This window comes from Actinocorallia longicatena, from assembly GCF_039534125.1.
GTDB classification, from domain to species: domain Bacteria; phylum Actinomycetota; class Actinomycetes; order Streptosporangiales; family Streptosporangiaceae; genus Actinocorallia; species Actinocorallia longicatena.
Genome location: NZ_BAAAUV010000005.1, coordinates 342,336 through 397,911 on the forward strand (window position 1 = coordinate 342,336; position 55,576 = coordinate 397,911).

Annotated in this window: 53 protein-coding genes (1 of these 53 running past the window's edge); 25 read left to right on the plus strand and 28 right to left on the minus strand. The window is 72.3% G+C overall.

Translation table 11 applies throughout. The features are described 5' to 3' along the window. Nucleotides 1-198: 198 nt before the first annotated feature. Nucleotides 199-624: a PPOX class F420-dependent oxidoreductase gene (locus tag ABD785_RS12420; RefSeq protein WP_344826473.1), complete on the plus strand. Its 426-nt coding sequence runs from the start codon at nt 199-201 to the stop codon at nt 622-624. Nucleotides 625-667: 43 nt separating this feature from the next. On the opposite strand, the gene ABD785_RS12425 is transcribed toward ABD785_RS12420, so the two are convergent. The 8 genes from ABD785_RS12425 to ABD785_RS12460 form a co-directional block, all read right to left on the minus strand. Further along, the gene (locus ABD785_RS12425; protein ID WP_344826476.1) at nt 668-2,461 is read right to left on the minus strand and encodes an FAD-binding dehydrogenase; all 1,794 of its coding nucleotides are present in this window, start codon (nt 2,459-2,461) and stop codon (nt 668-670) included. Nucleotides 2,462-2,574: 113 nt separating this feature from the next. Continuing rightward, nucleotides 2,575-3,219: a TetR/AcrR family transcriptional regulator gene (locus ABD785_RS12430; protein WP_344826479.1), complete on the minus strand. Its 645-nt coding sequence runs from the start codon at nt 3,217-3,219 to the stop codon at nt 2,575-2,577. Nucleotides 3,220-3,282: 63 nt separating this feature from the next. Continuing rightward, on the minus strand, nt 3,283-4,896 hold the full coding sequence (locus ABD785_RS12435; protein ID WP_344826482.1) for a serine/threonine-protein kinase: 1,614 nt from the start codon (nt 4,894-4,896) through the stop codon (nt 3,283-3,285). A 103-nt stretch (nt 4,897-4,999) separates the two neighbouring features. Continuing rightward, a complete protein-coding gene (locus ABD785_RS12440; protein WP_344826485.1) occupies nt 5,000-6,415 on the minus strand; it encodes a rhamnulokinase in 1,416 nt (471 codons plus the stop codon). Then, the gene (locus tag ABD785_RS12445; RefSeq protein ID WP_344826488.1) at nt 6,412-7,005 is read right to left on the minus strand and encodes a LutC/YkgG family protein; all 594 of its coding nucleotides are present in this window, start codon (nt 7,003-7,005) and stop codon (nt 6,412-6,414) included. The genes ABD785_RS12440 and ABD785_RS12445 overlap by 4 nt, the downstream gene beginning before the upstream one ends. Continuing rightward, nucleotides 7,002-8,369 (minus strand): lactate utilization protein B, encoded by a 1,368-nt coding sequence (locus ABD785_RS12450; RefSeq protein ID WP_425547762.1) that lies wholly within the window; start codon nt 8,367-8,369, stop codon nt 7,002-7,004. Before ABD785_RS12450 ends, ABD785_RS12445 begins: the two co-directional genes overlap by 4 nt. Before the next feature lie 58 nt (nt 8,370-8,427). Next, nucleotides 8,428-9,156, minus strand: a complete 729-nt coding sequence (locus ABD785_RS12455) for a (Fe-S)-binding protein (RefSeq protein WP_344826494.1) — start codon at nt 9,154-9,156, stop codon at nt 8,428-8,430. Next, nucleotides 9,153-10,175 carry a LacI family DNA-binding transcriptional regulator gene (locus ABD785_RS12460; protein ID WP_344826497.1) on the minus strand — a complete coding sequence of 341 codons (1,023 nt, stop codon included), beginning with the start codon at nt 10,173-10,175 and terminating at the stop codon, nt 9,153-9,155. Before ABD785_RS12460 ends, ABD785_RS12455 begins: the two co-directional genes overlap by 4 nt. 211 nt (nt 10,176-10,386) lie before the next feature. Between ABD785_RS12460 and ABD785_RS12465 the strand changes: the two genes are divergently transcribed. From ABD785_RS12465 to ABD785_RS12495, 7 genes are read left to right on the plus strand one after another with little or no spacing between them, the layout of a single operon-like run. Then, complete coding sequence (locus ABD785_RS12465) at nt 10,387-11,895, plus strand: sugar ABC transporter ATP-binding protein (RefSeq protein WP_344826500.1); 1,509 nt, start codon at nt 10,387-10,389, stop codon at nt 11,893-11,895. Further along, nucleotides 11,892-12,920, plus strand: a complete 1,029-nt coding sequence (locus tag ABD785_RS12470; protein ID WP_344826503.1) for an ABC transporter permease — start codon at nt 11,892-11,894, stop codon at nt 12,918-12,920. The genes ABD785_RS12465 and ABD785_RS12470 overlap by 4 nt, the downstream gene beginning before the upstream one ends. Next, complete coding sequence (locus tag ABD785_RS12475) at nt 12,917-13,909, plus strand: ABC transporter permease (RefSeq protein ID WP_344826506.1); 993 nt, start codon at nt 12,917-12,919, stop codon at nt 13,907-13,909. The genes ABD785_RS12470 and ABD785_RS12475 overlap by 4 nt, the downstream gene beginning before the upstream one ends. Then, entirely contained in the window at nt 13,909-14,970 is a 1,062-nt protein-coding gene (gene rhaS, locus ABD785_RS12480; protein WP_344826509.1) for a rhamnose ABC transporter substrate-binding protein, read from the plus strand. Before ABD785_RS12475 ends, rhaS begins: the two co-directional genes overlap by 1 nt. A gap of 5 nt (nt 14,971-14,975) precedes the next feature. Continuing rightward, entirely contained in the window at nt 14,976-15,296 is a 321-nt protein-coding gene (locus ABD785_RS12485; protein WP_344826512.1) for an L-rhamnose mutarotase, read from the plus strand. 23 nt (nt 15,297-15,319) lie between these two features. Beyond that, a complete protein-coding gene (gene rhaI, locus ABD785_RS12490; RefSeq protein WP_344826515.1) occupies nt 15,320-16,477 on the plus strand; it encodes an L-rhamnose isomerase in 1,158 nt (385 codons plus the stop codon). 5 nt (nt 16,478-16,482) lie between these two features. Next, a complete protein-coding gene (locus tag ABD785_RS12495; protein ID WP_344826518.1) occupies nt 16,483-18,528 on the plus strand; it encodes a bifunctional aldolase/short-chain dehydrogenase in 2,046 nt (681 codons plus the stop codon). 44 nt (nt 18,529-18,572) lie between these two features. On the opposite strand, the gene ABD785_RS12500 is transcribed toward ABD785_RS12495, so the two are convergent. After that, nucleotides 18,573-18,971, minus strand: a complete 399-nt coding sequence (locus ABD785_RS12500) for a hypothetical protein (protein WP_344826521.1) — start codon at nt 18,969-18,971, stop codon at nt 18,573-18,575. Nucleotides 18,972-19,036: 65 nt separating this feature from the next. Continuing rightward, nucleotides 19,037-19,504: a MarR family winged helix-turn-helix transcriptional regulator gene (locus ABD785_RS12505; RefSeq protein ID WP_344826524.1), complete on the minus strand. Its 468-nt coding sequence runs from the start codon at nt 19,502-19,504 to the stop codon at nt 19,037-19,039. Nucleotides 19,505-19,586: 82 nt separating this feature from the next. On the opposite strand from ABD785_RS12505, the gene ABD785_RS12510 reads away from it, so the two are divergent. Next, nucleotides 19,587-21,653 carry an MMPL family transporter gene (locus tag ABD785_RS12510; RefSeq protein WP_344826527.1) on the plus strand — a complete coding sequence of 689 codons (2,067 nt, stop codon included), beginning with the start codon at nt 19,587-19,589 and terminating at the stop codon, nt 21,651-21,653. A gap of 4 nt (nt 21,654-21,657) precedes the next feature. Here the strand turns inward: ABD785_RS12510 and ABD785_RS12515 are convergent, their stop codons facing one another. Further along, the gene (locus ABD785_RS12515; RefSeq protein ID WP_344826530.1) at nt 21,658-22,326 is read right to left on the minus strand and encodes a TetR/AcrR family transcriptional regulator; all 669 of its coding nucleotides are present in this window, start codon (nt 22,324-22,326) and stop codon (nt 21,658-21,660) included. An 84-nt stretch (nt 22,327-22,410) separates the two neighbouring features. Between ABD785_RS12515 and ABD785_RS12520 the strand changes: the two genes are divergently transcribed. After that, nucleotides 22,411-23,850 carry an MFS transporter gene (locus ABD785_RS12520; protein ID WP_344826533.1) on the plus strand — a complete coding sequence of 480 codons (1,440 nt, stop codon included), beginning with the start codon at nt 22,411-22,413 and terminating at the stop codon, nt 23,848-23,850. Between the two features lie 21 nt (nt 23,851-23,871). On the opposite strand, the gene ABD785_RS12525 is transcribed toward ABD785_RS12520, so the two are convergent. The 4 genes from ABD785_RS12525 to ABD785_RS12540 form a co-directional block, all read right to left on the minus strand. Beyond that, entirely contained in the window at nt 23,872-24,909 is a 1,038-nt protein-coding gene (locus ABD785_RS12525; RefSeq protein WP_344826535.1) for a phosphotransferase family protein, read from the minus strand. Further along, the gene (locus tag ABD785_RS12530) at nt 24,906-25,991 is read right to left on the minus strand and encodes a TIGR03857 family LLM class F420-dependent oxidoreductase (RefSeq protein ID WP_344826538.1); all 1,086 of its coding nucleotides are present in this window, start codon (nt 25,989-25,991) and stop codon (nt 24,906-24,908) included. Before ABD785_RS12530 ends, ABD785_RS12525 begins: the two co-directional genes overlap by 4 nt. Nucleotides 25,992-26,069: 78 nt before the next feature. Then, nucleotides 26,070-26,219: a hypothetical protein gene (locus ABD785_RS12535; RefSeq protein ID WP_344826541.1), complete on the minus strand. Its 150-nt coding sequence runs from the start codon at nt 26,217-26,219 to the stop codon at nt 26,070-26,072. A 54-nt stretch (nt 26,220-26,273) separates the two neighbouring features. Further along, nucleotides 26,274-26,687 (minus strand): CBS domain-containing protein, encoded by a 414-nt coding sequence (locus ABD785_RS12540; RefSeq protein WP_344826544.1) that lies wholly within the window; start codon nt 26,685-26,687, stop codon nt 26,274-26,276. Between the two features lie 144 nt (nt 26,688-26,831). Between ABD785_RS12540 and ABD785_RS12545 the strand changes: the two genes are divergently transcribed. After that, nucleotides 26,832-27,992 (plus strand): aminotransferase, encoded by a 1,161-nt coding sequence (locus tag ABD785_RS12545; RefSeq protein WP_344826547.1) that lies wholly within the window; start codon nt 26,832-26,834, stop codon nt 27,990-27,992. A 10-nt stretch (nt 27,993-28,002) separates the two neighbouring features. Here the strand turns inward: ABD785_RS12545 and ABD785_RS12550 are convergent, their stop codons facing one another. Together ABD785_RS12550 and ABD785_RS12555 are read right to left on the minus strand one after the other, a co-directional pair. Beyond that, nucleotides 28,003-28,890 carry a dioxygenase family protein gene (locus ABD785_RS12550; RefSeq protein ID WP_344826550.1) on the minus strand — a complete coding sequence of 296 codons (888 nt, stop codon included), beginning with the start codon at nt 28,888-28,890 and terminating at the stop codon, nt 28,003-28,005. Nucleotides 28,891-28,924: 34 nt separating this feature from the next. After that, the gene (locus tag ABD785_RS12555) at nt 28,925-29,344 is read right to left on the minus strand and encodes a MarR family winged helix-turn-helix transcriptional regulator (RefSeq protein ID WP_344826553.1); all 420 of its coding nucleotides are present in this window, start codon (nt 29,342-29,344) and stop codon (nt 28,925-28,927) included. A 121-nt stretch (nt 29,345-29,465) separates the two neighbouring features. Between ABD785_RS12555 and ABD785_RS12560 the strand changes: the two genes are divergently transcribed. The 4 genes from ABD785_RS12560 to ABD785_RS12575 are packed head-to-tail and all read left to right on the plus strand — an operon-like array spanning nt 29,466 to nt 33,956. Further along, entirely contained in the window at nt 29,466-30,230 is a 765-nt protein-coding gene (locus ABD785_RS12560; RefSeq protein WP_344826556.1) for a crotonase/enoyl-CoA hydratase family protein, read from the plus strand. Then, on the plus strand, nt 30,227-32,161 hold the full coding sequence (locus tag ABD785_RS12565; protein WP_344826559.1) for an acetoacetate--CoA ligase: 1,935 nt from the start codon (nt 30,227-30,229) through the stop codon (nt 32,159-32,161). Before ABD785_RS12560 ends, ABD785_RS12565 begins: the two co-directional genes overlap by 4 nt. Further along, a complete protein-coding gene (locus ABD785_RS12570; RefSeq protein WP_344826562.1) occupies nt 32,158-33,096 on the plus strand; it encodes a 3-hydroxyacyl-CoA dehydrogenase NAD-binding domain-containing protein in 939 nt (312 codons plus the stop codon). The genes ABD785_RS12565 and ABD785_RS12570 overlap by 4 nt, the downstream gene beginning before the upstream one ends. Next, nucleotides 33,093-33,956, plus strand: coding sequence for an amidohydrolase family protein (locus ABD785_RS12575; protein WP_344826565.1), 864 nt, complete (start codon nt 33,093-33,095; stop codon nt 33,954-33,956). Before ABD785_RS12570 ends, ABD785_RS12575 begins: the two co-directional genes overlap by 4 nt. 85 nt (nt 33,957-34,041) lie before the next feature. On the opposite strand, the gene ABD785_RS12580 is transcribed toward ABD785_RS12575, so the two are convergent. The 4 genes from ABD785_RS12580 to ABD785_RS12595 all read right to left on the minus strand — a co-directional run bounded on the left by ABD785_RS12580 (nt 34,042) and on the right by ABD785_RS12595 (nt 40,063). After that, nucleotides 34,042-35,265: a lipase family protein gene (locus ABD785_RS12580; RefSeq protein WP_344826568.1), complete on the minus strand. Its 1,224-nt coding sequence runs from the start codon at nt 35,263-35,265 to the stop codon at nt 34,042-34,044. Nucleotides 35,266-35,398: 133 nt separating this feature from the next. After that, nucleotides 35,399-35,545, minus strand: a complete 147-nt coding sequence (locus ABD785_RS12585; protein ID WP_425547763.1) for a DUF1360 domain-containing protein — start codon at nt 35,543-35,545, stop codon at nt 35,399-35,401. A gap of 73 nt (nt 35,546-35,618) precedes the next feature. Beyond that, complete coding sequence (locus ABD785_RS12590) at nt 35,619-35,915, minus strand: STAS domain-containing protein (RefSeq protein WP_344826571.1); 297 nt, start codon at nt 35,913-35,915, stop codon at nt 35,619-35,621. Beyond that, nucleotides 35,912-40,063 (minus strand): SpoIIE family protein phosphatase, encoded by a 4,152-nt coding sequence (locus tag ABD785_RS12595; RefSeq protein ID WP_344826573.1) that lies wholly within the window; start codon nt 40,061-40,063, stop codon nt 35,912-35,914. The genes ABD785_RS12590 and ABD785_RS12595 overlap by 4 nt, the downstream gene beginning before the upstream one ends. A 216-nt stretch (nt 40,064-40,279) precedes the next feature. Between ABD785_RS12595 and ABD785_RS12600 the strand changes: the two genes are divergently transcribed. Then, complete coding sequence (locus tag ABD785_RS12600) at nt 40,280-40,636, plus strand: STAS domain-containing protein (protein ID WP_344826576.1); 357 nt, start codon at nt 40,280-40,282, stop codon at nt 40,634-40,636. A 74-nt stretch (nt 40,637-40,710) separates the two neighbouring features. Here the strand turns inward: ABD785_RS12600 and ABD785_RS12605 are convergent, their stop codons facing one another. Further along, on the minus strand, nt 40,711-41,226 hold the full coding sequence (locus tag ABD785_RS12605) for a MarR family winged helix-turn-helix transcriptional regulator (RefSeq protein WP_344826579.1): 516 nt from the start codon (nt 41,224-41,226) through the stop codon (nt 40,711-40,713). A gap of 108 nt (nt 41,227-41,334) precedes the next feature. On the opposite strand from ABD785_RS12605, the gene ABD785_RS12610 reads away from it, so the two are divergent. Continuing rightward, the gene (locus tag ABD785_RS12610) at nt 41,335-41,772 is read left to right on the plus strand and encodes a MarR family winged helix-turn-helix transcriptional regulator (protein ID WP_344826582.1); all 438 of its coding nucleotides are present in this window, start codon (nt 41,335-41,337) and stop codon (nt 41,770-41,772) included. A gap of 5 nt (nt 41,773-41,777) precedes the next feature. Here ABD785_RS12610 and ABD785_RS12615 read toward each other — a convergent pair whose 3' ends face one another. Together ABD785_RS12615 and ABD785_RS12620 are read right to left on the minus strand one after the other, a co-directional pair. Beyond that, the gene (locus ABD785_RS12615; RefSeq protein ID WP_344826585.1) at nt 41,778-42,125 is read right to left on the minus strand and encodes a hypothetical protein; all 348 of its coding nucleotides are present in this window, start codon (nt 42,123-42,125) and stop codon (nt 41,778-41,780) included. Between the two features lie 110 nt (nt 42,126-42,235). Beyond that, nucleotides 42,236-43,258, minus strand: a complete 1,023-nt coding sequence (locus tag ABD785_RS12620) for a Swt1 family HEPN domain-containing protein (protein WP_344826588.1) — start codon at nt 43,256-43,258, stop codon at nt 42,236-42,238. Between the two features lie 102 nt (nt 43,259-43,360). On the opposite strand from ABD785_RS12620, the gene ABD785_RS12625 reads away from it, so the two are divergent. Next, the gene (locus tag ABD785_RS12625; RefSeq protein WP_344826591.1) at nt 43,361-44,095 is read left to right on the plus strand and encodes a GntR family transcriptional regulator; all 735 of its coding nucleotides are present in this window, start codon (nt 43,361-43,363) and stop codon (nt 44,093-44,095) included. A 159-nt stretch (nt 44,096-44,254) separates the two neighbouring features. Here the strand turns inward: ABD785_RS12625 and ABD785_RS12630 are convergent, their stop codons facing one another. Next, nucleotides 44,255-45,148 (minus strand): alpha/beta hydrolase, encoded by an 894-nt coding sequence (locus ABD785_RS12630; RefSeq protein WP_344826594.1) that lies wholly within the window; start codon nt 45,146-45,148, stop codon nt 44,255-44,257. 143 nt (nt 45,149-45,291) lie between these two features. On the opposite strand from ABD785_RS12630, the gene ABD785_RS12635 reads away from it, so the two are divergent. The 3 genes from ABD785_RS12635 to ABD785_RS12645 are packed head-to-tail and all read left to right on the plus strand — an operon-like array spanning nt 45,292 to nt 49,810. Then, nucleotides 45,292-47,130 carry a class I SAM-dependent methyltransferase gene (locus ABD785_RS12635; RefSeq protein WP_344826597.1) on the plus strand — a complete coding sequence of 613 codons (1,839 nt, stop codon included), beginning with the start codon at nt 45,292-45,294 and terminating at the stop codon, nt 47,128-47,130. Next, nucleotides 47,127-48,086, plus strand: a complete 960-nt coding sequence (locus ABD785_RS12640; RefSeq protein ID WP_344826600.1) for an alpha/beta hydrolase — start codon at nt 47,127-47,129, stop codon at nt 48,084-48,086. The genes ABD785_RS12635 and ABD785_RS12640 overlap by 4 nt, the downstream gene beginning before the upstream one ends. After that, on the plus strand, nt 48,083-49,810 hold the full coding sequence (locus ABD785_RS12645; RefSeq protein WP_344826604.1) for a fatty acyl-AMP ligase: 1,728 nt from the start codon (nt 48,083-48,085) through the stop codon (nt 49,808-49,810). Before ABD785_RS12640 ends, ABD785_RS12645 begins: the two co-directional genes overlap by 4 nt. A 15-nt stretch (nt 49,811-49,825) precedes the next feature. Here ABD785_RS12645 and ABD785_RS12650 read toward each other — a convergent pair whose 3' ends face one another. After that, the gene (locus ABD785_RS12650) at nt 49,826-50,734 is read right to left on the minus strand and encodes an oxygenase MpaB family protein (protein ID WP_344826607.1); all 909 of its coding nucleotides are present in this window, start codon (nt 50,732-50,734) and stop codon (nt 49,826-49,828) included. 154 nt (nt 50,735-50,888) lie between these two features. On the opposite strand from ABD785_RS12650, the gene ABD785_RS12655 reads away from it, so the two are divergent. Further along, entirely contained in the window at nt 50,889-51,443 is a 555-nt protein-coding gene (locus tag ABD785_RS12655) for a TetR/AcrR family transcriptional regulator (RefSeq protein ID WP_344826610.1), read from the plus strand. On the opposite strand, the gene ABD785_RS12660 is transcribed toward ABD785_RS12655, so the two are convergent. Next, nucleotides 51,428-52,081: a TetR/AcrR family transcriptional regulator gene (locus ABD785_RS12660; RefSeq protein WP_344827100.1), complete on the minus strand. Its 654-nt coding sequence runs from the start codon at nt 52,079-52,081 to the stop codon at nt 51,428-51,430. The two genes, ABD785_RS12655 and ABD785_RS12660, sit on opposite strands and share 16 nt — an antisense overlap. Nucleotides 52,082-52,164: 83 nt before the next feature. On the opposite strand from ABD785_RS12660, the gene ABD785_RS12665 reads away from it, so the two are divergent. Together ABD785_RS12665 and ABD785_RS12670 are read left to right on the plus strand one after the other, a co-directional pair. After that, a complete protein-coding gene (locus tag ABD785_RS12665; RefSeq protein WP_344826613.1) occupies nt 52,165-53,169 on the plus strand; it encodes an oxygenase MpaB family protein in 1,005 nt (334 codons plus the stop codon). Between the two features lie 102 nt (nt 53,170-53,271). Further along, complete coding sequence (locus ABD785_RS12670) at nt 53,272-54,483, plus strand: cytochrome P450 (RefSeq protein ID WP_344826616.1); 1,212 nt, start codon at nt 53,272-53,274, stop codon at nt 54,481-54,483. 4 nt (nt 54,484-54,487) lie between these two features. Here ABD785_RS12670 and ABD785_RS12675 read toward each other — a convergent pair whose 3' ends face one another. Next, nucleotides 54,488-55,132 carry an NADPH-dependent F420 reductase gene (locus ABD785_RS12675; protein ID WP_344826619.1) on the minus strand — a complete coding sequence of 215 codons (645 nt, stop codon included), beginning with the start codon at nt 55,130-55,132 and terminating at the stop codon, nt 54,488-54,490. 117 nt (nt 55,133-55,249) lie between these two features. On the opposite strand from ABD785_RS12675, the gene ABD785_RS12680 reads away from it, so the two are divergent. Continuing rightward, nucleotides 55,250-55,576, plus strand: partial view of an HTD2 family dehydratase gene (locus ABD785_RS12680; RefSeq protein ID WP_344826622.1) — the 5' portion only. The gene runs 537 nt beyond the window's last position; the window shows 327 of its 864 coding nt (coding positions 1-327); its start codon is at nt 55,250-55,252; the stop codon falls past the right edge of the window.

Below are 55,576 nucleotides of genomic sequence, written 5' to 3' on the forward strand. Positions count from 1 at the left end.
CCGACAGCACGCCGGTCCACCTGTGGACGTGCGGCACCGGCGCCAACCAGAAGTGGACCCTCCCCTGACGGGCTGAAGGGCTGACGGGCCCGCCGGAATGACCGGCGGGCGGGACGGCACCCACCCGGTCCGTCCCGCCCGCCGGAGAACACGGAGGTTCAGGAATAGGCGGCGGGCGATCGCGCCTTGCACCTGAACATGACCACCTCTTTCGATCCGCACGCGCTGCTCGGCGAGAGCCGTCTCGGCGTCCTGGCGACCATCAAGGCCGACGGCCGCCCCCAGCTCTCACCGGTGCTCCCCTTCTACGACCGGGCCACCGGCCTGCTGTACGTGTCGATGACCGAGGGCCGGGCCAAGACCGCCAACCTGCGCCGCGACCCGCGGGCCGCACTGGAGGTCACCTCCCCCGACGGCCGGAGCTGGGCGACCGCCGAGGGCACGGTGACTCTCACCGGACCGGGCACCGACGAGCGGGGTCCCGAGGTCGAGGCCCTGGTCACCTACTACCGTCTCGCCGCGGGCGAGCATCCCGACTGGGCCGAGTACCGCTCGGTCATGGTCTCCGACCGCCGGGTCCTGATGACGATGGCCGTCGACCACGTCTACGGGGCCGCCCTCTGACCGTCCCCGGCGGGCCCGGTGATCTCGGGCCCGCCGGACCGGGTCAGCCCGCGGTGGCCGCCGCGGCGGCGCGGCCCGCCTGGCGGCCGGAGAACAGGCAGTTGCCGAGGAAGGTCCCCTCGAGCGAGCGGTACCCGTGGACGCCCCCGCCGCCGAAGCCCGCCACCTCGCCCGCCGCGTACAGGCCGGGAATCGGCTCGCCCGCGGCGCCCAGGACCCGTCCCGACAGGTCGGTCTGGAGCCCGCCGAGGGTCTTGCGGGTGAGGATGTTGAGGCGGACCGCGACCAGCGGGCGCGCTCCCGGGTCGAGGATCTTGTGCAGGCCCGCGGTGCGGCTGAGCTGGTCACCGGGGTAGCGCAGGGCGTTGTTGATGCCCATCACCTGGAGGTCCTTGGTGTAGGCGTTGTCGGTCTCGCGGTCACGGGCGTCGATCTGCCGCTTGAGGTCGGCGTAGGTGATGAGGTTCGTCCCGGTCAGCTTGTTCATGCCGGTGACGAGCTCGGGCAGGGTGTCGGCGACGATGAAGTCGGCGCCGTTCTTCTTGAACCTCTCCACCGGTTCGGGGCTCTGCCAGGCGCGCGAGAGCGTCAGCGGGATGTCCTTGTTGGTCAGGTCGGGGTTCTGCTCGGAGCCCGACAGCGCGAACTCCTTGGCGAGGATCTTCTGCGTGGTGACGAACCACGAGTAGTCGTAGCCGGTGTCCATGATGAGCTTCAGCGTGCCGAGGGTGTCGTAGCCGGGCAGGCCCGGCACGGGGAACCGGCGGCCCTCGGCGTCCAGCCACAGCGACGACGGCCCCGGCAGGATGCGGATCCCGTGGTCCTTCCAGATCGGCGCGTAGTTCTGGATGCCCTCGGTGTAGTGCCACATCCGGTCCCGGTTGACCACGCGGCCGCCCGCGGCCTCGGTGATGCCCAGCATGCGGCCGTCGACGTACTCCGGCACACCGGTGATCATCCGGGCGGGAGGGGTGCCGAGGCGGGCGGGCCAGTTCTGGCGCACGAGGGCGTGGTCTCCGCCGATCCCGCCGGACGTCACGATGACGACGGGGGCCGTCAGCTCGAACTCGCCCGCGGCGGTGCGGGAACTGCGCACCCCGCGCGCGGCCGTACTGGCCTCGAGGATCGTGCCGCGCACCCCGGTGACGGCGCCGCCCGTGCGGACCAGGCCGTCGACCCGGTGGCGGAACCTGAAGGCGACCTGGCCCCTGGCGACGGCCGCCCTGACCTTCTTCTCGAACGGCTCGACCACCGCGGGGCCGGTGCCCCAGGTGATGTGGAAGCGGGGCACGGAGTTGCCGTGCCCGTCAGCGAGGTGGCCGCCGCGCTCGGCCCAGCCGACGATCGGGAACCAGCGCATGCCCAGGCTGTAGAGCCAGGATCGCTTCTCGCCCGAGGCGAAGTCCACGTAGGCCTCGGCCCACTTGTGGGCCCAGTGGTCCTCGCCCGCGGGATCGGCGACGCCCCGGTCGAAGCCGGCGGTGCCGAGCCAGTCCTGCCAGGCCAGGTCCCTGGAGTCCTTGACGCCCATCAGCTTCTGCTCGTCGGAGCCGACCAGGAACAGCCCGCCGAACGACCAGAAGGCCTGCCCGCCGAGGTTCGCCTCGTTCTCCTGGTCCACCAGCAGCACGCGCCGTCCGGCGGCGGCCAGCTCGGCCGTCGCGACCAGCCCGGCGAGCCCGGCGCCGACGACGATGGCGTCCGCGGAGGTCTCCGGCGGCGCCGCGCCGGCGGGACGCGAGGAGAGCCCGCCGATCGCGCTCGCGGCGATGGTCCCGCCGGCGAGCGTCAGGGTGTGGCGGCGGGTGAAGGTGGTCGGGGAATCTTCCTGGTCCATCTGTCTCCCTGATCTGAACACAGCGATATTCAGAATGCGTTACTGGATGGTAGGAAGGTGTGACGGCGGCCACAAGCTCCAGAAGTGACAACGATGAGGACGCTGATGCTGACTCAAGTTGCGATCTTGTACCGGCCGAGCAGGATCTGGAGGAGTTCGTCGGCGATCTCGTCGATCGTGGCGTCGACCCAGCCGACGACCCAGTCGTGCATGAGCCCGTTGACGGCCCCGATGAACGCGGCGGCCGCGATCCGGTAGTCGCCCGGGGGGATCTCGCCGCGCTCCACGGACTCACCGGTGACCCGGGTGAGGAACTCGATCCACACCGCCCGCCGGTCCAGCCGCTGCCGGTCCAGCCGCGGGCTGACCCCGATGATCTCGACATAGGAGATGCGCGCGTGTCGCGGATCGCGGGCCGCCCCTTCCACGTAGGCGTGGAGCAGCCGGGTAAGCCGCTCGGTCAGCGGCAGGTCCGCCACTTCGGGCAGCACCTCGAACACCGACCGCTGGGCGAAGTCGTTGACGTACAGATGAAGCACGGCGAGCACGTCCTCGAGGGCGTGGAACTCCTCGTAGAACTGCCGCGTCGACAATCCCGCCTCCTTGCAGAGATCGGTCAGCCGCGTCCCCCGGAACCCGGGCCCGGCCCCGAACAGCTCCAGCCCGGCGTCCAGGAACCGCCGCCTGCGCTCAGCCCGCCGCTCGGCCGCGTCCTTCCCCCCGTACCGCCCCTCGGCCGCACTGATCCTGCCCGCCATCACGCCTCCAGCCCGCTCCCCGGATTCTCCCCCATCCCCGGAGCGGGCGGGCTCACCGGGCGATCAGGCGCAGGACGCCGTGCCGGGGGCGCACCAGAGGGTGAGATCGGAGAAGAAGAGGGAGCCCTTGCGGCCGGGGGACAGGACGGAGGAGCCGAGGCCCGCGCCACCGGAACCGATCGCGCCGTCGCTGGCCCGCAGGAACAGCTCGCCGTCGGCGTAGAGGGTGAGGGTGTCGCCCGACGCCACGGCGGTGAGCCGGATCCGGCCGGTCCGCGGTCCGTCGCCGGGGTTCTCCTCGAGGACCTCCAGATCACCGTCCTTCAGCCACTTCCTGGTGAAGCCGCCGCCCGTCGCACAGAGCACGTGCTCGTAGGAGAGGGGGCCGCTGCTGCGGGTGACGAGCGAGGCGCAGCGGGAGCCGGTGAGGGTGACGGTCGTGTCGATGGCCATGTCGCCGAGCGGGGTGACGGTCAGCTCGCAGAAGTCGACGGCCCCGGGGGAGGCGTCGACGTCCAGCCGGTAGCCCGTCCCGTGGCTCTCGCAGCCGGCGGACCGGTGACCGGAGGGGTCGCGCAGGACCCAGCCGGCCGGGACGGGCTCCGGGCGGTCCGGGCCCGGTCCGGCCGTGGGCGACGGGGGAGTGGCCGCCGCGGCCGTGGAGGGTGCCGACGGGACCCGGCCGGGCTGGACGCTCCGCCCGTCGTCCTGCTGAGCGATCGCGTAGGTGGTCGCGGACGCGACGACGGCGAGCGCCCCGGCCGCCGCGAGCCCGATCCTCCTCCGAAAGCGCGTCCCGCCCGCGGCGACCGTCAGCGGAACGCCCTGTGGCGGCACGGCCGGGCGGGGGAGCGGCGGCGCCGCGCCGCGGAGGGCGTCGGCGACCTCGCGGGCCGAGCCGGGACGGCCGGCGGGATCCTTGGCCAGGCACCGCATGACGACCTGCTCCAGGTCGGCGGGGAAACCGGGCCGTAGAACGGTCAGCGGCCGCGGCGCGGCGTTCAGGTGCTGGTAGAGCAGCGCGGGCAGCGTGTCGGCGCTGAACGGCGGCCGGCCGGAGGCGAGCGCGTAGAGCAGGCAGCCGAGGGAGTACAGGTCGGCCCTGCCGTCGACGCTCCCCCCGCTGAGCTGCTCGGGCGCCATGTAGAGCGGCGTCCCGACGGCGCCGCGGGTGAGGGAGCCGGAGTGCGCGGCGAGCCGGGCGACACCGAAGTCGCAGATCTTCAGCTCGTCGTCCGGCAGCAGGATGACGTTGGCGGGTTTGACGTCGCGGTGGACGATCCCCTGTTCGTGCGCCCGCGCCAGCGCCGAGGCTATCTGCGCCCCGAACTCCCGCACCCGCTCCGGCGCGAGGCCCCCGGGCGTCCGGTCCAGCAGGTGCTGGAGGTCCTCGCCGTCGAGGAGCTCCATCACGAGGTACACCGAACGGCTCGCCTCGTCGGTCCCGGAGTCGAACACGACGGTGATGCCCCGGTGCCGGAGCGCCGCCGCGGCGGTCGCCTCCCGCTCGAACCGGCGCAGCGCCTGGCCGTCCCCCACCCGCTCGGTGGGCAGCAGCTTGACCGCGACCGCCCGGCCCAGCCGCAGGTCGGTGGCCCGCCACACCTCGCCCATTCCGCCCCTGCCGATCAGGGCCTCGAGCCGGTACCGCCCGTCCAGGGTCAGGTCCCGCCGCATCCGTTCCTCCCCGTGCCGGTGACGCTCCGTACCCATGATCGTGGAGCGGCCGACCAAGATCCGCAGCCGCGACGGGACAATGGCCGATCATGGCCAGTGCCGGTCAGCCGAGGCGGGATTCGGCTCCGTCCCAGGGGGTGGAGGGGCCCGCGGGGGTGTAGTGGCGCAGGGGCTGGGTGGCGGCTATCAGGGGGCGGAGGTCGGTGAGGAGGCCCTGGGCGCGGGCCTGGACGCCGATGTTGCCCAGGGCGGTGGCCTCGGTGGGGCCCGCCGTGACGGGGAGGCCGGTGGCGTCGGCGGTGAGCTGGCACAGGAGGGCGTTGCCGGAGCCGCCGCCGACGATGTGGACGACCTCGATGGGGAGGCCGGAGAGGGCGGACGCCTGGCGGAGGGCCTTGCGATGGCCGAGGGCGAGGCTGTCGACGACGCAGCGGACGATCTCGGCGGGCGAGGCGGGGACGGGCTGGCCGGTGCGCTCGCAGAACGCGGTGATCCGGGACGGCATGTCGCCCGGGGGGAAGAAGTCCGGATGGTCGGGGTCGATGACGCTGCGCAGCGCCGGGACGTCCGCGGCGGCGTCCAGGAGGGCGGGCAGGTCGGCCGTGCCCAGGTTCCAGGTGCGCAGCGACTCCTGCAGCAGCCACAGCCCCATGATGTTGCGCAGGTAGCGGACCGTGCCGTCGACACCGGTCTCGTTGGTGAAGTTGGCGGCACGGCCGGCGTCGGTGAGGACCGGCTCGGAGAGCTCGACGCCCGCCAGCGACCAGGTGCCGCAGGAGATGTAGGCGAAGTTCGGGCCGGTCGCCGGGACGGCCGCGATCGCCGAGGCGGTGTCGTGGGAGCCGACCGCCGTGACGGGCGTCCCCGGAAGGACGCCGAGATCGGGCAGCAGCCGTCCGGCGGGATCGCCGGGGGAGCGCAGCGCGGGCAGCAGCTCCGGCCGGAGCCCGAGCGCCTCGACGATCTCCCGTGACCACTCGCCGGTCGCGGCGTCGTAGAGGCCGGTGGTCGAGGCGTTGGTACGTTCCGCTCCGCGCTCACCGGTGAGCCAGTAGGAGATCAGGTCGGGCATGAGCAGGAGCGCCTCCGCCGTGTCGGCGAGCGGGTCGGCGGCGAGCTGGTAGAGGGTGTTGAACGGCAGGAACTGGAGGCCGTTGAGCGCGTAGAGGCGTTCGGGGGAGACCTTGGCGTGCACGTCGGAGATGACGGACGCGGTCCGGTCGTCGCGGTAGTGGACGGGATTGCCCAGCAGGCGGCCGTCCGGGCCGAGGAGGCCGTAGTCGACGGCCCAGGTGTCGACGCCGAGCGAGTCCAGCCGGCCGCCGGGGATCCGGGCGAGCCCGTCGAGGATGTCCCGGTACAGCCCGAGGACGTCCCAGTAGAGGGTTCCGGCGGCGCGCACCGGGCGGTTGGCGAACCGGTGGACCTCGGTGAGGTCGAGCAGCCCGTCGCCGACGCGTGCGCTGATGACGCGGCCGCTGGACGCGCCGAGGTCGATCGCCGCGATCGTGGCCGTCATGTGAGGAACACCTCCAGGGTGCGGGGTCCGTGCACCCCTTCCACCCGGGACAGTTCGATGTCGCTGGTGGCGGAGGGGCCGGAGACGAAGGTCAGCGGGCGGGTGAGGTCGAGCCGGCGCAGGGCCTCGGGGAGGTCCGCGGCGATCTGGGCGGCGGACACGACGACGAGGTGGTGGTCGGGGACGAGGGTGAGGGCGCGGCGGCCCTGGCCGGGGCCGTGGTCGAGGACGATCGTCCCGGTCTCGGCGATCGCGACCGCGCAGCCGGTGATCACCCCGGCGACGGCCTCGAGGTCGCAGGGCTCGGCGGTGGTCCGGTCGCCGATCGCCTCCGTCCACGTGCCGGGCAGGCCCGGCGGGATCACGTAGGTTCCCGGCCGCAGCGCCGCCGCCAGGGCGCCGGGAAGCTCCGCGGCGGTGACGGTGTGGACGACGGCGCGGTAGTCGGCGACCCGCTCGGCCAGCAGGGCCGGAAGGCCGTCGTCGTGGTGCCGGTCGAGGTAGCGGCGCTCGATGCGCGCGTAGGCGGCGGCCGGGTCGCCGCCGGGGCGGCCGAGCCTGCCGAGGATCGTGTCACGGGCGTTCGTCATCGCTGCTCCTCCCGCCACCAGCGCCGGAACGACCGGGCGGGCGGCACGGGCACGTCACGGGTGTCGGCCCAGGCGCGCGGGAAGCGCAGCCGCCGCGCGAACCACCGGCCGCGTGAGGCGGCGTACTGGGCGAGCGCGAGCCGGCCCGGGGTGCGCAGCGTCCATCCGGCGGCGGTCATCACGAGCCGCTCGCCCGGCTTCTTGGGCGCCCTGGCGCGCAGGTGGACCAGGACCTCGGGGATGTCGATCGCCACGGGGCAGGCCTCGTAGCAGGCACCGCACAGGGTCGAGGCGAAGGGCAGGGAGGCGTCGACGTCCGAGCCGATGCCCCTGATCTGCGGCGAGAGGATCGCGCCGATCGGTCCCGGATAGGGCGAGCCGTAGGCGTGGCCGCCGGCCCGCGCGTAGACGGGGCAGACGTTCAGGCAGGCCGAGCAGCGGATGCAGCGCAGCGCCTGCCGCCCGACCGGATCGGCGTGCGTGGCGGTGCGGCCGTTGTCGAGCAGGACCAGATGGAACGCCCGCGGCCCGTCGCCGGGGTGCACGCCGGTCCAGGCGGAGGTGTAGGGGTTCATCCGCTCCGCCGTCGAGGACCGGGGCAGCAGCTGGAGGAAGACCTCGAGATCGCGGGCCGTGGGCAGCAGCTTCTCGACGCCCATCACCGTGATGAGGGTGTCGGGCAGCGTGAGGCACATGCGCCCGTTGCCCTCGGATTCGACGACCAGGACGGTCCCCGTCTCCGCGATCGCGAAGTTGGCCCCCGACACCGCGACCTTCGCCGACAGGAACTTGGCGCGCAGATGCCGCCGGGCGGCCTCGGCGAGCGCCGCGGGATCATCGGTGAGGTCCTCGGGCGCCGACGGCATCTCCCGCCGGAAGATCTCACGGATCTCGGCGCGGTTCTTGTGGATCGCCGGGACGAGGATGTGGGAAGGCAGGTCGTCGTCGAGCTGGACGATCAGCTCGGCCAGGTCGGTCTCGTGGGCGGTGATGCCCGCCTCGGCGAGGGCCTCGTTGAGCCCGATCTCCTGGGTGGCCATCGACTTGACCTTCACGACCTCGCTCTCGCCGGTCTCCCGCACCAGCCGGGTGACGATCGCGTTGGCCTCGGCGGCGTCGAGCGCCCAGTGGACGGTTCCGCCCGCCGCGGTGACCCGCTCCTCGAGGAGTTCGAGGTAGTGACCGAGATGCTCGAGCGTGTGGTCCTTGATCTGCTTGGCGGCGTCGCGGAGCTCGGGCCAGTCGGGCAGCTCGGCGACGGCCGCCTCGCGCCGCCGCCGGATCGTGCCGGTGGCGTGGGCGAGGTTGGCGCGCAGCCGGGTGTCGGCGACGGCGCCGCGGGCGGCCTCGGGGAAGGAGGGCATCCCCAGGTAGGTGGGCATCGCCGGGGGATTCACGGCCGGTGGGTTCATCGTCGGCCTCTCAGCCCGTGCTCGCGAGGATCTCGGCCAGGTGCATGACCCGCACCCCGCTGCGCCAGCGCTTCAGCGCCCCGCCGAGATGCATGAGACAGGAGTTGTCGGCGGCGCAGAGGATCTCGGCGCCGGTCGCCTTCACGTTGCCGATCTTGTCGGCGCACATGGCGGCGGAGACGTCGGGGTTCTTCATCGCGAAGGTCCCGCCGAAGCCGCAGCACTCGGCGGCGTCGGGCAGGTCGATCAGCTCGAGCCCGCGGACGGCGCGCAGCAGGGACGCGGGCTTGTCGCCGAGCCTGAGCATGCGCAGCCCGTGGCAGGTCGGGTGGTAGGTGACGCGGTGCGGGAAGACGGCGCCGACGTCGGTCACGCCGAGCACGTCGACGAGGAGCTCCGACAGCTCGTGGACCCGCGGGGCCAGCTCGGCGGCGCGCCGCTCCAGCTCCTGGTCTCCGGCCCGCCCGGCGACCTTCCCGTGCCAGTCGCGGACCATCGCCGCGCACGACCCGGACGGCGTGACGACCGCGTCGTAGTCCTCGAAGGCGCCGGTGAAGGAGCGCACCAGCGGCAGCGCCTCGGCGGGGTAGCCGGTGTTGAGGTGCATCTGCCCGCAGCAGGTCTGCGCCTCGGGGAAGACGACCTCGTGCCCGAGCCGCTCCAGCACCGCGACGACGGCGCGGCCCGTGCCGGGGAACAGGGTGTCGTTCACGCAGGTGACGAAGAGCGCGATCTTCATGGTGTCGTCGACTCCCGGACGATGAGCTCGGGCTGGAAGAGGATCTGCTGGTGGGCATGGCCGGAGAGGTTCTCGACCTCGTCCAGCAGCAGTTCCGCGGCGATCTTCCCGAGCTGGTAGGTGGGCTGGCGGACCGAGGTGAGCTGGACGGCGGAGGCCGTCGCGTACTCGATGTCGTCGTAGCCCATCAGCAGGACCCGTTCGGGCACCCGGACGCCCTGCTGGAGCAGCACCCGCAGGACGCCCATCGCGAGGAGGTCGTTCGCGCAGAAGATCGCGTCGGGGAGCTCGGCGAGCAGCCGTTCGGCGGCGAGCTGGCCGGAGCGCGGCGTCAGGTCGTCGACCTCGATCTCGCGCAGGGAGGCCCCCTCGGCCTGGTCGATCGCCTTGAGCGCGCCCGACCGGCGGTCGGCGCACTGGCGGATCGTCAGCGGCCCCGAGACGTAGGCGATGTCGCGCGCCCCCCGCTCCAGCAGGTGGGCGACGGCCATCTGCCCGCCCGCGACGTCGTCGACGCTGACCGAGCACTGCTGCGGCCGGGTCGCGGCGTGGTCGAGCATGATGGTCCCGATGCCGCGCTCGCGCAGCAGCCCGAGCTGGTCGTGGTCCTCCTTGACGGGCGTCACGAGCACTCCGCGCACCCCCTGCTCGGCGAGCATCCGCAGGTTCCGCTCCTCGCGCTGGGGCGAGGTGGCGGAGCTGCACAGGATCACCGCGAAGCCGCGGTCGCTCATCAGGTCCTCGACACCGGCGGCCAGCGCGGTGAAGAAGGGGTTGGCCAGGTCGTGCACCATCAGGCCGACGAGCCTTCCCTGCCCGGCCCGCAGGCTGGAGGCCGACCCGTTGCGGACGAAGCCCATCTCGCCGATGACCTGCATGACCCGCTCGCGGGTGGCCGAGGCGACGCGCTCCGGCCGGTTCAGCACGTTGGAGACCGTTCCCGGTGAGACGCCCGCGGCGGCGGCGACTTCCTTGATGCCGATCGTCCCGTCGCGGTGACCGGAATCAGAACTCGCCATGCGGATCCTCGCTGTGTCGCTGGGTGAATCACGGGGGGCAACGGGTGAAGCATGCCACATGCTGACTGATCAATTAAAACGTGTCAATTCGGAGAACTGATCATTCGCCAGGTATTGACGGGTATGCCGGGATACATCTACCGTCCACAGGCAGCCGAGATATTAAAACGATTTTAGGCAGGGACTTCGATATGAGATCAGGAGGTGGCAGGTGAGCGAGCCCACCCCCGTGCTGGCGCTGGTCGACGTGAGCAAGTCGTTCGGCGCCGTCCGCGCACTGCGCGGCGTGCACCTCGACCTGTTCGCCGGAGAGATCCACGCACTGGCCGGCGAGAACGGCGCCGGCAAGTCGACGCTGGTGAAGACCTTCGCCGGTGTGCACCGTCCCGACGGCGGCCGGGTCCTGCTGAACGGCGAGCCGGTGGTCTTCCACGGCCCGGCCGACGCCCAGCACGCCGGCGTGGCCGTCATCTACCAGGAGCCCACGCTGTTCCCCGACCTGTCGGTCGCGGAGAACATCTTCATGGGCCGCCAGCCGCGCGGGGCGTTCGGCCGGCTCGACCGGAGCGCGATGAACGCGGCGGCGGCCGAGCTGTTCGCCCGGCTCGGCGTGGTCCTCGACCCGTCCGGGCCCGCCCGCGGCCTGTCGATCGCCGACCAGCAGGTCGTCGAGATCGCCAAGGCCATCTCCCGCGACGCCAAGATCCTGATCATGGACGAGCCCACGGCCGCGCTGACCGGCCGCGAGGTCCAGCGGCTGTTCACCGTCGCCCGCACGCTCGCCTCCGAGGGCTGCGCGCTGCTGTTCATCTCCCACCGGCTCGAGGAGATCTTCGCGCTCTGCCGGCGGGTCACGACCCTGCGGGACGGCGCATGGATCGCCACCGAGACGGTCGCCGACCTCACCGAGGACGACCTGGTCCAGCGGATGGTCGGCCGCGAGCTGACCGAGCTGTACCCCAAGGTCGACGTGAAGCCGGGCGAGGTGGCCCTGGAAGTGGCGAGGCTGACCCGCGAGGGCGTGTTCACCGACGTGTCCTTCACGGTCAGGCGCGGCGAGATCGTCGCGCTGGCCGGGCTGGTCGGCGCCGGACGCTCCGAGGTCGCCCGCGCGATCTTCGGCGTGGACCGGTGGGACGCCGGATCGGTGTCCGTCGAGGGCAGGCCGCTGCGCGCCGGATCTCCGACCACCGCCATGGCCGCCGGCCTGGCCCTGGTCCCGGAGGACCGGCGGCAGCAGGGCCTGGTGATGGAGCTGTCGATCGAGCGGAACATGGCCGTCACCGGGATGAAGAAGCTGCGGCGCGGCCCGGTCATCCCGGCCGCGGCCGAACGCGCGCTCGCCGCCGACTGGGCGGCCCGCCTCCAGCTCAAGTACTCCCGCCTCTCGGACGCCGTCGGCGTCCTGTCGGGCGGCAACCAGCAGAAGGTCGTCCTCGGCAAGTGGCTGTCGACCGGCCCGAAGGTGCTGATCGTCGACGAGCCGACCCGGGGGATCGACGTCGGGACCAAGGCCGAGGTGCACCGGCTGCTGTCGAACCTGGCCGCGGAGGGCCTGGCCGTGCTGATGATCTCCTCCGACCTTCCCGAGGTGCTGGGCATGGCCGACCGGATCCTCGTCATGCACGAGGGACGGCTCACCGCCGAGATCGCCCGGTCCGAGGCCAGCGAGGAGAAGGTCATGGCCGCCGCCACGGGACGCAGGGGGGCCGCCGCGTGAGAGGGGTCATCGAACGGCTCGGCCGGGTGCGCGAACTCGGCATCGTCGGCGCGACCGTGGTGCTGTTCCTCGGCACGGGCCTGAGCAACTCCGGGTTCCTGTCGATCGACAGCTTCCGCGACATCCTGCTCAACACCTCGATCATCGGGCTGCTGGCCATCGGCCAGGCCATGGTGATCATCACCAGGAACGTCGACCTGTCGGTCAGCTCGATCACCGGCCTGTCGGCGTTCACCGCGGGGGTGCTGCTGGCCGACCACAAGGGCCTGCCGATCGCCGTGGTGGTCGTGGCCTGCGTGGTGCTCGGCGCGCTGTGGGGCGTCGTCAACGGGGCGCTGGTCGCCTACGCCAGGATTCCCGCGCTGGTGGCGACGCTCGGCACGCTGTACGTCATCCGCGGCGTCGACTACTGGTTCGCCGGAGGACGCCAGGTCAACGCGGCCGACATGCCCTCGGGCTTCCTGTCGCTCGGCACCGCGAAGATCGCCGGGATCCCGGTGCTGCCATTGATCACCCTGGTGGTGCTGGCCGCGGTCGGCTGGGGGCTGGCCAACTTCCGGTCCGGCCGCGAGCTGTACGCCATCGGCTCCAACCCCGACGCCGCCGTCCTGGCCGGGGTGCCCGTCGCCCGCCGGCTGCTCACGGTGTTCGTCCTCAACGGGGCGATCGCCGGGCTCGCCGGGGTCCTGTGGGCCGCCCGGTTCGGCACTCTGGACGCCACCGTCGCCACCGGCAAGGAACTCGACGTGGTCGCCGCGGCGGTCGTCGGCGGTGTCGCGATGTCCGGCGGGGTCGGCAGTGCCTGGGGGGCCGCGCTCGGCGCCCTGCTGCTGACCTCGATCAGCAGCGCGCTGGCCGTCCTGAAGGTCGACTCGCTGGCCCAGTACGCCATCAACGGGCTGCTGCTGCTCGCCGCGATCATCCTGGACCGGCTGCTCGCCCTGCGCGTCGCGGCCCGGTTGCGCAAGAAGAGCCGTGAACGGTCCACCGAGACCGGCCCGAAAGTCGCGGAGGTGCTCGGATGAGCGCGCTGAAGAGCAGGCTGCTGTCCTGGGAGGGCGCCCTGCTGGTCCTGCTGATCGGCTCCTGGCTGGTCGCCTTCGCCACCGTCGAGGGGTTCTCCGGCACCTCCAACGTCTCGTTCCTGCTCCTGGACGTCTCCGAGATCGCCCTCATGGCCATCCCGCTGACGCTGGTCGTCATCACCGGCGAGATCGACCTGTCGATCGCCTCGACGCTCGGCCTGACCAGCGCGATCATCGGCAAGCTCTGGAACGCGGGGCTGACCATCGAGTCGATCTTCGTGATCGCGCTCTGCGTCGGGGCCGTGTGCGGGCTGGTCAACGGGCTGCTCGTCACCCGGCTCGGACTGCCCTCGCTGGCCGTCACGATCGGCACGCTCGCGCTCTACCGGGGCCTGGCCTACGTGACGCTCGGGGACAAGGCCGTCGCGGACTTCCCGGCCGTCTACACCGGCTGGGCCACCGGCTCGGTCGGCCCGATCCCGAAACCGATCCTGCTCGCCGCCGTCCTCGCGGTGATCGCGGGAGTGATCCTCCACGCGACCCCCTACGGACGGTCGGTCTTCGCCCTCGGCTACAACGAGGAGGCGGCCTACTTCGCCGGGATCCGGGTGAAGCGGATCAAGCTGGGGCTGTTCGTCGCCTCGGGGGTCTTCGCGTCGCTCGCGGCGATCGTCTACACCCTGCGCTACTCCAGCGCGCGCGCCGACAACGGCACCGGGCTGGAACTGGCGGTCGTCGCGGCCGTCCTGCTCGGCGGCGTGTCCTTCTTCGGCGGCCGCGGCACCCTGCCCGGCGTCCTCACCGGTGTCCTCGTCTTCGGCGTGCTGCGCAACGCGCTGATCCTCGCCGACGTGTCGAACGAGGTCCTCAACTTCGTGACGGGGCTGCTGCTCATCTCCTCGGTGCTCGCACCCAACCTCGCCACGCTCGTCCGGAACCGAAGGTCCCGGACCCTCACCCCACCCCTCATGGAAGGAAACCCCTCCTGATGTCCTTCATCCCCAAGATCGCGGCGCTGGCCGCGGCGGGCCTCGTGCTCACCGCCTGCGGCGGTACCACCAAGGACGACACGAAGACCGAGGCCCCGGTCGCGAACACCTCGGCCACCGCCGACGCCGGCGCGCCGCTCAAGGAGGGGCTGAAGATCGCCTTCCTGCCCAAGCAGATCAACAACCCGTACTTCACCATCGCCGACAAGGGCGGCGCCGAGGCCGTGACGGCCTTCAAGGGCGAGAGCAAGGAGGTCGGCCCGTCCGACGCCAGCGCCTCCAGCCAGGTGTCCTACATCAACACCCTGACCCAGCAGAAGCAGGACGTCATCGTCATCTCCGCCAACGACTCCAACGCGGTCGTCCCGGCGCTGAAGACGGCCCGCGCGGCCGGGATCAAGGTCGTCACCTACGACTCCGACGCCGCCCCCGAGGGCCGCGACGTGTTCATCAACCAGGCCAGCCCCGAGGACCTCGGCCGCACCGAGGTGCAGGTGCTCGCCAAGCAGCTCGACTACAAGGGCAAGATCGCCGTCCTGTCGGCGACGCCGAACGCCACGAACCAGAACACCTGGATCGACTTCATGAAGGACGAGCTGAAGAAGCCCGAGTACAAGGACATGGAGCTCGTCAAGGTCGCCTACGGCAACGACGAGGACCAGAAGTCCTTCACCGAGACCCAGGGCCTGCTCAAGTCCTACCCCGACCTCAAGGGCATCATCTCCCCGACCACCGTCGGCATCTCCGCCGCGGCCCGTTACCTGTCCGGCTCGCAGTACAAGGGCAAGGTCGCGCTGACCGGCCTCGGCACCCCCAACCAGATGCGCAAGTTCGTCAAGGACGGGACGGTCAAGGAGTTCGAGCTCTGGAACCCCGCCGACCTCGGCTACCTGGCCGCCTACGCGGGCGGCGCCCTCGCCTCCGGCCAGATCACCGGCAAGGAGGGCGAGAAGTTCACCGCGGGCAAGCTCGGTGAGAAGACCATCGGCAAGGACGGCGTCGTCCTGCTCGGCCCGCCGACCGTGTTCAACGCCGACAACATCGACAGCTTCGACTTCTAGGCACCATGCGACGGGTCTGCTTCCTGCTGAAGGTCCGCGAGGACCGGCTGGAGCGGTACCGCACGGCTCACGAGCGCGTCTGGCCGGAGATGCTGGACGCGCTCCGTGAGACCGGCTGGCGGAACTACTCCCTCTTCCTGCGCGAGGACGGGCTGCTCGTCGGCTACCTGGAGACCGACGACTTCGCGGCCGCGCAGGCCGCCATGGCCGCCACGGACGTCAACGCCCGCTGGCAGGCCGAGATGGCCCCCTACTTCGAGGACCTGGACGGCGGAGCCCCCGACGCGGGGATGCTTCCGCTCGCCGAGGTCTTCCACCTGGACTGAACCGCTATTCGGGGATGAGAGACATGACTGACCTGACGGCCGCACCGGCCGACCTGATGATCGAGACACCCTCCTGGGCCTACGGCAACTCCGGAACCCGGTTCAAGGTCTTCGCCCAGCAGGGCGTCCCGCGCGACCCGTACGAGAAGATCGCCGACGCCGCCCAGGTGCACGCCTTCACCGGCGCGGCCCCGACCGTCGCCCTGCACATCCCCTGGGACAGGGTCGACGACTACGCCGCGCTGACCGCGCACGCCCGCTCCCTGGACGTCGGCATCGGCGCGATCAACGCCAACGTCTTCCAGGACGACGACTACATGCTCGGGTCGGTCACCAACCCCGACCCGCGGGTCCGCCGCAAGGCCACCGACCACCTGCTCGAGTGCGTCGACATCATGGACGCCACCGGTTCGCGTGATCTGAAGCTGTGGTTCTCCGACGGCACCAACTACCCGGGCCAGGACGACATCCGGGCCCGCCAGGACCGGCTCGCCGAGGCCCTGGAGGAGGTGTACGCCCGGCTCGGCGGCGACCAGCGGATCCTGCTGGAGTACAAGCTGTTCGAGCCCGCCTTCTACACGATGGACGTCCCGGACTGGGGCACCTCCCTGGTGCACTGCCTGGCCCTCGGCCCGAAGGCGACGGTCTGCGTCGACACCGGTCACCACGCCCCCGGCACCAACATCGAGTTCATCGTGGCGATGCTGCTGCGCGCCGGGCGCCTGGGCGCGTTCGACTTCAACTCCCGCTTCTACGCCGACGACGACCTGATGGTCGGCGCCGCGGACCCGTTCCAGCTCTTCCGGATCATGCACGAGGTCGTGCGCGGAGGCGGCCTGGACCCGGCGACCGGGGTGGCCTTCATGCTCGACCAGTGCCACAACATCGAGCCGAAGATCCAGGGGCAGATCCGCTCGGTCATGAACGTCCAGGAGGCCACCGCCAAGGCGCTGCTCGTCGATGCCGCCGCGCTGAAGTCCGCGCAGGAGACCGGCGACGTGCTCGGCGCGAACGCGGTCCTCATGGACGCCTACAACACCGACGTCCGTCCGCTGCTCGCCGAGTGGCGCACGGCGAAGGGCCTTTCCGCCGACCCGATCGCCGCCTACAGGGCGTCGGGCTACTTCGAGAAGATCGTCGCCGAGCGAGTCGGCGGCAGCCAGGCCGGCTGGGGGGCCTGAACCACATGAGCACCGTAGAAGAACTGCTGAACCGCTGCCACGAGCTGGGCGCCGACCCGCGCAACACCAACTACGCGGGCGGGAACGCCTCGGCCAAGGGCGCCGGGACCGACCCGGTGACGGGCGAGCCCGTCGACCTGATGTGGGTGAAGGGGTCGGGCGGTGACCTCGGCACGCTGACCGCGCAGGGCCTGGCCGTGCTGCGGCTCGACCGGCTGCGCTCCCTGGTGAAGGTCTACCCGGGGGTGGAGCGCGAGGACGAGATGGTCGCCGCGTTCGACTACTGCGCGCACGGCAGGGGCGGCGCCGCCCCCTCGATCGACACGGCCATGCACGGGCTGGTCGAGGCGGCGCACGTGGACCATCTTCACCCCGACAGCGGGATCGCCATCGCGACCGCTGCCGACGGTGAGGAGCTGACCCGGACGATCTTCGGGGAGCGGGTGGCGTGGGTGCCGTGGCGGCGTCCGGGGTTCCAGCTGGGGCTGGACATCGCGGCGATCAAGGCGGCGAACCCGTCGGCGATCGGCGTGATCCTGGGCGGCCACGGCATCACCGCGTGGGGCGAGACCTCGGCCGAATGCCAGGCCAACAGCCTGGAGATGATCCGGCTGGCCGAGTCCTACCTGGCCACCCACGGCAAAGCCGACCCGTTCGGGCCCGTCCTTCCCGGCTACGAGGCGCTGCCCGAGGCCGAACGGCATGCCCGGGCGGCGGCACTGTTCCCGCTGATCCGCGGGCTGGCCTCGACCGACCGTCCGCAGGTCGGCCACTACACCGACGGCGACGTCGTCCTGGACTTCGTCTCCCGCGCCGAGCACCCCCGTCTCGCTGCGCTCGGTACCTCGTGCCCGGACCACTTCCTGCGCACCAAGGTCTCCCCGCTGGTCCTCGACCTGCCCCCGGACGCTCCGCTGGACCGGGTGAAGGAGCGGCTGCGGGAGCTGCACGCCGCCTACCGCGAGGACTACGCGGCCTACTACCGGCGCAACGCGGTCGAGGGGTCGCCCGCCCTGCGCGGCGCGGACCCGGCGATCGTCCTGGTGCCGGGGGTCGGCATGTTCTCCTTCGGCGCGAACAAGCAGACGGCCAGGGTCGCGGGCGAGTTCTACGTCAACGCGATCAACGTGATGCGCGGCGCCGAGTCGGTGTCGGCCTACGCGCCGATCGACGAGGCGGAGAAGTTCCGGATCGAGTACTGGTCCCTGGAGGAGGCCAAGCTCCAGCGGATGCCCAAGCCCAAGCCCCTGGCTACGCGAGTCGCGTTCGTGACCGGCGGCGGCTCCGGGATCGGCGCGGCCACCGCCCGTCGTCTCGCGTCCGAGGGCGCGTGCGTCGTCGTCGCCGACCGCGACCTGGGCGCGGCGGAGAAGATCGCCGCCGAGCTCGGCGCGGGGGCTCTGCGCGCCACGGACATCGCCATCGCGGTGGCGGCCGACGTGACCAGCGAGGACGACATCCGCGCCGGGCTCGCCGCCGCGGTGCTGGCCTTCGGCGGGGTCGACCTGATCGTCAACAACGCGGGCCTGTCGCTGTCCAAGCCCCTGCTGGAGACGACGGTCGCCGACTGGGACCTCCAGCACGACGTCATGGCGCGCGGGTCCTTCCTCGTCTCCCGCGAGGCCGCCGCGATCCTCATCGACCAGGGCATGGGCGGCGACATCGTCTACATCTCCTCCAAGAACTCGCTGTTCGCGGGGCCGAACAACATCGCCTACAGCGCGGCCAAGGCCGACCAGGCCCACCAGGTCCGCCTGCTGGCCGCCGAACTCGGCGAGTTCGGGGTCCGGGTCAACGGCATCAACCCCGACGGCGTCGTCCGCGGCTCGGGCATCTTCGCCTCCGGCTGGGGCGCCAACCGCGCCGCCGTCTACGGCGTCGAGGAGAACGAGCTCGGCGCGTTCTACGCCCAGCGCACCCTGCTCAAGCGCGAGGTCCTTCCCGAACACGTCGCGAACGCGGTCTTCGCCCTCACCGGCGGCGACCTCACCCACACCACCGGCCTCCACATCCCCGTCGACGCCGGAGTGGCCGCCGCCTTCCTCCGCTGACGGCCCGAGCACGAGAGGTCCCCGGCCGGTCCACCGGCCGGGGATCAGTCCGTGATGGCCGCGTTCAGCCAAGCGGTGAGGGCGGCCGGGTCGGCGACCGTCACGGTGACCGTGGCGTTGCGGCGGGGGCCGAATCCGCGGACGGGCTCCTTGAAGGTGACGCAGACGCCCCGGGTCGCGGAGCCGAAGGTGAGGCCGGTGTCGGTGAGCGCCAGGCGGACGCCGATCGCCCGCCACGCCCGGTAGGGGCCCGTCTCGCGGGCCGAGGCGATGTTCACCAGCGGGGTGCGGAGCCCCCATCGCCCGAACTCCACCCGGAACGTCTCGTCGTCGACGGTCACCCGGCTGTTGCCGGGCCGGACGCCGGCCAGGCGCAGCAGATGCCGGTACCGGTTGCCGAAGTCGAAGGCGTAGACCGCCACCGGCCTCTCCGTGCTCACCATGCGCCCTGGACTGCCCGCGCGGTGACCGCCGAAACGCCGGGGCCGCCGTTCCGGCCCGGGCTTTGTCAGATGTTGCGGGTCAGCTGGTCGTTCATGGCGTCGAGGAACTTCACCACGGCGGTGCGTTCGGCGGGGGAGAGGTCTTCGAGGGCGGCGCGGGTGCTCTCGGCCAGGGGCCGGAAGGCGGCTCCGGCGACGTTGCGGGCCGCGTCCTCGTAGTGGAGGTGGACGACGCGGCGGTCGTGGGGGTCGCGGACGCGGCGGATGTGGCCGGCGTGCTCGAGGCGGTCGACGCAGGCGGTCACGGCACCGGAGGTGACGTTGAGCTCCTCGCGCAGCCTGCCGTGGGTCATGGGCAGGTCGTCGGGGGCGTCGAGGACCGCGATCAGGGCCCGCAGGTCGGTCGGGTGCAGCCCCTGCTCGTGGGCGAAGCCGTGGGCGACGCGCTCCATCTGGCTGACCATCCGGCGCAGCCGGACGGCGAAGTCGCGCAGGGTCGGCTCGCCGGAGGAGGGGTCTTCGCTTTCGGGCACGTTTCCATCTTATCTTTGTTCAATGATTAAGTAGTTCAATCATTGGTATAAGTTCTAGCCGGACCCGATCTCAGGAGGACCGATGGCCCGCTCCAGACGATGGACGCTCTGGCTGATCGCCGCTGCCGTGGCGCTGATCTGGCTGGGCATCGGCGGAGGACTCGGCCCCTACGCCGGGAAACTCGGCGAGGTGTCGACCAACGACCAGGCCTCCTTCCTGCCCGAAAGCGCCGAGTCGACACGCGTCCTGGACGCGGAGCAGGCCTTCGACCAGGACGAGACCCTTCCGGCGATCGTCGTCTGGACCGCGGACGGCCGGGTCTCCGACGCCCAGCGCGAGGCCGCGACCCTGGCCCTGGCCTCGCTGCGCGGTGCCCCCGGCGTGCTCGGAGAACCGACGCCGGCCGTCGCCTCCAAGGACGGCCGGGCCCTTCAGGGCCTGGTCCAGCTCCGTCCCGATCTCGACGACGACCTGCCCCCGGTGCTCGACAAGGTGCGCGCGGCGGCCGGTGAGGTCACCGGGACCGAGGTGCGGATCGCCGGTCCGGCCGCGACCCGCGCGGACCTGTCGGAGGCCTTCGCCGGCATCGACGGGATCCTGCTCGGGGTGGCGCTCCTCGCGGTCCTGGTGATCCTCCTGCTGGTCTACCGGAGCCTCCTGCTGCCGCTGGTGATCATCATCGGGGCGGTGTTCTCGCTCGGGCTGGCCTGCGCGATCGTCTACTTCCTCGCCGGGCATGACATCGTCCGGGTCGACGGCCAGGTCCAGGGCATCCTGTCCATCCTCGTCATCGGTGCCGCCACCGACTACGCGCTGCTGCTCACGGCCCGGTTCCGCGAGGAGATCGCGGAACGCGGCGACAGGTTCGCCGCGGCACGCGCCGCGATCCGCCGCTCGGCCGGCACGATCCTCGCCAGCGCGGCCACCGTCGCCCTCGGCCTCGTGGCGCTGCTCCTCAGCGACCTGACCAACAACCGCGCCCTCGGCCCCGTCGGCGCGATCGGGATCATCTGCGCCGCGCTGAGCGCCCTGACCTACCTGCCGGCCGTCCTCGTGCTGCTGGGCCGGTTCGCCTTCTGGCCCGCCAAGCCCCGCCCCTCGGACGCCGACACCGGCGGCCACGGTCTGTGGCGCAAGGTCGCCGACCTGGTCGACCGCGCGCCACGCAAGGTCTGGGCCGGGACGCTCATCCTGCTCCTGGCGGGAGCGGCGTTCGTCCCGCAGTTCAACGCGGGCGGCGTCCCGCTGAAGGAGACGTTCGTCAACGACGCCCCGTCCGTGGCGGCCCAGGAGACCCTGGCCGAGCACTTCCCCGGCGGCTCAGGACAGCCCGCTGTGATCATCGGGAACGCCGCTTCCGCCGACGCGATCGCCTCCGCCGCCCGCGGCACCGAGGGCATCGCCGAGGTCGCGGCGCTCACCGGGGGCCGTCCCGGCGACGGCCCGCCCAAGGTCGTCGACGGCCGGGTCCTGTTCCAGGCGACGCTCACCGACGCCCCCGACAGCGACGCCGCCGCCCGGGCGGTCGGCGACCTGCGGACGGCCCTGCACGCGCTGCCCGGCGCCGACGCCATCGTCGGCGGCTACACGGCCCAGGAGTCCGACACCCGGGCGACCGCGGAGAACGACCGGATGATCATCATTCCGGTGGTCCTCGCCGTCATCCTGCTGATCCTCGTGCTGCTGCTGCGCTCCCTGGTGATGCCGGTGCTCCTGATCGCGACGGTCGCGCTCAACTACCTGGCGACGCTCGGGATCTCCGCGCTGGTCTTCAAGCACGTGTTCGGTTTCAGCGGCGTCAACGCCTCGGTGCCGCTCTACGGATTCGTCTTCCTCGTCGCCCTGGGCGTCGACTACAACATCTTCCTGATGTCCCGGGTGCGCGAGGAGGCCCGCAGGCACGGCACCAGGGAGGGCGTCCGGCGCGGCCTCATCGCCACCGGCGGAGTGATCACCTCGGCCGGCGTGGTCCTGGCGGCGACCTTCACCGCCCTGGGCGTGATCCCGCTGGCCTTCCTCGCCCAGATCGCCTTCATCGTCGCCTTCGGCGTCCTCCTCGACACCCTGATCATCCGCTCCCTGCTCGTTCCCGCCCTCGTCCGCGACCTCGGCCCCCGCTCCTGGTGGCCCAGCCGAATCGGTCCCTGAGCGTTCAGGGCGTCCGGGCGAGCAGTGAGGCGACCAGGCCGGAGAGGGCGAGGGCGAACAGCGCGTGCTGTTCGCCCTCGTCGTGCTGCTCGGCCATGGCCCGGGTCATGACGGGGAACCGGTCGGGACGGAGGGCGGCGACCGCGCGCTGACGCTGGTTGAAGGCGCGCGGCGCCCGGACGGGATGCCGGTCCAGCAGTTCGCCGATGACGAGCTGCCAGCAGACGCGGAAGGCGCCCAGGGCCCGTCCGGCGGGCAGCCCGCCGGAGGCGAAGTCGGCCAGGCAGGCCTCGCTGAACGGGAAGGCCGCCTCGGCGACGTGCTCACCGGTGATGAGGACGTGCAGAACCCAGACATGGTCGCGCATGTAGTCGTGTGCCGCGAGGAACCGGCCGACCAGGCGCTCGTGCGGATCCGCGCCGGGGACCTCGACCGGCAGCCCCTCGGCGACCTGTTCCAGGATGGCCAGGAGCAGCGCCTCGCGATCGGCGACGTGCCGGTAGAGGGAGGCCGGAGCGGTCGACAGCTCCGCCGCGACGGCGCGCATCGTCAGGGCGTCGAGCCCGTCGCGCTCGATCACCCGGCGGCCCGCGGTGGCCACGGAGACGGGCGTCAGGCCGGGGCGGGGGCGCAGCCGCCCGTAGCGGCCCGTGGCGGCCGGAACGTCGTTCATGGCCCCATCTTCCCATGGGCCCTTGTCTATGGAATTAGGTTAGGCATACCTTACGCGTACGTTGTTCGCATCAGGGAGGCCTCGATGGACTCGCTTCACTCTCCGGCCGAGCAGACACCGGCCGGAGCACCGACCGCCCGCAGAACGGGGCTGATCCTCGCGGTCGCGTGCCTCTGCCAGGCGCTGGTCGTGCTCGACACCAGCGTCGTCAACATCGCTCTGCCGAAGATCGGCGCGGCGCTGGACTTCTCCGCCGGCTCGCTGTCCTGGGTCGTGAACGCCTATCTGCTCACCTTCGGCGGGCTGCTGCTGCTCGGCGGCCGGATCGCCGACCTGACCGGGTACCGCCGCGCCCTGCTCGGCGGGCTGGCGCTGTTCGGGACGGCGTCGGCATTGGGCGGGCTGGCGCAGACCTCGGGCCAGCTCGTCGCCGCCAGGGCCGCCCAGGGCGCCGCCGCCGCGGTCCTCGCGCCGATCGGCCTGACCATCATCATGATCACGTTTCCGCAGGGTCCGGCGCGTGCCCGGGCGATCGGCGTCTGGGCGATGGTCTCGGCGGCCGGGAGCGCCCTGGGCGTGCTCGCGGGCGGGCTGCTCACCGAGGCGCTGAACTGGCGCTGGGTGATGTTCGTCAACGTGCCGATCGTCGTGGTCGCCCTGCTGCTGGGCGCCTGGACGATCACCGGCGGTCCCGCGGAGGGGCCGCGCCGCCTCGACGTCGTCGGCGCGGTCCTCGCCACGGCCGGGATGACGACGCTCGTCTACGCCATGGTGCAGACCGAGCACCACCCGTGGGGGTCGGCCAGGACCCTCTCGCTCCTCGGCGCGGCCGTCCTGGCGGGCGCGGCGTTCCTGTACTGGGAGGCCAGGGTGGCGGCGGAGCCCCTCGTCCGGCTGGGGGTCTTCGCCAACCGCACGGTGTCGGCGGCGGGCCTGATCGCACTGTTCGTCGGGGCGGCGACGGTCTCCGGCTTCTACTTCGCGTCGCTGTTCGTCCAGCGGGTGTGGGGCTACGAGCCGCTCAAGGCGGGCGCGGCCTTCCTGCCGTTCTGCGCGGGCGTCATCGCCGGGAGCATGTTCAGCGGCCGGCTGACCGCGCGGCTGGGCCTGCGCCCGGTGCTCACGGGCGGTCTTCTCCTCGGGGCGGGCGGAATGGTCTGGTTCGGCGCGCTCGAGGTCGGGTCCGGCTTCGTGACGGGCTTCGCGGGACCGTCCCTCCTGGCCAGCGCGGGTCTCGGCGCCTGCGTGGTCGCCAGCACCACGCTCGGCACGACCGCGGTCCGCCCCGGTGAGGCGGGTCTGGTCAGCGGGCTGCTCAACGCGGGCCGACAGTGCGGGGGCAGCATCGGGCTCGCCGTCGTCTCCACCGTCGCGGTCTCCTCGACGGCCGCCGCCGCCACGGGCGACCCCCGGCAGGCACTCGCCACCGGCTACGACCACGCCTTCCTGCTCACCGCCCTGCTCCTGGCCGCCGCCGCGGTCACCACGGTGCTGCTGGTGCCGGGCGGCAGGCCCGAGAGCTGAGGCGGCGGCCCCGCCAGGACATCAGATCAGGGAGAGGGTGTCCAGGTCGCGGATCATCGCCAGGGAGCGGCGGGCCATGGTGAGGAACATGGCGTCGCCGCGCTCCGTGGGGGTCCCGTAGGCGCAGCCCAGGACGGTGATCAGCGGCCCCTGAACGGCCGCGAAACGGTAGTCGTCGAAGCACTCCTCCAGGCCGTAGTCCTCGACGCCGTGACCGGTGAGGGCCTCGTGGTAGGCGGCGACCAGGGCGCGTTCACCGGCCGCCCGTGCCGCCGGGTCCATTCCGGTGCCGAGGAAGAAGGCGAGGTCGCGGACGGGATGGCCGAGGCTGAGCGTCTGCCAGTCGACGGCGATCACGCCGTCGCCGTCCGGCGGGAAGAGCAGGTTGTCGAGCCGGTAGTCGCCGTGGACCAGGCCGAACCGCGAGGACCTGCCGACCACCCAGGGGGCGACGAGCCGCGCGACCTCGCGGAGCGTCGCCCGGTCGGGTTCGGACAGCGCGTCGCCGAACCGGCCGATGAACGTCTCGACGGCCGGGGCGAACACCTCGTCGAGGCCCTTGGCGTCCTCGGCGGTGACGAGCGAGAGCCAGGGCAGGTCGAGGAGCGAGGGATCGCACCAGCGGGGCCCGTGCAGGGCGGCGAGGTTGACGACGGCGTCGGCGGCCCGCTCCGGGGTGCAGCCGCCGAGCTGGTCGCCCTGGACGGCCGGGGCCGCGTCGTCCAGCAGCAGGACGAAGGTGGTGGAGTCCTCGGACAGGGCGCTGTAATGGCAGCGGGGCGTGCGGACCGCGACGGTGGGGGCGATGTCGCGGTAGAACGACACCTCGGTGCGGTAGGCGGGGCCGAGGAAGGCGCGGCTCGCCGGATCCTCGGCCGCGAGCTTGGCGATCAGCCGGCGCGGGCCGTCCGGGGTGGTCAGCCCGAGCCGGTAGCAGGCGCCGATCTGGCCCGATCCGACCTTCTCGTACGTCACGGAGGTGACCTCGGTGGCCAGGGCGCGGCCGAGCCATGCGGCGGTGAGGCCGTCGGGGGAGCCGACGGTGCCGGGGGAGGTCACACGATCCTCCGCGCGGGATTGAGATCGGTGCGGACGCCCAGCGAGGACGGCCGGATCTTGCGGTAGGCGTCGACGACCGGCTCGAGCTCGGCGGGGGTCGCCCCGTGCAGGATCACCCCGTCCGCCCCGGCGTCGAGCTGGTCGACGATCCGGGCGGCGCACCGTTCGGCCGAGCCGGTGGCCGAGGCCGCGAGCCAGGCGTCGGGAAGGAGCTCGGTGACCCGCTCGAGCTGCTCGGTGGTCGCGATCGCGTCGAAGGCGCCGGGGAATCCGCTGACGAGGTCGTCGGCGCGGAAGCGGGCCAGGTCGGCGGGGTCCCAGCCGTTCAGCCGCACCAGCAGGTCGCCGTAGCCCTGGAGATAGGTCGCCAGCCGTCCGGTGAGCTTGCGCAGCCGCAGGTCGGGTTCGATGTGGTCGCCGACGGTGGCCAGGACCGACCAGACCCGGACCGAGGAGGGGTCACGGCCCGCCTTCTCCGCGCCCCTGCGAACGGCGGCGACGGCCCGGGCGAGGGTCTCGTCGGTGAAGAAGGTGTGCAGGACCACGCCGTCGACGAGGCCTCCGGCGAACTCCAGGGTGCGGTCGCCCATCGCGGTCAGCAGGATCGGGATGTCCTCGTCGTAGGAGGCGTCCTGCATGAGGTAGGGATAGTCGCCGGCGGGGCCGTGGTGGCCGATCACCGGCTCCCCGCGCCACAGGGTGCGCAGGATCCCGATGACGTCGGCGAGCTGGGCGCTGGTGACATGGGGCAGGCCCATGACGTCGAAGAGCATGTCGAAGCCGCGGCCGAGGCCGAGGGCGAACCTGCCGCCGGTGAGCCGGTGCATGGTCGTGGCGAAGGTCGCGGTGAGCAGAGGGTGGCGGGTGTTGTGGTTGGTGGCGGCGGTGGCGATGCCGATCCGTTCGGTGACGGCTCCCGCCGCTCCGGACAGGGTGGCCGCCTCCTTGGCGTTGAAGCGCTCGGACAGGAACACCGAGCCCAGCCCGAGCGCCTCTCCGGTCGTGGCCTCACCGAGCAGGTCCCGGGGCGAGGCCGAGTGGCCCGCCAGCCCGTAGAAGCCCAGTTCCCAAAGATCATCCATGGGGTCATCGTCCCGGTCGGCCCCCGGTCGGGGCAACAGGCTGAGGGGCCCCACCTCACCGCGCGCGCGGAACGGCCGTCAGGTCCGGCCGGTCGGTTCCGGCTCCTGCCGCGGATCCGGGACGGCGGCCGGCGGCGGGACGGGCGTCAGCGCGCTGAGCCGTGCCGCGGCCTCGGCGAGAACCGGGCCGATCAGACTTTCGCGATCTCTGCGACGGGGGTTGGCCATGCCACCAGGGTGACATGACCTTCCGCGTCCGGAGCGTCACGACACGTGGTGCGGTCAGGCCTTGTAGATCGCGTGAACGAACGAGGTGAGCTGCGCGTCGGGCAGGCTCCTGGCCAGGTCCGCCTCGCTGATCATCCCGACGATCCGCTTGTCGTCCAGGACGGGCAGCCGGCGGATCTGGTGCTGCTCCATCTTCGCCAGGGCGTCCTCCACGGTGGCGTTCGCGTCGACCCAGACCAGCCCGGTCGCGAGGTCGGCGGCCGTGGTCTTCGACGGGTCCTTCCCGGCCGCGACGCACTTCACGACGATGTCGCGGTCGGTGATGATCCCCTCGAGCCTGTCGTTCCCGCCGCAGACCGGCAGGGCGCCCACGCCCAGCTCGCGCATCATCTCGGCGGCGCGGTCGAGGGTCTCGTGGGCGGGGATGCACTCGGCGCCGGGGTTCATGAGATCGCGTGCGGTCGTCATCCGTTTCCTCCTGAATATAGGCATTCCTACAGTTCTGTCTGCCCGGCGGCGGGTCCGCTGAGGGTCAGGCGAGGGCAACGATCGCCTGACCTTCACCGTCCCGCATGATGGGAGGGTCCGTGCGACGACACGAGGGGGCCGGAAGTGCGACTCAACCGCGGGGTTTCGGAGGGGATCGACTCGCCGATGGGCGAGGCGTACGCGCTCGTGGAGGGGGTCGAGGGCGGGGAGCTGCTCGACCTCGCCCAGGCGGCTCCGCCCTATCCGGCCGCGCCCGAGGTGGTCGAGCACGTCGTCCGGGTCGCCCGTGACGACAGGGGCGGCGCCTACACGGAGGTCCCCGGGCTGCCGAAGCTCCGGGAGGCCTTCGCGGACGAGCTGAGCCGCGACCACGGCGCGCGGGTCGGGCCGGAGAACGTCGTCGTCACCGCCGGCTGCAACCAGGCGTTCGGTCTGGTCGCCGACGCGCTCGCCGGGCCCGGCGACGAGGTGATCCTGCCGCTGCCGTTCTACTTCAACCACGAGATGTGGCTGAGGATGCGCGGCGTCAGGCCCGTCCATCTCGAACCGGGACCCGATCTCGTGCCGCGGGCCGAGGACGCCGAGGCGCTGATCACGCCGAAGACGCGGGCGATCGTCCTGGTCACCCCCGGCAATCCGACCGGGGTGACCGTCGCCCCCGAGGGCATCGCCGCGTTCGCCGAGCTCGCCAGGCGCCATGACATCGCGCTGGTCCTCGACGAGACCTACCGCTCCTTCCGCGGCACCGGCGCCCCCTCCCACCGCCTGTACTCCGATCCCGGCTGGGCCGGAACGGTCGTCACGCTCCACTCCTTCTCCAAGGACCTGGCGATCCCCGGCTACCGGGTCGGGGCCGTCGTCGCCTCGCCCGCCCTCAACCGCGAGATCGTCAAGCTGATGGACTGCATCGCCATCTGCGCGCCCCGCGTCGGCCAGGAGGCCGCCTGGGCGGGCCTCACCCTGGCGACCGGCTGGCGCGCCGACCGCGCGCGCGACATCGCCCTGCGGCGGGCCCGGCTGACCGAGGCCATGGCACCCGCCCCGGGCGGTTTCGAGCTCCTGACCTGCGGTGGCTTCTTCGCCTGGCTCCGCCACCCCTTCGCCGGGCGCCCGACCCCCGACGTCGTCCGCGCCCTGGCCACGGAGCACCACACGCTTCTGCTCCCCGGCACGGCCTTCCTGCCCGACGACCGCTCGACCCTCCGGCTCAGTGTCAGCAACCTCACCCCCGCGGCGCTCGCGACCTTCACCACCCGCCTCACCAAGGCGGGCGCGGCGCTCTGACCGTCCCGGCTCAGGCGAGGGACAGGACGATGTCGAAGGCGACGTCGGTCCAGGTCCCGGAGGGGACGCGCCCACCGGGGGCGGGGGTGCCCGCGGGATGGCGGGTGAAGGTCCTGACGAGGCCGGGCCTGACGCCGAAGACGGCGTCGCTCGCGAGGAACGCGTCGCCCTCGACGAAGACGTGGGTGACGAGGCGGTGGTGGCCCGGCGCGGTGACCATGAAGTGCAGGTGGGAGGCGCGCATCGGGGAGCGGCCCGTGGCCTGGAGGAGCCGTCCGACGGGGCCGTCATGGGGGATGGGGTAGGGCGTCGGGGTGACCGCCCAGAACCGGTAGGAGCCGTCTTCCTCGGTGCGGAGACGGCCGCGCGCGGCGGTGCGGCCGTCGCCGTACTGGACGTCGTAGAACCCGTCGGCGTCGGCCTCCCAGACCTCGATGCCGGCGCCGGGGACGGGCCGGCCGAGGGTGTCGCTGACGGTCCCGGTCACCAGGCACGGCTCACCGGACGCCCCCAGGGAGAGGTCGCCGCCGAACGGGATCCGCGGCGCGTCCTCGGCGAAGAACGGGCCGAGGACGGTCGCCTCGGTGGCGTCTCCTTCGGCCGGGTCGCCGAGGCAGACCGTCTGCGTCGACAGGCCGAGCACGTCGGACAGCAGGACGAACTCCTGGCGGGCATCGGTCGTGACGTCGCCGCAGGCGCGCAGGAAGGCGATCGCGGCCTCCCACTCGGCCTCGGTCAGGACGACCTCGCGGGCGAAGGCGTGCAGATGCCGGGTGAGCGCCCGCATCAGGGTTTTCAGCCGCTCGTCCGGGCAGCCGGCGAAGCTCTCGAGCACCTGCTCGGTGACGAGTTCCGCACGGGCCCGCTGGGCGCGGGCGGCCTCGGTGGCGTCGTGCACGGGTTCTCCCTTCGCGCCGGGCGGCCCGCCGCGCTCAGTCGTCCATGGCGGTGCGGGCGCGGTTGAGGTAGTCGCGGAAGGCGGCCTGCTCGGGACGGGTGAAGTCCTTGAGCATGCGTTCCTCCAGGGCGGCGACGGGCCCGGCGTAGCGGACCAGGAGCTCCCGGCCCCGCTCGGTCAGGGCGAGGATGTGGCGCCGCCGGTTGCCGGGGTCGACCGTCCGGGTGATCAGGCCGCGCCGCTCGACGGCGGCGATGATGTCGGCCATCGACTGCGGGGTGACGAAAGAGTTCCGGGCGAGCTCCGCGCCCGACAGGTCGTCGCGGCGCTCCAGGACGGTGAGGGCCGTGTACTGGAGCGTGGTCAGGCCGGACGGCTTGAGGAGCTCGTCGAGGCGTGCGCGGGTCGCGAGTTCCACCTGCTTGATCGAGTACAGCAGGGACGGCTGCCGCACGCGCCGACCTCCTTCACGTCCTGGCCTGCGAGAAGCAGGCGCGGATCACTTTACAGCGGGTGCGCCTGCTGGCATCATCAGGAAACCTGATTGACAGGTTTCTTGATGATTTGGAGGATCCGTGTCCCCCCTGGCACTGGAGACGCGCGGCCGCGTGGCCGTGCTGCGGCTCAGCCGCCCCGAGAAGCGCAACGCCCTGAACACCGAGACGATCCTGGAGCTCGAACGGTTCTTCGGCTCGCCCCCCGAGGGGATCGGCGCGGTCGTCCTGGCCGGGGAGGGCGCGCACTTCTGCGCCGGCCTGGACCTCTCGGACCTCCGCGAGCGGCCTACCTGGGACGCCGTGCTGCACTCGCGCAGGTGGCACCGGACGTTCGACCTGATCGAGTCCGGCCCGCTGCCGGTCGTCGCCGCCCTGCACGGCGCCGTGATCGGCGGCGGCCTCGAGCTGGCGGCCGCCGCGCACCTCCGGGTCGCCGAGGAGTCGGCGTACTACGCGCTCCCCGAGGGCCGGCGGGGCCTGTTCGTCGGGGGCGGCGGCTCGGTCCGCCTGCCGCGCCTGATCGGCGCGCACCGGATGACCGACATGATGCTCACCGGCCGCGTCCTCGACGCCGCCGAGGGCCACGCCGCGAGCCTTTCGCACTACCTCGTCGGCGACGGCGAGGCCCTGGACAAGGCCGTCGAACTCGCCGGACGCGCCGCCGAGAACGCCTCCGTCTCCACCTTCGCCGTCCTCCACGCCCTTCCCCGCATCGCCCAGGCGGCGCCGGAGCAGGGCTATCTGATGGAGTCGCTGATGTCGGCGGTCGCCGCCGGCGGAGAGGACGCCCAGGAGCGCATGCGCGCGTTCCTGGAGGGCCGGGCCGCGAAGGTGACCCGGTGACCCCGCCGCTCACCACGCCGCACGACGTGCGGGACACCGGGATCGGCCGGTACACGGCCTGGCTGAGGACCGAACGCGGCCTGGAGTTCGCCGACTACGGGGCACTGCACGCCTGGTCCGTCACCGACCTCGACGGATTCTGGTCGTCGATCTGGGAGCACCATGGCGTCCGCTCCCACGCGCCCTGGTCCCGGGTGCTGGACGGCCGCGCGATGCCCGGCGCCCGGTGGTTCCCCGGAGCACGGCTCAACTACGCCGAGCACGCCCTCGGCCTGCCCGGGGACGCCGACGAGGTCGCCGTCGTGGCCCGATCGCAGACCCGTCCCGCCTCCGAGCTGACCTTCGGCGAGCTGCGCGACCGGGTGGCGCGGGCACGGGCGGGACTGCGGCGGCTCGGGGTCGGGAGGGGCGACCGCGTCGTGGCCTACCTGCCGAACATCCCCGAGACGCTCGTCGCGTTCCTCGCGACGGCGAGTCTCGGCGCCGTGTTCGCCTCCTGCGCGCCGGAGTTCGGCGCCCGCAGCGTCATCGACCGGTTCGGCCAGCTCGAACCCAAGGTGCTCCTGGCCGTCGGCGGCTACACCTACGGGACGCGCGCCGTCGACAGGACCCGGGAGGTCGCCGAGATCACGGCGGGACTCCCCACCCTCACCTGCACCGTCGACGTGCGCTACGGCCCGTTCTCCCTCGGCACCCCCACGACCTGGGACGACCTCCTGAGCGGCCCCGCCGACGAGGGCTTCGATCCGGTCCCGTTCGACCACCCCCTGTTCGTCCTGTTCACCTCCGGGACGACCGGGCTGCCCAAGGCCATCGTGCACGGCCACGGCGGCATCCTCCTGGAGCACCTGAAGAACCACTCCCTGTCATGGGACCTCGGTCCCGGCGACCGGATGCTGTGGTTCAGCACCACCGCCTGGATGCTGTGGAACACCCTCGTGTCGGCGCTGCTCGTCCGGGCCTCGCTGGTGATGATCGACGGTGACCCCGCGTTCCCCGATCTGCGTGAGCAGTGGCGGCTGGCCGAGGAGACCGGCGCGACGCTGATGGGCACCAGCCCCGGCTACCTGATGGCCTGCCGCAAGGCGGGCGTCGAGCCGGGCGGGGAGTTCGCGCTTCCGCGGCTGCGGCAGCTCGGCTCGGCCGGAAGCGCCCTGGCCGCGGAGGGCTACGCGTGGGTCCACGAGCAGTTCGGCGACCGGGTGCTGCTCAACGTCGGCACCGGCGGCACCGACGTGTGCACCGGCATCCTGCAGGGCTCCCCGTGGCAGCCGGTGTGGGCGGGCGAGATCTCCGGGCCCTGCCTGGGCGTCGCGGCCGTGGCCTTCGATCCCGAGGGGGTGCCGGTCGTCGGGGAGCTGGGCGAGCTCGTCATCACCGAGCCGATGCCGTCGATGCCGGTCGGGTTCTGGAACGACCCGGACGGCGAGCGCTACCGGGCCGCCTACTTCGCGACCTACCCCGGGGTCTGGCGGCACGGCGACTGGGTCAGGTTCGCCGAGGAGGGCCACGGCATCGTCGCAGGACGCTCGGACGCGACCCTGAACCGCGGCGGCGTCCGGCTCGGCACCGCCGACTTCTACGCCGTGGCCGAGGAGCTGCCGGAGGTCGTCGACAGCCTGGTCGTCCATCTGGAGGACGCCGCCGGAGGCCCCGGCGAGCTGGTGATGTTCGTCCAGACCGACGGCGTGGAGGTCGACGACGCGCTGCGCGCCCGGCTCGTGGCGGCCCTGCGCGGCAGGCTCTCGCCGCGGCACGTCCCCGACCGGATCGAGCGCGTCCCGGTCGTGCCGCGCAACCGGACCGGCAAGAAACTGGAGGTGCCGGTGAAACGGATCATGCTCGGCGCCGCGCCCGGGTCGGTGGCGGGCCGCGACGTGCTGGCCGACCCCACGGCCCTCGACTTCTTCGTCACCTGGCGGCGCTCGTGAAGGCGGCGGTGATCGGCACCGGCGTCATCGGCGCGAGCTGGGCCGCCCTGTTCCTCGCCCACGGCCACGACGTGGCCGCGGCCGATCCCGCGCCCGGCGCCCAGGACGCGCTGCGCGAGGCCGTCGCGGCCTGCTGGCCCGCGCTGGAGCGGGCCGGGCTCGCCGAGGGAGCCTCCCCCGACCGGCTGGTGTTCACCGCCGACCCGGCGACGGCCGCCGACGGAGCGAGCTTCGTCCAGGAGAGCGGGCCGGAGCGGCCGGAGGCGAAGGACCTCCTGTTCGCGGCGCTGGACGAGGCGGCCCCGCCCGGGACGGTCCTGGCCAGCAGCTCCTCCGGGATCACCCCGTCCAGGATCCAGCGGGCCTGCGCCCGCCACCCCGAACGCGTCCTGGTGGGGCACCCGTTCCATCCGCCCCATCTCATCCCGCTCGTGGAGGTCGTGCCGGGGGAGCGGACCGGGGAGGAGGCCGTCCGGACGGCGATGGAGGTCTACGCCTCGCTCGGCCGCCGGCCCGTCCGGGTGCGCAAAGAGCTCACCGGCCATCTCGCCAACCGCCTCCAGGCGGCGCTGTGGCGGGAGGCCTACCACCTCGTCGAGAGCGGGGCGGCCAGCGTCGCCGACCTCGACGCGGTCATCGCCCACGGGCCCGGCCTGCGCTGGGCGCTGCTCGGCCCGTTCGCCAACCAGCACCTTTCGGGTGGTTCCGGGGGCATCGCCCGTGTCCTCAGGCACCTCGGCCCGCCCACCGAGGAGATCTGGGACGACCTCGGCGCGCCCCGGCTGACCCCCGGGCTCGCCGAGGCCGTGACCAGCGGGGTCGCCGCCGCGCTCGACGGCGTCGACATGACCGCGCTCGTCGCCGAACGCGACGACCTCCTCCAGCGCCTCATCACCGCGAAAGCGGCCACCACCACCCTGGGAGGGACCCCGTGAACGTCGCCGATCTGACCGCGATCGACTTCCACGTCCATGTCGAGCAGGACGCCCACGGGCACTTCGCCCTCGACGGCGAGCTGATGGACGCCTCGGCCGCCTACTTCGGCGCCGGCGGGAACCGGACGCCGACCGTCGAGGACATCGCCGCCCACTACCGCGAGCGGAACATGGCCGCGGTGATCTTCACCGTGGACGCGGCCACCGCGCTCGGCCATCCTGCCCTTTCGAGCGAGGAGATCGCCGAGGCCGCCGCCGAGCATCCCGATGTGCTCGTCCCGTTCGGATCCGTGGACCCGCACGGGGGAGCGGAGGCCGTCGCGCGGGCCCGGCGGCTGGTGACCGGGCACGGGGTGCGCGGGTTCAAGTTCCATCCGAGCCTCCAGGGCTTCGCGCCCGGCGACCCGGAGTACTACCCGCTGTACGAGGCGCTCCAGGAACTCGGGGTGCCGGCCCTGTTCCACACCGGCCAGACGGGGATCGGGGCGGGCCTTCCCGGTGGGCGAGGGATCAAGCTGCGCTACTCCGACCCGATGCTCATCGACGACGTCGCCGCGGATTTCCCCGGCCTCACGATCGTCCTGGCCCATCCGTCGGTCCCCTGGCAGGACGAGGCGATCTCCATCGCCACCCACAAGGCCAACGTGTACATCGACCTGTCGGGGTGGTCGCCGAAGTACTTCCCGCCCCAGCTCGTCAGGGCGGCCTCGCGGCAGCTCCGGCACAAGGTCCTGTTCGGCTCGGACTTCCCGCTCATCACCCCCGACCGGTGGCTCGCCGACTTCGACGGCCTCGACATCGCGCCCGAGGCCCGCCCGCTCATCCTCAAGGAGAACGCGGTCCGGGTGCTGGGCCTCTGACGCGTCCGGCCTCCGACGCCTCCGGCCTCTGAGGCGGGGGAGACCGGCCGGCCGCGGGTGCGGAGGGCCCGTGGCCGGCCGGGGTTCAGCAGGTGTTCTTGGCGGCCTTGCCGGCGTAGCGGTCGGCGAGGAAGGCCGTGACGTCGCCGTTGCGCAGGACCATCTCGAGGGCGTGCTCGCCGATCCAGTCCCGGGTGGTCTGGACGGTCGCGCCCTTGGCGCACCAGCTCTTGACGAGCTGGTCGGCCTGGCCGACCGGGACGATCTCGTCGGTGTTGGCGTGGTAGTTGAAGATCGGCGTCTTCGGCGCGGCGCCGCCCATGGTGTTGATCTTGAGAACGGCCTGCGCCGAGGGCACCGACAGCGGGTCGGGAACCGTGCTGTACTGCGAGAGCTTCTTGAACGCGAAGCCGAGGAGCAGCTCGGTCAGGCACTTGCCGCGGGCGTCGGCGATGGCCTTGCGGCCCAGGTCGTTGAGGATCGGGTCGATGTTCATCTCGGGGAACTCGGTGGCGAGGCTGGCGGCGGCCGCCGCCTCGAACCCGGAGAAGACCCCACCGTCGAGGGAGCGGGCGACGGCCTCGGGGTCGGCCGGGGTTCCGCCCATCGCCGCGCCCTTCAGCTCGATCTCCGGCGCGTAGGCGGGCTGCATCTCGGCGGCCCAGCCGGTGGCGCTGGCCCCGCCGGAGTAGCCGTTGAGCGTCCAGGGGTTGTCCTTGCCGATGCCGGGGGCGCCGGTGAAGTTCCGGACCGCGCGGATGCCGTCGAGGACGGCGTGGCCGGACTGGATCCCGCCCATGAACACCGACTTGGGGCCCTCGTGGTCGGGCATGGCCACGGCCCAGCCCTTGTCCAGCAGCGGGCCGGAGGTGGCGGCCGGCCATCCGGCGATGACGCTGCCGGAGGAGATCCCGTAGGAGGGGGCGCACTGGGTGCCGGTGGCGTCCTCGGCGGCCTGCACCGAGACGATCGGGCGGGCGCCGGTGCCCGTCCAGGCCTTCTTGGGCACGATCAGGCTGGTGACGAGCAGCTGCGCGGCGTCGTGGGAGTCGTTGCTGCGGTAGGAGATCTGCCAGACGTCGTGCTTGGTGTCGAAGTCGCCGAGCTTCGGCGTGATCTTCCGGCTGGCCACGATCTGGCCGGGCTGGTAGCCGCCGATGTCCGCGGGCTGGGCGTAGAACGGGTCCTTGTCGGGAACGACGGACCCCGGCGCGGGATCATCGGCGAAGGCCGGCGCGGGCAGCGCCGTCAGCGCGGCGGCCAGCGGAAACGCCAGCGCGGCTCGGGTGAGCGCGGAGAGGGAACGCATGGGCACTCCTCGGGGGGCGGGGGGCGGGGGGCGGACGCCGGAAACGGCGTACTGAAGGCTCTCCCGAACCCCGGCCGCGCTCCTATGAGGCTCGTTCACATCTCGGCGCGCCCGATCGTCAGATGGCTCACAATCACTCGACGGCCTGCTCGAGGCGCGCGTAGGCGAGCTGGAGCCAGTCCGGGCCCGCCACGGCGACCATGGTGGCCCCGGCGAACCGGGTGGCGCGCGGCGCGAACAGCAGCCCGCCCGCGTAAGCCGTGACGATCCACTGCGCCAGACAGGAGGCTACCGCCGACCCGGCCGCCGGACGTCGCCGACGTCGATCCGCTCCAGCGCGAACCCTTCGAAGATCACTGTTCTTCGGGGTCGTGGACGGGGACGAGCTCGGCCAGGCCCGAGACGGTCAGGACCGGGGTGAGGAGGGGGCCCGCGACCAGTTCGATGCGGTCGGCGTGGGTGAACAGGACGCTGAGGCCGGCGCTGTCGAGGTAGTCGACGGCGGTGAGATCGAGGACGACCCGGTCACCGCTGCCCTCCAGGGCGGTGACCAGGGCGCCGGTGTTGCTCATGTCGATCTCGCCGGTGAGCGTCAGAACGGAGGTCCCGTCCGGCCGGTGCCCGGAGGTGACGGTGAGCGGGGTGGTCATCGGGAGATCCTCATGTGCATGTCGATGGTGGTTCCGGCCGGGCCGTGGGCGACTGTCACCTGCTGCATCATCGCGCGCATCAGGGCGAGCCCGCGGCCGCGGTGCGCGTTGTCCTCGGGGCGGGGCGGCTTCCAGCGTCCGGTGTCGACGACCGTGACCCGCAGGTCGTCGACGAAGGCCTCGGCGCGCATCCGGATCGGGTCGCCGGGGGAGTGGCTGTGCCCGTGCTCGATGGCGTTCGCGCATGCCTCGCCCGCGGCGACCAGGACGCTCTGCAGCTTCTGCGGCGGGATCTGGCACTGGTCCAGCCAGCGCCGCAGACCGGACCGTACCGGGGCGAGCTGCGCGGAGTCGGCGGGGAAGGAGATCTCGAACGGCGCCGGGTGCCGGTACAGCAGGAGGGCGACGTCGTCGTCGTAGCCGCCGGTGGGCGCGAGACCGGACATGAGACGGGTCGAGAGGTCGTGGACGGCGATGTTCCTGCCCTCCTGCAGGACCTCGCCCGCCTGGTCGATGCCCGCGTCCAGCGACCGGCGCCGGCGTTCGACGAGGCCGTCGGTGTACAGCAGCAGGGTGGCGCGCGCGGGGATGGTGCACTGCCCCTCGGGACGGGTCCTGCCGGTCCGGACGGCCAGCGGGATGGACCGCCCGTCCTCCAGCAGATCGGTGACGCCGTCGGGCCGGGCGAGGATGCCCGGCGGATGCCCCGCGCTGGAGTAGGAGAGCCGCCCGGTCCCGGGGTCGAGGACCCCGCAGAAGACGGTCGTGCAGGCCGCCCCGGGGATGCCGGCCGCGAAGTGGTCGAGCGCCATGAGGGTGCGCGCGGGGCTGGCGTCCTGGAGCAGGAGCGCCCGGCAGGCGCTGCGCATCTGCCCCATGACGGTCGCCGCCTGGAGCCCGCGGCCGACGCAGTCGCCCACGACGATCCCGATCCGGCCGTCCGGCAGGAGGATGGTGTCGTACCAGTCGCCGCCGACCTCCAGGGGAGGCGTGGCGGGCTCGTAGCGGACGGCGAACCCCTCCGGCAGGTGCGACGGCCCGAGGATGGCCCGCTGGAGGGCGATGGCCGTCTCGCGCTGCTGGTCGATCTGGTGCGCCCGGACCAGTCCCTGGGCCAGCCGCCCGGCCAGCAGCGACAGCAGCAGCTCGTCCTCGTCGGTGAAGGGCCGGTGGCCGCCCAGATCGATCCAGAGGGCCATCGGGCCGTCCGGGTGCTCCAGCAGGACGCGGGCGCCGGACGCGTCGGCGACCGGGCTGAGGAGCGGCCGGGACCGGAGCTCGGACAGGAGGCGGCGCCGCTCCCCGGACGGCCGCCCGGGGTCGCCCGGCCCCTCCGTGGCCGTGATCGAGGGTTCGTCGCCGCGGTCGAAGACGGCGGCGAGCACGGACTCGGCCCGCCAGAGGTTCTTCAGCTCGGCCAGCGCCCCGGTGAGCGCCCCGGTCAGGTCGGTGGCCTCGGACAGGCGGGTGCCGAGCGAGGCGAGGGCGCTCTCGCGCTGGATGGCGTAGCGCTCGGCGGTGACGTCGCGGAAGGTCCCGACGACGACCCGGCGGCCGGTGGCGGGGTCGTGGACCTGGTTGAAGGTGGAGTTGATCCACAGCCGGCGCCCGTCGCGGTGATCGACGGGGAGGGTGTGGTCGCCGTGAGCGTCCCCGATCATGCTCCTGAGGACCGCGGCGACCTGCTCGTGGGCCTCGGGGTCGCTCTCGCGGTCCGGCCACCACGGCTGGGCGGGACGGTAGGGAAGCCCTTCGGGGCCGTAGCCGAGGATGTCGGTGAACGCGGCGTTGATCTCGATGACCGAGCCCTCCTCGTCGCAGACGAAGAACGCCTCCTGGAGCGAGTCGACCAGCGCGGTGCGCCAGCGGGCCTGATGGGTGCGCAGCTGGGCCAGCTCCACGGTCGCCCGGACGCGGGCCAGCAGCTCGGCGGCGGCGAACGGCTTGACCAGGTAGTCGTCCGCCCCGGCCTGGAGGCCCTCGATGGCGGCCTCCTGGCCCGCCCGCGCGGACAGCAGCAGCACGGGGACCGACGCCGTGCGCTCGTCGGAGCGGAGCGCGGCGACCAGCGACAGGCCGTCGAGCCGGGGCATCATCACGTCGCTGACGACCAGGTCGGGAGGGTCGGCCCGGACGGCCTCCAGCGCCTCCTGGCCGTCGCCGACGGCGTCGACCTGGTAGCCGGCGTCGGTGAGGATCCGGGCGAGGTAGCCGCGCATGTCGGCGTTGTCGTCGGCGATCAGCGCCCGGGTGGTGAGCGGTACCGAGGAGAACCGCGACACCGGCTGCACCGATCCCCTGACGATCGCGTGCTCGTTCTCGGCGGCGTCGCCGGGCAGCCAGCGCAGCGCCTCCTGCACATAGGGGTCGGCGGTGGCGGAGACCGTCTCGTCGCCGCCCGGCGCGGTGATCGCGTCGGCGGGCAGATGGGCGGAGCCGAACGGGAGCCGGAGGGTGAAGGCGGTGCCCTCGCCCGGGGTGCTCTCGGCGTCGATCGTGCCGCCGTGCAGGCCGATGAGCTCCTTCACCAGGGCCAGCCCGATGCCGCTGCCCTCGTTGGAGCGCGAGCGGGAGTTCTCGATGCGGTGGAAGCGCTCGAACAGCCGGGGCAGCTCGTCGGCGGAGACGCCGATGCCGGTGTCGGCGACGGTCACCACCGCGTGGTCGCCGTCCGCGCGCAGCACGACCCGGATCGACCCCTCGAAGGTGAACTTGAGGGCGTTGCTGAGGAGGTTGAGGACCGTCTTCTCCCACATGCCGCGGTCGAGATAGACGGGTTCGTCCAGTGGCGGGCAGTCGACGTCGAAGACGAGGCCGGCCATGTCGACGGCCGAACGGAAGAGGCTGGCGAGCTCCGCGGTGACCGAGGCCAGATCCACGGGCTCGAACCGCGCCTGCATGCGCCCGGCCTCGATCCGCGAGAAGTCCAGGAGGGTGTTGACCAGCTTGCTCAGCCGCAGGCCGTTGCGCCGGATCGTCTCCAGCTCCCGCAGGGACCGGGCGTCGGAGCCGTCGATCCGGCCGTGCAGTTCCTCCAGCGGCCCCATGATCAGAGTGAGCGGGGTGCGGAACTCGTGGCTGATGTTGGAGAAGAAGGTGGTCTTCGCCCGGTCGAGCTCGGCCAGCGCCTCGGCCCGCTGCTGCTGGGCCTGGTAGCTGCGGGCGCTGGCGATCCCGGCCGCGACATGACCGCAGACCAGCTCGACGAAGCCCCGGTAGCCGTCGTCCAGCGGCCGGTAGCGGTTGAGGGCCGCCACCAGGAACCCGTACGGGGTGCCGCCCTGCTGGAGCAGCGGCATCACCAGGGCCTGGGCGGGAGGACCCTGCCAGTCGCCGGTGGGAAGACCCGCGAACAGGGGCCCGTCGAGGTCGACCAGCGCCGCCTCTCCCCGCGCCGCCGGCCAGGGGCCGCCGTCGGGGAGGGCCGCGGGTGCGGCGGGATGCGCGGCCGAGATCCCGCTGGTCCCCGCCAGCAGGGCCTTGCCGTCGTCGTCGAACAGGTAGGTCAGCGTGAAGGGGAGGTCGCGGAGGTTCCTGGCGAGCTGGCGATCGGCGAACGCCAGCATCTCCTGCTCGGTGCGGATCACGCTCGGATCCGAGCCGAGATCGCGCAGCGTGGCCATCCGGCGCTCGGCGATGACCCGGTCGGTGTCCTCGCTGACCACGCACAGCATCCCGACGACCGCGCCGTCGTCGTCGCGCAGCGGGCTGTAGGAGAAGGTGTGGTAGCTCTCCTCCGGATAGCCCGAGCGCTCGAGGAACAGCAGCAGTGCCTCGTCCCAGGTCGCCTCGCCGGTGGACAGGACGGTGTCGATGCGAGGCCCGATGTCGTCCCAGATCTCCGCCCAGACCTCGGCGGCCGGGCGGCCCAGCGCCCACGGGTACTTGCGGCCCAGCGTGTCCCGCCGGTAGGCGTCGTTGCAGAAGAAGGTCAGCTCGGGGCCCCAGGCCATCCACATGGGGAACCGGGACGAGAGCTGGATGTTCACGGCGGCCCGCAGGCTCTGCGGCCAGGTCTCGGGCGGCCCCAGCGGGGTCGCCGCCCAGTCGACCCGCGCCAGGTCCCGGCCGACCCGGCCGTCGGCGGCGAAGACATCGGCTCCCGCCGTGGGCTCCGGATCCTGCGCGGCGTCTCGGGAACTTCTCACCCGACGTCCTTTCACTGGCACCGATCCTGCCCCAGCCGTCACCGTCGCGCCTTCGCGGTAACGTTGCCGGTCATCAGGATAAAGCCGTTGGGACTGATGACCGGCCCGGTGGGCAGGTTCCCCGCCGATCCGGGTACGGAGTCCGGCGCTGGCACCTCGCTACCCATTTGATCCGTCCCGACTCATCGCATGAGGAACACCTGCACAGGAGATCCGGTGACCGACCGTATTTTGACCGTCACGAGCCAGGCCGGCCCCTCGGGGGCCAGCGTGGTGAACGTGATCGGGGAACTCGACCTCCACACCGCGCCCGACCTCTCCCGGGTCATCGAGGCCACGCCCTTCGGCCCCGGCGAGCCCGTGGTGATCGACCTCTCGCGGCTCGCGTACTGCGACTCCACCGGCATCACCGTACTGATCAACGCCTACCGGCGTGCCGAGGCTGCCGAGGCCCGGCTCTTCCTGGCCGGGCTGAGCGACGACCTGACGCGTGTCTTCCGGATCATCGGTCTCGACCAGGTGTTCGCCATCCAGCCGAGCGTCGAGCAGGCCCTGGACGCTCTTAAGGGGTGAGATGACGGGCTGAGACGAGGAATTCGGGCGCGGGAGCCATGCGGCTCCGCTCCCGTGCGACGTCGCGTCGCTCCTCACGGAGTTCGCGCCGGTGGGCTGACGGCCCGCCGCGCTCGCGTGTGGTGGTCGAGCAGGAGGGTGAGCGTGCCCACGAAACGGTCGCGCTCGGCCTGGTCGAGCGGGGCGAGCAGCTCCTCGTGCAGGCCGTCGAGGATCGCGTCGAGGCGGTGCAGCCGCTCGCGTCCTGATCCCGTGATCGTGATGACGTTGCGGCGGCGGTCGCCGGGATCGGGTGCGCGCTCGACGAGCCCGTCGCCTTCCAGCTCGTTGAGCACGCCGACCATGTCGCTGCGGTAGATGCCGGTCTTCCGGCTCAGCGCGGCCTGGCTGCCGGGCCCGTACTCCTGGAGCGAGGCGAGGACGGCGTAGTGCCACTTGCGGGCGCCGACCTCGGCCAGTCCCTCGCCGACCAGGCGCTCCGCCTGGGCCGAGAGCAGGGACAGCAGCCGGCTCGAGAGCGTGCGCAGCCGTTCGGGCGTCCTCAGGTCGTCGCCCTCGTGGACTCCGGAGTCCTCGCCGCTGCCGCTCATGGCGTCGATCGTACCCCTTGCGTTAGTCGGGCTAACGATGTAACTTCGTTCATGACGGAAACGTTAGTCAAGTAAACGTTTATCGAGCGAACAGATGAGGACGATCCCATGACCGACACCACCCCCGCCTTCGGCACCGCGCTGATCGGGCGGACGGAGAAGACCCTGAACGCGATCCTGGAGCGGCTGCTGGACGGCACCGGCATCACCGAGCCGCAGTGGGTCACCCTGACCCTGGCCGTCACCGGCGGGCCGAGCCCCCGGGCCGAGTTCGTCGCCCGGGCGGCCGCCGTCACGAGGTCCACCGAGGAGGCGGTCGGCGAACGCGTCGCCGGACTGGCCGGTGCGGGAATCCTCGCCGTCGGCCCCGACGGCGTCGTTCAGGTCACCGGAGAGGGCCGCGAGCGGTGGGACGCCGTCCGCGCGTCCATCGGCGAGATCACCGGGAAGCTGTGGGGCGACCTGCCCGCCGAGGACCTGGCCGTCGCGGGCCGGGTGCTGGGCACGGTGCTCGCCAGGGCCGACGCCGTGCTCGCGGCGCGCTGACCCGCTCAGCGGGGGTCGGCGTCCCGGGAGGCCTCGTCCCGGCCGGGTGGACGGAAGGCGAAGTCGGCGTCGTTCCACGGCCACGCGGCGAGGAGGGTCGCCAGCCCGAGGAAGATCAGGAACAGGGCGAAGCTGGCGAAGTCGCGCAGGAACAGCAGCTGCTGGGAGGAGCAGGTGAGGTCCCCGACCGCGAAGACGAGCAACGCGGAGCACAGGACGAGCTGCGCCGTGCCGATGAGGCGCAGCCCGGGCCTGGCCCGTCCGGGGCTCCACCCGAGGGCCAGGCCCGCTCCGATGGGGGCGAAGACCGTCGCGCACAGGGCGATGACGATCCAGTCGGCCGTGGTGCTCATGGCGGCCCCCCCAAGAGGTGAATCATCTTCATCTCGCCATGACATCGCACTACCGAACGAGATTCACCCAACTATGTCCATGTTTATTGGAGATCGTTCTTGGGGGGCGCTCACTTGCGGCCCTTCCAGACGGCCAGGTCCAGCTTGACGAAGACGTGGGCGTCCTGACGGCTCACGGACTTCACGGCGACGCCCGCGACGACGCCCTTGTCGGTGGTGAGGCACAGGCGCAGGCCCTTGGCGGCCTTGGCCGACGTGACGTAGCGGGTCGCCGCCTGGCAGGTGGCGTACCCGAGCTTCTCCTTGCGGGTGAGCACGACGATGCGGCCGTCCGGGGCGCTGATCTCGCCGCCGGTGAAGGCCAGCTGGCCGTCGTAGAGGCCCTCGGCCGGCTTGAGCGGCTCGTCGAGCAGCTCGAGGTGGTAGCCGTCGGACATCTCGACCTGCCCGCCGTTCAGCCGGGCGCCGACCTTCTCGTCCTTGAACCGTCCCTGGTAGGGGTCGGGCTCCTCGGGGCCGAAGACCACCCAGGCCACCGTGATCCCGATCAGGGCCAGCGCGGCGACCGCGCCGCAGCCGATCTTGACCTGGACCACCGGCCGGGCCGGCACCGGCGCGGCCCGCCGGGGGGCGGGAGCGGCCCGGCGGCCCTTGCCCTTCTTCCGGGACGGCGCCGTGACCGGCTTCACCACATGAGGGGTGTTCGGCGCCGCGCCCTTCACCCTGCCCGCGAGCTGCCGGATCTCGTTGCCGGTGCCGGGGCTGCCCAGCAGCGTCACGAACTCGGCCATGTTCTGCAGGGCGGTCGTCGCGGCGGCGGGGTCGAGATCGTTGAGCTGGTCGTGGGAGGCGAGGTTGCGCGCCTCGCGCACCCGGTGCGCGAGCTGGAAGACCCGGCCGGGCAGCTTCCCGCGGAAGGCCGTCTCCTCCTTGGTCAGCACCCAGACGAGATAGCCGAGGTCGCCCAGCGACTCCTGCGTCATCCCGGTCCGCGGATGCCGCTGGGCGAACCGCGCCTGCCACCGGCCGCCGTGGGCCCTGGTCATGTGCTCCTGGACGACCGGGTTCAGCACCCCGGTGACCAGACGCAGCCCACCGGTCACCTGGTCATGATTGATCAGCTTCGCCACCACGGACGCAGCGTAGTGAGTCAGCACCTCGAAAGGCCCGGAGAATCCCGATTTCGTCATCGGCGGTAGGGTGCAGCGACGGCCGGTCGGACGAGCGGGGGCGGGATGGCGCGCAGATCGGTGATCGACGACGTCACCGAGACCATCGCGTTCCAGATCGCGTCCGGCGCCTTCCAGGTGGGCGAGCACCTGCCCTCGATCCGGCAGCTCGCCGTCCGGTACGAGATCAATCCGGCGACCGTCCAGCAGGTGCTGGGACGGCTGCGGTCGGCCGGGTTCGTCGAGGTCCACCAGGGGCTGGGCGCGGTCGTCCGCGACGTCCGGCTGTACGGCGGCATCGAGACCTGGCGCTACCTGTTCCGTTTCTCCGGTCGCCTGCCCGGCCTGGCCGCGCAGATCGTGGCGGAGGTGCTGGAGACCAAGCGCCTGTACGTGCGGCTCGTCCTCACCTCGATCAGCGAGAACCCCGGCCGCTACGACCTCGCGCCGTTCGACCGGGCCGTCCGGAGCTTCGAGCTCCTCGCCCGCGGCGGTGACGCGACGCCGCAGGACCTTCACAAGGCCACCCTGCACCTCCTGCGCACCTGCATGTCGATCACCGAGCGCGGCATCGGGCTCGGCGTGCTGAACTCGGTCGGCGGGATGCTCGGCGAGGTGCCCGAGGTCCTCGGCGTGGTCTACGCCGACCCGGAGGCCGCCGCCTGGTGGTGGCGGCACCTGGTGACGACCGCGAGCAGCGGCGCGCTCGACCAGGACTCCATCGCGCTGCTCCTGACGCTCCTGAACGACTGGGACACCGAGATCACCCTGCGCCTGCAGGACGTCCTCCAGGAGCACTGACCCCGCGACCCTCCCGAGCAGGGGAGATCGTCGCGGAGACTCAGGCAGGCGCTGACGGCACCGGCCACATTTGTCACCGGGATCTATTTGCGGGTCACTGTGCGACACAGACTATGGGTCTCCTTCCTCGCAGATGGGCGGCCGATGCGCGCACACACCTCACCGCCGGACGCCGTCCGTCCGGACCATCAGGGACGCCATGAGCCGCGGCCACACGCGGTGCAGCCCGCGCTGCCAGGACGGCCAGTCGTGGGCGCCGTCCCGGTACAGGTGCGTGGTCACCGGGATGCCCAGCCTCCTCAGCCGCCGCAGGAACGGTCCGATGGTCGACCGGACCACGGGCTCGGCGAGGTTGGCGGCGCTCCACCGCCCCGGCGGGTCGAACGGCCCCGGGCGCCCGGTCAGCCCGGACGCCACGTACAGCCCGGTCCCGCGCAGGCCGGCGGCGAGCGACAGCGGATCGCACGACCGCCAGTACCGGTCGTGGACCAGGGGCACGCCCCACATCCCGAACGGGTCGACCTTCCCGGCGATCCCGGTGGCGGTCAGCAGGGTGGCGGCGGCGAGCGGCGTGCGGATCGTGCACGGCCCGCTGAGCGACGCCGCGTAACGGAAGGTCCCCGGATGGGACGCGGCGCCGAGCAGGGCGCCGTACCCGCCGCCGGAGACCCCGGCGGCCGCGCGGACCGGCGCCGCCGCGTACCGTTCGGCGGCCAGCTCGAACAGATCCCGGACGAGATAGGTCTGCCACCGGGGGCCGCCGCGCCGCCAGTTGGTATAGCCGCCGTAGCGCCCTCCGTCCGGCATCAGGACCACGACGTCGTCGTCGCGGCTCAGCTCCGCGACGTCGGTCCGCTCGGTCCACGACGTGCAGTCGTCGAGTCCGCCGTGGTAGAGGCTCAGCAGCGGCCAGGTCCGGGTGCCGCGCTCGGACCAGCGGTGCGGCAGCAGGACCCGGATCCTCAGCTCCTCCGGCCCCACCGACGCGGCCCTGACGGTCAGCTGGAGCTGCCGGTCGTCCACCCGTTCCTCATCGAGGATCTTGATGTTCATGCCATCGAATTATTCCGTTGAAAGCGGTCTTCTCTCTCGTCTCGAATGAGTGACTTCGGTCGGCTGAACCATCCTTTTCGCGCCCTTGTCCGACGTTCTCATCGGGCTGCCATGAACTGTGAAAGAAGAAGGGTAAGAAGCGCATGGCCCTTGCATTCGTCGCCATTGTCGCCCTCTGCATGACCCTCAACGCGTTCCGGCTGCGCGCCCGGCTCCGGGCGCTGCGCCCCCTGCCGGAGCCGGCCGGGGACCGGGTCGACGGATCGGAGTACGTGCTGCTCACGGCCCGGGGCGTCCGGGTCTCCGCCGAAGTGCTGCGGGCCGCCGAGCAGTACGCGGTCCGCCATGAGGTCGGCGTCCTCGATCTGCTGCCGCGCGATCTCGCGGTCGACGAGATCATGGACCTGGTCAAGCACACGGATTTCGCCGCCTACCGCGCCGACCCCTTCGGAATGGGGCGCGGCGCCTGCCATGCCGTTCTCGCGCGGAACGACGCGGTGAAGAGCGCCGGAATGGACGTGACGGAGAACCTCGACCCCGACGAGCTCGGCGCCGCCACCGCCCGCCTCAAGCTCCACACCGGAAGCGCGGACATCCTCGTCGCCGAGGTCGCCGTCGATCCGGGGCACGACGGGACCGCCTTCCGCCGGTCCCGGCTGCGGTCCCTCGCCCTGGTGATCCCGGAGACCCTCGCGCTGCCGCAGACCCTGCTCGCCGCCGCCGCCGGCTACCTGCTCGTCGCGCTCGCGCTGGCCGTCGCGCCGCCCTACGGGCTCGCGCTCGCCGTGCTCTACTGCCTGACCCCGCTGGCCGTGTTCGCCGGGACCCCCGTCCGGCCGCGGAACCTGGCCCGCTTCTGCGCGCTGCGCCCGCTGCACACCCCGCTGTCGATCCACCGGACCCTCGCCGCCCCGCGCACCCGCTGGGAGCGCGGCCTCATCGAGCGCCGCGAGGACGCCCGCCAGTGGTACCGCGACCAGATCGCCCTCGGGACCGGCCGTTTCCTCGGGCCCCGCGCCGAGCGCTGCCCCTGGTGCGACGGTCCGGGCCTGCGCCGCCACGTGGTGGCCCGCGACGTCCTCCAGGGCAAGCCCGGACGGTTCCCGCTCGACCGGTGCACCGGCTGCGGCCACGTCTTCCAGAACCCGCGCGTGACCGGCGAGGGCCTCGCCTTCTACTACAAGGACGTCTACGACGGTCTCGGCGACGTCCTCGCCGAGCGGATCTTCACCTCGAACACGTCCTGGTACCTGGACCGCGTCGCGATGGTCGGCCGGCACACCGATCCCGTCGCCTGGCTCGACGTCGGCACCGGCAAGGCGCACTTCTGCCGTGCCGCCAAGACGGTCCTGCCCGACACCCGCTTCGACGGCCTCGACCTCAGCGCGGCGATCGAGGAGGGCGCCGCCCGCGGCTGGGTCGACCGCGGCTACCGCGGCGAACTGCGGGACCTGGCCGGTCAGCTCGCCGGGCGCTACGACGTGATCAGCATGCACCACTATCTCGAGCACACCGAGGACCCGCACGCCGAGCTCGACACCGTCGCGGCGATCCTCGCCCCCGGCGGCCATCTGCTGCTGGAGATGCCCGACCCCGAGTCGTGGTTCGGGCGCGTCCTGCGCGGCTTCTGGGTGCCGTGGCTGGCGCCCCAGCACCTGCACATGATCCCCGTGGGCAATCTGGTCGCCGCGCTGGAGACCCGCGGCCTGCGGGTCCTGGCCGTCGAACGGCGCGAGGCCGACCAGGGTCCCGACTTCGTGGCGTCCGCCGCCGCCGTCGTCAACTGGCTCGGCCTCGACGTCGAGCGGCCGTGGTGGCCGCGCGTCCCCGGCCGGCGCGAGTACGCCGGAGTCCTCGCCACGATCGCCCTCGCCGGTCCCCTCATGGGGCTGGCCGTCCTGCTCGACCTCCTGACCCTTCCCCTAGCCCGCAGGCACAGCAACGCCTACCGCGTCCTGGCCGGAAAGCACGACCACCGATGAAGCACACGATCACCGCCCTCACGCTCCTGCTCTCGCTGGCCGTCCCGGCGCAGGCCCCGGCGTCGGCCGCCGCGGTCAAGGAGAAGTGGCTCGGGAAGAGGACCCTCGACCTGACCTGGTACTCCGCCAACGTCGGCACGAAGGTCAGCGCCCGGCTGCTGCTGCCGCGCGGCTGGAAGAAGTCGGCCCGCAGGACGTGGCCGGTCGTCTACGCCTTCCAGGGCGGCCGCGACGACTACACCTCCTGGACGCGCGAGACCGACATCGCGAAGGTCGCGGCGCCGTACGGCGTCATCGTCGTCATGCCGTCCGGGGGTGAGAACGGCAGCTACACCGACTGGTGGAACGACGGCAAGGGCGGCACCCCGAAGTGGGAGACCTTCCACACCGGGGAACTCCCGAAGCTGATGGGCCGCTACCGGGCCGGCGCCCGCAGGGCCGTCCTGGGCGTCTCCTCCGGCGGCCAGGGCGCGATGGCCTACGCCGCGCGCCACCCCCGCATGTACCGCTACGCGGCCTCCTTCAGCGGGTCGACCCATCTGACCATGGACGGGATGCAGACCTTCCTCACCACGGTCAACCTGCTCGGCAGCGGGCTCGACGCGTTCAAGATCTTCGGGGTGCCGGGCCGGGACGACGCCAACTGGCGCGCCCACGACCCCTACCTGCTGGCGTCCAAGCTGCGCGGCACCGGCCTGTACATCTCCAGCGGCACCACCGGCTTCAACGGCCCCCACACCCCGCCGGGCGGGATCTGGCGGCTCACCCAGCTCAGCGAGATCCTGATCGGGCAGATGAACATCTCGTTCGCCGCCCGCCTCGACGCGCTGGGCATCCCCGTCACCCGGCACATCTACGGCAACGGCTGGCACGCCTGGCCCGAATGGACCCAAGAGCTCCACACCGCCTGGCCCCTGATGATGCGCTCCCTGGGCGCGGAGAGAGGAACCCCGTGAACACCACCCCGCTGATCACCAGGCTCGCTCGGTGGGCGCGCCTGCATCCCGGCGACACCGCCTACACCTTCGTCGACTACAGCGAGGAGACGGGCGGCGTCGCCACCGACATCACCTGGTCCGAGCTCGACCGGAGGTCCCGGGCGCTGGCCGCGGCGCTGCGCGGGGCCGCCGAACCCGGGACCCGCGCCGCCATCCTCGCCCCGCAGTCCCTCGACTATCTGGTGGCCTTCTTCGGCTGCCTGTACGCCCGGATCGTCGCGGTGCCCCTGTTCGCCCCCGACCTGCCGGGCCATGTCGACCGGCTGGTCGCCGTCCACCGCGACGCCGCCCCCTCGATCGTCATCACCACCGCGGCGGCCGAGGAGGGGGTCGTCGCGTTCTTCGCCGCCAACGACCTCGAACCGCCGAAGGAGATCGTCGTCACCGACCGGATCGACCCGGACGCCCCGTGGGAGGCGGAGCCGATCGGCCTCGACGACATCGCCTACCTGCAGTACACGTCCGGATCGACCCGGGTGCCCGCCGGGGTGGTCATCACCCACGGCAACCTGACCGCCAACGCCGAGCAGCTGCACGGCGCGGGGGAGGGGACGCCGAAGACCTCCAGCGGCGTCAGCTGGCTGCCGCTCTTCCACGACATGGGCCTGGTGTTCACCGCGGCGCTGCCGCTGGTGCACGCCAACCCGTGCGTCCTCATGGACCCGGTGGCGTTCATCATGCGGCCGCTGCGCTGGCTGGAGGTGCTCAGCGGCCGGCCCGACGTCTACACCGCGGGACCGAACTTCGCCTTCGAGTACCTGACGGCCAACGTGACCGCGGAGGAGAAGAAGCACCTCGACCTGAGCGGGGTGCGGATGCTGCTGAACGGGGCCGAGCCGATCAGGCCGTCGACGCTGGAGGCCTTCCTGGACGCCTTCGCCGTCTGCGGCCTGCGCGCCGAGGCCCAGGCCCCCGGCTACGGTCTCGCCGAGGCCACCGTGTACGTCCTGGCCTCATCGCCGCGGCACCCGCCGACCACGGCGCCGTTCGACCGTGAGGCGCTCGCCGCGGGACGGGCGGTGGCCCGCCCCGGCGACCCGGGCGCCGCGACGGTCCTGGTCTCCTGCGGCTCGCCCCACGGCCAGAACGTGCTCATCGTCGATCCCGAGCGGGGGCGCCCGGTCCCCGACGGCGTGATCGGCGAGCTGTGGATCAACGGCCCGAACGTCGCCGCCGGCTACTGGGGACGGCCGGAGGTCTCCGAGGAGGTCTTCCGCGCCGTCCTCGCCGAGCCGCCCGCGGGCCTGCCCGCCGGGCCCTGGCTGCGCACTGGTGACCTCGGCTTCCGGCACGAGGGGGAGTTCTACGTGACCGGCCGCCGCAAGGACCTCATCATCATCGACGGCCGCAACCACTACCCGCAGGACATCGAGTACACCGCGGCCGAGGCCCACCCGGCCGTCCGGGACGGCTACGTCGCCGCGTTCGCCGTCCCGGACGCCGACACCGAAGGCCTCGTCGTCGTCGCCGAACGCAACCGCCGCGTCCCGATCCGCCTGCTCGACCGGGCCGACGTGGACCGGGCGGTGCGGGCCGCGGTCCACCGTCACCACCGGCTGTCCGTCCACGCCTTCGTGCTGATCGAGCCCGGCACCCTCCCGCGCACGACCAGCGGCAAGCTCAGCCGCACGGCCTGCCACGCCGCCTACGACGGCGCGGCCCTCATCCGCACGCCCGCGTGATGAGGGCCGGTCCGGTCACAGCGGCCGGGTGGCCAGGGCCCGGTCCAGGCGCTGCTGGGCGCGGGCGGCCTCGCGGGCGCGGTAGGCGATGGGCATGTAGCGGACGCGCTCGGGGAGCAGCGGCGTGGTGCGGGCGATGGTCTGGCCGACGCGCCGCAGCCGCCGCTCGTCGGCGGGGGTCCAGGTCAGGCCCAGCTTCTCCCGGGCGGCCTCGGGGAGGGTGCCGATCGTGACGAACCTGCCGAGCCGTCCCGTGCTCATGGCGAGGGGGGCGAGCGCGGGACGCAGCAGCGGCGGGACGGTCGGCGGCACCTTGTCCATGTTGTCCAGGACGTGGTGGGCGACCCGATGCGGGACGAGGGTGTCGGCGACCATGGCGTCGAAGTAGGTCCAGTACTCGTCGATCGTCGCGGGGATCAGCCGGGAGGGGACCTGCAGGATCCGTCCCAGGTGCATGAACTCGTCGAAGACCTGCTGTTCGCTCTCCTCGTCCAGCGGCTCCAGCGCGAAGTAGCGGGCCGAGGCGACCGCGGCGTAGAAGCCGGTGAGGTGCACCCACGCCCACGGCTCGCCGGACAGGGCGTGGTGGCGCTGCCCGTTCTCGTCGACGGCGCTGAGCGGCTTGTGCATCTCGCGCAGCCGCTTGCCCTCCTCGATCGCGGTCCGCCCGCCGTAGACCCAGGTCTGCACGGACGCGAAGCTGCGCCTGGCCCGTCCGACGGGATCGGTCCGGAAACTGGACAACTGGTCGACCACCGTGCCGATGGCCGGATGCATCGACTGGAGGATGAAGGCGCAGCTTCCGGCGAGCGCCGAGGAGTAGAGGCCGATCGAGTCCCACATCAGGGAGCCGGGGCCGAACGGTTCGGGATCGCTGTCGTCGCGCGCCGGAACGGCGGCTCCGGTGGTCTCCATCAAGCTCATCGTGGGTCCTTAACGGGGGAGATGCTGTCCTGTTAAGTTGAACGCGAATAAGCAGTCGCTTACAAGTCGCGTTTCCCGAGAGCGGGGTCAGATGCCCGAATTCCCAGCTACAGGCCCTCGCAAGGTTCCCCGCCAGGAACGCTCGCGCCGGACGGTGGAGCGCATCCTGGACGCCGCCACTCGCGTTCTGTCCGAGCGCGGCTACGACGGCGCCTCCACCAACAGGATCGCGGCGGAGGCGGGACTCAGCAACGGCTCCCTCTATCAGTACTTCCCGCACAAGGACGCGATCGTGGTGGCGGTCCTCGACCGGTTCGCCGACCATCTCGCGGAGCAGCTCGGCCGGGAGATCGAGTCGGCGGGCCCGGGATCGTGGCAGGCGGGCGGCCGCGCTCTGCTCGACGCCCAGGTCAGGCTGTTCGAGGAGCACGCCGACCTGCTGCGGGTCGTCGTCGAGCAGGTGCCGAGGCTGGGGCCGTTCGACAAGCTCGCCGCGCTCCAGCGCCGCTTCACCGACATCGTCCGGGTCTACCTGCTGCTCAACCGCGACAGCTTCCGCGCCGGCCTGGACGTCGACACGACCGTCTGGCTGCTGAGTGAGACCGTCGGCCAGGTGTCGATCAGGTACGTACTCGACCGGCCCCGCATCCCCCGGGAACGCTTCGTCGACGAGCTCGCCGAGCTGATCATCCGTTACATCGACCGCTGATCCCGGCTCTCCTGCGCTGCGTGGGCGGTGGTGTAGAGGGCCAGGGAGAGGTCGACGGCGCTGCCGACCACGGCGTCCAGGTCGTCGCCGAGGCGCCCGTCGGCCCAGCGCTGGGCGAGCTCGGTCATCGCGCCGGTGAACATGGTCGCGGCGATGACGAGGGAGAGCGGCGGGTCGCCGACGCGGCTCATCGCGATGATGCCCTCCAGCATCGCGTTCTGGGCGGCGCGGCGGCGGGCGGCGAGGAGTTCGTCGCCGGGGGCCTCGGCGAACAGGACGCGGCCGCGGCGCGGATCGTCGCTGATGAAGCTCAGCACGCTGCGGATGCCCGCGCGGCTGCGCGCCTCGGGCCCGGGGCCCGCGCCCTCGAGCGCCTCGAACAGGACCTGGCCGAGCGCGGCGGCCTGCTCGTCGTAGACGGCGGCGAGCAGCGCGGCGGTGTCGGGGAAGTTCTCGTAGAAGTAGCGCGTGTGCAGGTCCGCCTCGCGGCACACCGCGCGCACCGTCAGCGCGGTCTCGCCCTCGGCGCCGAACAGGGCGTACGCCGCTTTCAGCAGCATGTCGCGCCGCTCGTGCCTGCGGCGGGCCGCGGGGACCCCCGCCCACCGGGTGGCGGTCGGACTCTGGTCGGCCGTCATGGCCGTCACGATACCAAGTCTGGACACGGATGTGTCCAGATGGCTAGTCTGGATACAGTCGTATCCATAAAAGGGAGAGCCAGATGCCGAGAGCGAACCTCATCGCCGCGCGGTTCGAGCGGTCCTTCGACAACGACATCCGGTCGAAGTTCTTCAAGAAACTGGAGTTCGACGGGCCGGAGGGCGATCCCGGCTGGTTCGGGCCCGACAGCGCCGTCTGGTACGTGCACTCCCATCTGCCGACGCTGATCCTCGGCCTGGTGGGAGCGGCCTACATCGAGGGCCTCGACCCGAGCATCAGCTGGATGGGTCATGACCACTCGCGGCTGGTGCAGCGGGTCGACGGGGTGGCGACGGGCAACATCGACCCCGAGGGGGCCGCGGTGCGGCTCGCCCACTCCGTCTCCTTCTTCATCGGCACCGCCTACGGCTCGACCGCGACCGCCGAGCGGCTGGCGCGGACCGTCCGGGCGATGCACCACACCGTCAAGGGGACCCGGCCCGACGGGCTGGCCTACGACGCCGACGACCCCGAGTGGCTCCGGTGGAACTACGCGACCGTCGTGTGGGGGCTGGCGACGGCGCACGAGCGCTACCACGCCCGCCCGCTGCGCGGTGCCGACCTCGATCGGTACTACGCCGAGTTCGTGCGGGTCGGCGAGGCGCTGGGCGGAACGGACCTGCCCGCCTCGAAGGCGGAGGTCGCCGAATGCCTGGAGTCCTACCTGCCGCGTCTGGCCGTCACGCCGATCCGGGCCTTCAACACCGGTCCCAACCTGCGCGGCAACGGCATCCCGCCGTGGGAGCCCGGCAGCCAGTTCATGGACTGGGCGGCTCGCGACATGCTTCCCCGCTGGGCGCAGCGGCTCTGCCTCTACCAGGAGCCCAACCGGCTGGCGCTGCGCTTCCGCCGCTCCGCCCTCTGGCTGGCCCTCAACGGCCTCCACGAGGCGACCGGCCCGCTCCCGGAGTTCCGCCAGGCGCAGGCGCGCGTCGCGGCGGGCACCACCAGCGAACCCGTGCTCTCGACGGCGCCGACCGTCCCCGACCCCGAGCTCACCCGCGACCAGATCGAGGCCGCCGTGTAGTCCCGATCAGGTCACCTTTCCGGGTCTTGACCGGTCCCGGGGGGTTGCGTACTTTCCGTGAGGAGCCGCTTCCAGCCGGTTCCCCGCCGGAGAGGGGACTCGATGACCGCCGAGCTCGACCCGAACACGTCCTGGCCGGAGATCGTGCCGGGCCCGCTGGGCACGCCGCCGCCGGAGTTCGCGCGCCGCCGCGTGGAGGGGCCGCTGGCGCCCGCGGCGATGCCCAGCGGCGACCGGGTCCCGCTCGCGGTCAGGTACGACGACGTCCGGGCGCTGCTCGGCTCGCCCGCGTGCAGCCGGAACCTGCGCCTGCCCGGGCTGCCCCGGCTGGTCAGCGGCATCGGCATCGACGACGATCCGGACTCGCTGATCAACCAGGATCCGCCCGAGCACACCCGCTACCGCCGGATCATGCAGGGCACCTTCACCCCGCGCGCCGTCGAACCCTGGCGGCCGCGGATCGCCTCGATCGCCGACGGCCTCCTGGACGCCCTCGGCGACGGTTTCGACCTGGTCGAGGAGTTCGCGGTCCAGCTCCCCGGCTACGTGATCTGCGAGCTGCTGGGAGTCCCGGTCGAGCGGTACGGCCAGTTCCGCGCCTGGACCGACATGTTCCTGACCACGTCGACCACCAGCGAACAGGCCCGCTACCAGGGCTACACCGAGTTCATGGCCTACGCCGCCGAACTCGTCGCCCAGCACAGAGCGGAGCCCGGCGAGGACCTCATCGACCTGCTCATCCAGGCCAGGGACGACGACGACCGGCTGACCGAGGGCGAGCTCGTGAACACCGTCTTCTCCCTCATCACCGCCGGCCACGAGACGACCGCCTCGATGATCGCGCGCGGCTTCTTCCGCTTCATGGTCCATCCCGGGGCCTGGGACGAGCTGGTCGCCGACCCCGCTCTCGCGGTGATCGCCGTCGAAGAGGTCCTCCGCTACGACGGCCCCCCGGCCAGCGCGTTCATGCGCCGCGTCGCCCGCGACACGGAGATCCCCAGCGGCCCGCTCACCGCGAACACCGTCGTCATGCCGAACCTGAACGCCGCCAACCACGACCCCGAGGCCTTCCCCGAGCCGGAGCGCTTCGACATCCACCGCTTCACCGGCCATCCCGCCCACCCGCACGTCGCCTTCGGCTATGGCGCCCACCGCTGCCTGGCCGCCAGCCTCGCCCGGATCGAGCTCACCGAGGCGTTCCGCGCTCTGGCCACCCGCCGCCCGACCCTGCGACTGGCCCTCCCACCGGAATCCGTCGAGTGGACCGAGGGCCTCACCTACCGCCCGAGCTCCCTCCCGGTGATCACTACCTGAGGGGTCAGCGGAGGATCTTCAGGGCGCTGGACCAGGAGAGGCCGAGCCGGTCCTGGAGCGTCATGTGGAGGAACTGGAAGGCCTCGAGCTCGCGGGCGCGGCGGAGCGGTCCCGCGTCCACGGGGGTGAGGCCCGAGTTCTTGACGAGCTCGGCCACGGTGAGACCCGCCGCGGTGTCGTCGGAGGCGACGAACACGTCGAGCGGATGGCCGTCGACCCGGCCGTCGATCAGGGTCGAGGCGAAGGTGGTGTTGAACGCCTTGACGACCCGCACCTCCGGTCCGGCGAGCCGGGCCAGCGTCTCGGCGGCCGAGTCGCCCGGATCGACCACGAGACCGTCGAAGGTCTGGAAGTCGACCGGATTCGTGATGTCGATGAGGATCCGCCCGCCCAGGTCGTCGCGGTGGAGCTCGACGAGTTCCCGCGCCGCCTCGAACGGGACCGCGAGCACGAAGACGTCGGCGTCGGGGAGCACCGGAAGGGTCAGCGCCGCCGTGACCCCGCCCGGGACCACCGAGCGGAGCTCGCGGGCCAGCTCGTCCGCCGCCGCGCCGTCCCGGCCGAGGACGGTCACCCGGTTGCCGCCCGCGAGCATGCGGATGCCGATCCCGCGGGCCATGTTCCCTGATCCGAAGAGAGCGACGTTCATTGCTCCAACCTAGGAGCGGCCGGTCCAAGACCCGACAAAGAGGGACCAAAGCCCCAGTCGTCATGTGCGGCGGGGGCGGTCTCCGGGGGCGGCGGGGCGTGGTGGAGGATGCGTGCCATGGACATCGCCGAGGGCGGGCTCGCCCCTCACGTGGAATCGTGGAGGCCGGAACCCGTCACCACCGGCGAGTTCCTCTCCGAGGCACCGGCCGCGGCGCTGTCGGCCCTGCTCGACCTGCCCGGGCCCGCCGGCGGCGGTGTTCTGCCGCCGCTGTGGCACTGGCTGTACTTCCTGAACTGGCCCGCCCAAGGCGATCTGGGCGCGGACGGGCATCCGGGGAGCGGCGGTTTCCTGCCCCCGATCCCGGACCGTCAGCGGATGTTCGCCGGGGGGCGCTGCGAGATCGGCGAGCCGCTGCGGACGGGCGAGACGGCCGAGCGGATC

What these genes read in the sequence shown, in the direction of transcription:
- ABD785_RS12530 (WP_344826538.1), bottom strand. Translation starts at nt 25,991, where the DNA reads ATGGATGATCTTTGGGAACTGGGCTTCTACGGGCTGGCGGGCCACTCG.
- ABD785_RS12625 (WP_344826591.1), top strand. Translation starts at nt 43,361, where the DNA reads ATGGCGCGCAGATCGGTGATCGACGACGTCACCGAGACCATCGCGTTC.
- ABD785_RS12495 (WP_344826518.1), top strand. Translation starts at nt 16,483, where the DNA reads ATGAGCACCGTAGAAGAACTGCTGAACCGCTGCCACGAGCTGGGCGCC.
- ABD785_RS12450 (WP_425547762.1), bottom strand. Translation starts at nt 8,369, where the DNA reads ATGCCCTCCTTCCCCGAGGCCGCCCGCGGCGCCGTCGCCGACACCCGG.
- ABD785_RS12475 (WP_344826506.1), top strand. Translation starts at nt 12,917, where the DNA reads ATGAGCGCGCTGAAGAGCAGGCTGCTGTCCTGGGAGGGCGCCCTGCTG.
- ABD785_RS12580 (WP_344826568.1), bottom strand. Translation starts at nt 35,265, where the DNA reads ATGCGTTCCCTCTCCGCGCTCACCCGAGCCGCGCTGGCGTTTCCGCTG.
- ABD785_RS12535 (WP_344826541.1), bottom strand. Translation starts at nt 26,219, where the DNA reads ATGGCCAACCCCCGTCGCAGAGATCGCGAAAGTCTGATCGGCCCGGTT.
- ABD785_RS12540 (WP_344826544.1), bottom strand. Translation starts at nt 26,687, where the DNA reads ATGACGACCGCACGCGATCTCATGAACCCCGGCGCCGAGTGCATCCCC.
- ABD785_RS12640 (WP_344826600.1), top strand. Translation starts at nt 47,127, where the DNA reads ATGAAGCACACGATCACCGCCCTCACGCTCCTGCTCTCGCTGGCCGTC.
- ABD785_RS12670 (WP_344826616.1), top strand. Translation starts at nt 53,272, where the DNA reads ATGACCGCCGAGCTCGACCCGAACACGTCCTGGCCGGAGATCGTGCCG.
- ABD785_RS12420 (WP_344826473.1), top strand. Translation starts at nt 199, where the DNA reads ATGACCACCTCTTTCGATCCGCACGCGCTGCTCGGCGAGAGCCGTCTC.
- ABD785_RS12610 (WP_344826582.1), top strand. Translation starts at nt 41,335, where the DNA reads ATGACCGACACCACCCCCGCCTTCGGCACCGCGCTGATCGGGCGGACG.
- ABD785_RS12520 (WP_344826533.1), top strand. Translation starts at nt 22,411, where the DNA reads ATGGACTCGCTTCACTCTCCGGCCGAGCAGACACCGGCCGGAGCACCG.
- rhaI (WP_344826515.1), top strand. Translation starts at nt 15,320, where the DNA reads ATGACTGACCTGACGGCCGCACCGGCCGACCTGATGATCGAGACACCC.
- ABD785_RS12650 (WP_344826607.1), bottom strand. Translation starts at nt 50,734, where the DNA reads ATGAGCTTGATGGAGACCACCGGAGCCGCCGTTCCGGCGCGCGACGAC.
- ABD785_RS12590 (WP_344826571.1), bottom strand. Translation starts at nt 35,915, where the DNA reads ATGACCACCCCGCTCACCGTCACCTCCGGGCACCGGCCGGACGGGACC.
- ABD785_RS12515 (WP_344826530.1), bottom strand. Translation starts at nt 22,326, where the DNA reads ATGAACGACGTTCCGGCCGCCACGGGCCGCTACGGGCGGCTGCGCCCC.
- ABD785_RS12615 (WP_344826585.1), bottom strand. Translation starts at nt 42,125, where the DNA reads ATGAGCACCACGGCCGACTGGATCGTCATCGCCCTGTGCGCGACGGTC.
- ABD785_RS12440 (WP_344826485.1), bottom strand. Translation starts at nt 6,415, where the DNA reads ATGACGGCCACGATCGCGGCGATCGACCTCGGCGCGTCCAGCGGCCGC.
- rhaS (WP_344826509.1), top strand. Translation starts at nt 13,909, where the DNA reads ATGTCCTTCATCCCCAAGATCGCGGCGCTGGCCGCGGCGGGCCTCGTG.
- ABD785_RS12665 (WP_344826613.1), top strand. Translation starts at nt 52,165, where the DNA reads ATGCCGAGAGCGAACCTCATCGCCGCGCGGTTCGAGCGGTCCTTCGAC.
- ABD785_RS12485 (WP_344826512.1), top strand. Translation starts at nt 14,976, where the DNA reads ATGCGACGGGTCTGCTTCCTGCTGAAGGTCCGCGAGGACCGGCTGGAG.
- ABD785_RS12435 (WP_344826482.1), bottom strand. Translation starts at nt 4,896, where the DNA reads ATGCGGCGGGACCTGACCCTGGACGGGCGGTACCGGCTCGAGGCCCTG.
- ABD785_RS12660 (WP_344827100.1), bottom strand. Translation starts at nt 52,081, where the DNA reads ATGACGGCCGACCAGAGTCCGACCGCCACCCGGTGGGCGGGGGTCCCC.
- ABD785_RS12510 (WP_344826527.1), top strand. Translation starts at nt 19,587, where the DNA reads ATGGCCCGCTCCAGACGATGGACGCTCTGGCTGATCGCCGCTGCCGTG.
- ABD785_RS12445 (WP_344826488.1), bottom strand. Translation starts at nt 7,005, where the DNA reads ATGACGAACGCCCGTGACACGATCCTCGGCAGGCTCGGCCGCCCCGGC.
- ABD785_RS12425 (WP_344826476.1), bottom strand. Translation starts at nt 2,461, where the DNA reads ATGGACCAGGAAGATTCCCCGACCACCTTCACCCGCCGCCACACCCTG.
- ABD785_RS12635 (WP_344826597.1), top strand. Translation starts at nt 45,292, where the DNA reads ATGGCCCTTGCATTCGTCGCCATTGTCGCCCTCTGCATGACCCTCAAC.
- ABD785_RS12430 (WP_344826479.1), bottom strand. Translation starts at nt 3,219, where the DNA reads ATGGCGGGCAGGATCAGTGCGGCCGAGGGGCGGTACGGGGGGAAGGAC.
- ABD785_RS12605 (WP_344826579.1), bottom strand. Translation starts at nt 41,226, where the DNA reads ATGAGCGGCAGCGGCGAGGACTCCGGAGTCCACGAGGGCGACGACCTG.
- ABD785_RS12675 (WP_344826619.1), bottom strand. Translation starts at nt 55,132, where the DNA reads ATGAACGTCGCTCTCTTCGGATCAGGGAACATGGCCCGCGGGATCGGC.
- ABD785_RS12630 (WP_344826594.1), bottom strand. Translation starts at nt 45,148, where the DNA reads ATGAACATCAAGATCCTCGATGAGGAACGGGTGGACGACCGGCAGCTC.
- ABD785_RS12455 (WP_344826494.1), bottom strand. Translation starts at nt 9,156, where the DNA reads ATGAAGATCGCGCTCTTCGTCACCTGCGTGAACGACACCCTGTTCCCC.
- ABD785_RS12460 (WP_344826497.1), bottom strand. Translation starts at nt 10,175, where the DNA reads ATGGCGAGTTCTGATTCCGGTCACCGCGACGGGACGATCGGCATCAAG.
- ABD785_RS12500 (WP_344826521.1), bottom strand. Translation starts at nt 18,971, where the DNA reads ATGGTGAGCACGGAGAGGCCGGTGGCGGTCTACGCCTTCGACTTCGGC.